Origin of the sequence: Acinetobacter sp. 1424608 (assembly GCF_000588255.1) — a bacterium.
GTDB lineage: Bacteria > Pseudomonadota > Gammaproteobacteria > Pseudomonadales > Moraxellaceae > Acinetobacter > Acinetobacter nosocomialis.
Map to the genome: position 1 here is coordinate 1 of NZ_JFXL01000009.1, position 57,671 is coordinate 57,671.

The 57,671-nt window shown below is 38.6% G+C and carries 54 protein-coding genes, 1 tRNA gene and 1 rRNA gene (1 of these 56 running past the window's edge); 24 read left to right on the forward strand and 32 right to left on the reverse strand.

From position 1 onward, the window contains the following. Nucleotides 1-123: 123 nt before the first annotated feature. Nucleotides 124-238, forward strand: a 5S ribosomal RNA gene (rrf, locus tag J678_RS14005). A 156-nt stretch (nucleotides 239-394) separates the two neighbouring features. On the opposite strand, the gene J678_RS14010 is transcribed toward rrf, so the two are convergent. The 3 genes from J678_RS14010 to J678_RS14020 form a co-directional block, all read right to left on the reverse strand. After that, entirely contained in the window at nucleotides 395-1,768 is a 1,374-nt protein-coding gene (locus tag J678_RS14010; protein WP_031955813.1) for a dihydrolipoyl dehydrogenase, read from the reverse strand. 82 nt (nucleotides 1,769-1,850) lie between these two features. Then, nucleotides 1,851-3,047 (reverse strand): hypothetical protein, encoded by a 1,197-nt coding sequence (locus J678_RS14015; RefSeq protein WP_031955812.1) that lies wholly within the window; start codon nucleotides 3,045-3,047, stop codon nucleotides 1,851-1,853. Between the two features lie 362 nt (nucleotides 3,048-3,409). Next, complete coding sequence (locus J678_RS14020; protein ID WP_002051574.1) at nucleotides 3,410-3,745, reverse strand: TIGR01244 family sulfur transferase; 336 nt, start codon at nucleotides 3,743-3,745, stop codon at nucleotides 3,410-3,412. Between the two features lie 192 nt (nucleotides 3,746-3,937). Between J678_RS14020 and J678_RS14025 the strand changes: the two genes are divergently transcribed. Genes J678_RS14025 through J678_RS14035 form a run of 3 tightly spaced genes read left to right on the forward strand, consistent with a single transcriptional unit; the run spans nucleotide 3,938 to nucleotide 5,690 of the window. Continuing rightward, nucleotides 3,938-4,834, forward strand: a complete 897-nt coding sequence (locus J678_RS14025; protein WP_004711915.1) for an alpha/beta hydrolase — start codon at nucleotides 3,938-3,940, stop codon at nucleotides 4,832-4,834. Then, nucleotides 4,835-5,272 carry a thioredoxin TrxC gene (gene trxC / locus J678_RS14030; protein WP_002051446.1) on the forward strand — a complete coding sequence of 146 codons (438 nt, stop codon included), beginning with the start codon at nucleotides 4,835-4,837 and terminating at the stop codon, nucleotides 5,270-5,272. Between the two features lies 1 nt (nucleotide 5,273). Then, nucleotides 5,274-5,690: an acyl-CoA thioesterase gene (locus tag J678_RS14035; RefSeq protein WP_002051216.1), complete on the forward strand. Its 417-nt coding sequence runs from the start codon at nucleotides 5,274-5,276 to the stop codon at nucleotides 5,688-5,690. Nucleotides 5,691-5,756: 66 nt separating this feature from the next. Here J678_RS14035 and J678_RS14040 read toward each other — a convergent pair whose 3' ends face one another. From J678_RS14040 to J678_RS14050, 3 genes are all read right to left on the reverse strand, one after another. Then, nucleotides 5,757-6,263: an ester cyclase gene (locus J678_RS14040; protein WP_031955809.1), complete on the reverse strand. Its 507-nt coding sequence runs from the start codon at nucleotides 6,261-6,263 to the stop codon at nucleotides 5,757-5,759. Nucleotides 6,264-6,338: 75 nt separating this feature from the next. Further along, the gene (locus J678_RS14045; RefSeq protein WP_004711916.1) at nucleotides 6,339-6,833 is read right to left on the reverse strand and encodes a DUF4442 domain-containing protein; all 495 of its coding nucleotides are present in this window, start codon (nucleotides 6,831-6,833) and stop codon (nucleotides 6,339-6,341) included. Between the two features lie 35 nt (nucleotides 6,834-6,868). Continuing rightward, nucleotides 6,869-7,357 (reverse strand): YajQ family cyclic di-GMP-binding protein, encoded by a 489-nt coding sequence (locus J678_RS14050; protein ID WP_006580288.1) that lies wholly within the window; start codon nucleotides 7,355-7,357, stop codon nucleotides 6,869-6,871. Between the two features lie 91 nt (nucleotides 7,358-7,448). Between J678_RS14050 and J678_RS14055 the strand changes: the two genes are divergently transcribed. Continuing rightward, nucleotides 7,449-7,763, forward strand: a complete 315-nt coding sequence (locus J678_RS14055; protein ID WP_002051246.1) for a rhodanese-like domain-containing protein — start codon at nucleotides 7,449-7,451, stop codon at nucleotides 7,761-7,763. 51 nt (nucleotides 7,764-7,814) lie between these two features. Here J678_RS14055 and mnmC read toward each other — a convergent pair whose 3' ends face one another. From mnmC to J678_RS14075, 4 genes are read right to left on the reverse strand one after another with little or no spacing between them, the layout of a single operon-like run. Further along, nucleotides 7,815-9,686 (reverse strand): FAD-dependent 5-carboxymethylaminomethyl-2-thiouridine(34) oxidoreductase MnmC, encoded by a 1,872-nt coding sequence (gene mnmC / locus J678_RS14060; RefSeq protein ID WP_031955808.1) that lies wholly within the window; start codon nucleotides 9,684-9,686, stop codon nucleotides 7,815-7,817. A 23-nt stretch (nucleotides 9,687-9,709) separates the two neighbouring features. After that, nucleotides 9,710-10,189 (reverse strand): hypothetical protein, encoded by a 480-nt coding sequence (locus tag J678_RS14065; RefSeq protein WP_017394169.1) that lies wholly within the window; start codon nucleotides 10,187-10,189, stop codon nucleotides 9,710-9,712. A 4-nt stretch (nucleotides 10,190-10,193) separates the two neighbouring features. Continuing rightward, nucleotides 10,194-10,496 (reverse strand): YciI family protein, encoded by a 303-nt coding sequence (locus J678_RS14070; RefSeq protein ID WP_031955807.1) that lies wholly within the window; start codon nucleotides 10,494-10,496, stop codon nucleotides 10,194-10,196. Between the two features lie 34 nt (nucleotides 10,497-10,530). Further along, nucleotides 10,531-11,145 carry a septation protein IspZ gene (locus J678_RS14075; protein ID WP_002051143.1) on the reverse strand — a complete coding sequence of 205 codons (615 nt, stop codon included), beginning with the start codon at nucleotides 11,143-11,145 and terminating at the stop codon, nucleotides 10,531-10,533. Between the two features lie 44 nt (nucleotides 11,146-11,189). Here J678_RS14075 and J678_RS14080 point away from each other — a divergent pair, with 44 nt between their 5' ends. Continuing rightward, the gene (locus J678_RS14080; protein ID WP_031955806.1) at nucleotides 11,190-12,041 is read left to right on the forward strand and encodes a PHP domain-containing protein; all 852 of its coding nucleotides are present in this window, start codon (nucleotides 11,190-11,192) and stop codon (nucleotides 12,039-12,041) included. Nucleotides 12,042-12,048: 7 nt separating this feature from the next. Here the strand turns inward: J678_RS14080 and J678_RS14085 are convergent, their stop codons facing one another. Further along, a complete protein-coding gene (locus tag J678_RS14085; protein ID WP_004711921.1) occupies nucleotides 12,049-12,960 on the reverse strand; it encodes a bestrophin family protein in 912 nt (303 codons plus the stop codon). A gap of 65 nt (nucleotides 12,961-13,025) precedes the next feature. Continuing rightward, nucleotides 13,026-13,742, reverse strand: coding sequence for a RadC family protein (gene radC / locus J678_RS14090; RefSeq protein WP_079377338.1), 717 nt, complete (start codon nucleotides 13,740-13,742; stop codon nucleotides 13,026-13,028). 100 nt (nucleotides 13,743-13,842) lie between these two features. Between radC and coaBC the strand changes: the two genes are divergently transcribed. Continuing rightward, entirely contained in the window at nucleotides 13,843-15,096 is a 1,254-nt protein-coding gene (gene coaBC / locus J678_RS14095) for a bifunctional phosphopantothenoylcysteine decarboxylase/phosphopantothenate--cysteine ligase CoaBC (RefSeq protein ID WP_004711924.1), read from the forward strand. Between the two features lie 65 nt (nucleotides 15,097-15,161). Here coaBC and secF read toward each other — a convergent pair whose 3' ends face one another. The 7 genes from secF to queA form a co-directional block, all read right to left on the reverse strand. Then, nucleotides 15,162-16,127, reverse strand: a complete 966-nt coding sequence (gene secF, locus J678_RS14100) for a protein translocase subunit SecF (protein WP_006580293.1) — start codon at nucleotides 16,125-16,127, stop codon at nucleotides 15,162-15,164. 8 nt (nucleotides 16,128-16,135) lie between these two features. Then, nucleotides 16,136-18,037, reverse strand: a complete 1,902-nt coding sequence (gene secD, locus J678_RS14105; RefSeq protein ID WP_004711928.1) for a protein translocase subunit SecD — start codon at nucleotides 18,035-18,037, stop codon at nucleotides 16,136-16,138. A gap of 51 nt (nucleotides 18,038-18,088) precedes the next feature. Continuing rightward, nucleotides 18,089-18,418: a preprotein translocase subunit YajC gene (yajC, locus tag J678_RS14110; RefSeq protein ID WP_000051669.1), complete on the reverse strand. Its 330-nt coding sequence runs from the start codon at nucleotides 18,416-18,418 to the stop codon at nucleotides 18,089-18,091. Nucleotides 18,419-18,516: 98 nt separating this feature from the next. Continuing rightward, a complete protein-coding gene (gene tgt / locus J678_RS14115) occupies nucleotides 18,517-19,650 on the reverse strand; it encodes a tRNA guanosine(34) transglycosylase Tgt (RefSeq protein WP_000667232.1) in 1,134 nt (377 codons plus the stop codon). Between the two features lie 243 nt (nucleotides 19,651-19,893). Further along, nucleotides 19,894-20,463 carry a LemA family protein gene (locus J678_RS14120; protein WP_031953341.1) on the reverse strand — a complete coding sequence of 190 codons (570 nt, stop codon included), beginning with the start codon at nucleotides 20,461-20,463 and terminating at the stop codon, nucleotides 19,894-19,896. An 84-nt stretch (nucleotides 20,464-20,547) separates the two neighbouring features. Further along, nucleotides 20,548-21,576, reverse strand: a complete 1,029-nt coding sequence (locus tag J678_RS14125; protein ID WP_031955804.1) for a hypothetical protein — start codon at nucleotides 21,574-21,576, stop codon at nucleotides 20,548-20,550. A 153-nt stretch (nucleotides 21,577-21,729) separates the two neighbouring features. Next, nucleotides 21,730-22,767, reverse strand: coding sequence for a tRNA preQ1(34) S-adenosylmethionine ribosyltransferase-isomerase QueA (gene queA, locus J678_RS14130; protein ID WP_002051097.1), 1,038 nt, complete (start codon nucleotides 22,765-22,767; stop codon nucleotides 21,730-21,732). A 182-nt stretch (nucleotides 22,768-22,949) separates the two neighbouring features. Between queA and J678_RS14135 the strand changes: the two genes are divergently transcribed. The 11 genes from J678_RS14135 (at nucleotide 22,950) to J678_RS14185 (ending at nucleotide 35,765) form a co-directional block, all read left to right on the forward strand. Next, nucleotides 22,950-23,036, forward strand: a tRNA-Leu gene (locus J678_RS14135). Between the two features lie 509 nt (nucleotides 23,037-23,545). After that, nucleotides 23,546-24,814, forward strand: a complete 1,269-nt coding sequence (locus J678_RS14140; RefSeq protein WP_032027358.1) for a sensor histidine kinase — start codon at nucleotides 23,546-23,548, stop codon at nucleotides 24,812-24,814. 68 nt (nucleotides 24,815-24,882) lie between these two features. Then, nucleotides 24,883-27,633 carry a bifunctional [glutamate--ammonia ligase]-adenylyl-L-tyrosine phosphorylase/[glutamate--ammonia-ligase] adenylyltransferase gene (gene glnE / locus J678_RS14145; RefSeq protein WP_032027359.1) on the forward strand — a complete coding sequence of 917 codons (2,751 nt, stop codon included), beginning with the start codon at nucleotides 24,883-24,885 and terminating at the stop codon, nucleotides 27,631-27,633. Between the two features lie 24 nt (nucleotides 27,634-27,657). Continuing rightward, a complete protein-coding gene (locus J678_RS14150) occupies nucleotides 27,658-28,584 on the forward strand; it encodes a branched-chain amino acid transaminase (protein WP_002051336.1) in 927 nt (308 codons plus the stop codon). Nucleotides 28,585-28,652: 68 nt separating this feature from the next. Beyond that, complete coding sequence (locus J678_RS14155; RefSeq protein WP_031955802.1) at nucleotides 28,653-29,540, forward strand: mitochondrial fission ELM1 family protein; 888 nt, start codon at nucleotides 28,653-28,655, stop codon at nucleotides 29,538-29,540. A gap of 13 nt (nucleotides 29,541-29,553) precedes the next feature. Continuing rightward, nucleotides 29,554-30,363, forward strand: a complete 810-nt coding sequence (locus J678_RS14160) for a polysaccharide deacetylase family protein (protein WP_002051135.1) — start codon at nucleotides 29,554-29,556, stop codon at nucleotides 30,361-30,363. 2 nt (nucleotides 30,364-30,365) lie between these two features. After that, entirely contained in the window at nucleotides 30,366-31,349 is a 984-nt protein-coding gene (locus J678_RS14165) for a glycosyltransferase (RefSeq protein ID WP_002051436.1), read from the forward strand. A 12-nt stretch (nucleotides 31,350-31,361) separates the two neighbouring features. Next, the gene (locus tag J678_RS14170; RefSeq protein ID WP_002051164.1) at nucleotides 31,362-32,414 is read left to right on the forward strand and encodes an ELM1/GtrOC1 family putative glycosyltransferase; all 1,053 of its coding nucleotides are present in this window, start codon (nucleotides 31,362-31,364) and stop codon (nucleotides 32,412-32,414) included. Nucleotides 32,415-32,471: 57 nt separating this feature from the next. After that, nucleotides 32,472-33,527, forward strand: coding sequence for a glycosyltransferase family 4 protein (locus tag J678_RS14175; RefSeq protein WP_031955801.1), 1,056 nt, complete (start codon nucleotides 32,472-32,474; stop codon nucleotides 33,525-33,527). A gap of 301 nt (nucleotides 33,528-33,828) precedes the next feature. Continuing rightward, entirely contained in the window at nucleotides 33,829-34,674 is an 846-nt protein-coding gene (locus J678_RS14180) for a glycosyltransferase family 2 protein (RefSeq protein WP_002051478.1), read from the forward strand. Beyond that, nucleotides 34,671-35,765: a glycosyltransferase gene (locus tag J678_RS14185; RefSeq protein ID WP_002051360.1), complete on the forward strand. Its 1,095-nt coding sequence runs from the start codon at nucleotides 34,671-34,673 to the stop codon at nucleotides 35,763-35,765. The genes J678_RS14180 and J678_RS14185 overlap by 4 nt, the downstream gene beginning before the upstream one ends. Before the next feature lie 11 nt (nucleotides 35,766-35,776). Here J678_RS14185 and J678_RS14190 read toward each other — a convergent pair whose 3' ends face one another. From J678_RS14190 to J678_RS14200, 3 genes are all read right to left on the reverse strand, one after another. Continuing rightward, entirely contained in the window at nucleotides 35,777-35,995 is a 219-nt protein-coding gene (locus J678_RS14190) for a hypothetical protein (RefSeq protein WP_001251489.1), read from the reverse strand. Between the two features lie 140 nt (nucleotides 35,996-36,135). Continuing rightward, nucleotides 36,136-37,914, reverse strand: coding sequence for an aspartate--tRNA ligase (gene aspS / locus J678_RS14195; RefSeq protein WP_002051333.1), 1,779 nt, complete (start codon nucleotides 37,912-37,914; stop codon nucleotides 36,136-36,138). A gap of 169 nt (nucleotides 37,915-38,083) precedes the next feature. Next, entirely contained in the window at nucleotides 38,084-38,848 is a 765-nt protein-coding gene (locus tag J678_RS14200; protein ID WP_031955800.1) for a DUF4184 family protein, read from the reverse strand. Between the two features lie 125 nt (nucleotides 38,849-38,973). Between J678_RS14200 and znuD the strand changes: the two genes are divergently transcribed. Together znuD and J678_RS14210 are read left to right on the forward strand one after the other, a co-directional pair. Beyond that, complete coding sequence (znuD, locus tag J678_RS14205; RefSeq protein ID WP_004885285.1) at nucleotides 38,974-40,986, forward strand: zinc piracy TonB-dependent receptor ZnuD; 2,013 nt, start codon at nucleotides 38,974-38,976, stop codon at nucleotides 40,984-40,986. Nucleotides 40,987-41,060: 74 nt separating this feature from the next. Next, nucleotides 41,061-42,524, forward strand: a complete 1,464-nt coding sequence (locus tag J678_RS14210; protein WP_004711967.1) for a phospholipase D family protein — start codon at nucleotides 41,061-41,063, stop codon at nucleotides 42,522-42,524. A 314-nt stretch (nucleotides 42,525-42,838) separates the two neighbouring features. On the opposite strand, the gene J678_RS14215 is transcribed toward J678_RS14210, so the two are convergent. Beyond that, nucleotides 42,839-43,285, reverse strand: a complete 447-nt coding sequence (locus J678_RS14215) for a hypothetical protein (RefSeq protein ID WP_004711969.1) — start codon at nucleotides 43,283-43,285, stop codon at nucleotides 42,839-42,841. 163 nt (nucleotides 43,286-43,448) lie between these two features. Between J678_RS14215 and J678_RS14220 the strand changes: the two genes are divergently transcribed. Further along, nucleotides 43,449-43,823 (forward strand): RcnB family protein, encoded by a 375-nt coding sequence (locus J678_RS14220; RefSeq protein WP_002051261.1) that lies wholly within the window; start codon nucleotides 43,449-43,451, stop codon nucleotides 43,821-43,823. Nucleotides 43,824-43,867: 44 nt separating this feature from the next. On the opposite strand, the gene J678_RS14225 is transcribed toward J678_RS14220, so the two are convergent. From J678_RS14225 to J678_RS14240, 4 genes are all read right to left on the reverse strand, one after another. Beyond that, nucleotides 43,868-44,350, reverse strand: a complete 483-nt coding sequence (locus J678_RS14225; protein ID WP_004885289.1) for a phosphate-starvation-inducible protein PsiE — start codon at nucleotides 44,348-44,350, stop codon at nucleotides 43,868-43,870. A gap of 118 nt (nucleotides 44,351-44,468) precedes the next feature. Then, nucleotides 44,469-46,250: an acyl-CoA dehydrogenase C-terminal domain-containing protein gene (locus tag J678_RS14230; RefSeq protein WP_016804539.1), complete on the reverse strand. Its 1,782-nt coding sequence runs from the start codon at nucleotides 46,248-46,250 to the stop codon at nucleotides 44,469-44,471. Nucleotides 46,251-46,417: 167 nt separating this feature from the next. Then, on the reverse strand, nucleotides 46,418-48,220 hold the full coding sequence (locus tag J678_RS14235) for an acyl-CoA dehydrogenase C-terminal domain-containing protein (protein ID WP_031955799.1): 1,803 nt from the start codon (nucleotides 48,218-48,220) through the stop codon (nucleotides 46,418-46,420). A 291-nt stretch (nucleotides 48,221-48,511) separates the two neighbouring features. Next, entirely contained in the window at nucleotides 48,512-48,889 is a 378-nt protein-coding gene (locus J678_RS14240) for a hypothetical protein (RefSeq protein WP_004711976.1), read from the reverse strand. A 131-nt stretch (nucleotides 48,890-49,020) separates the two neighbouring features. Here J678_RS14240 and baeS point away from each other — a divergent pair, with 131 nt between their 5' ends. Beyond that, nucleotides 49,021-50,682: a sensor histidine kinase efflux regulator BaeS gene (gene baeS / locus J678_RS14245; protein ID WP_031944210.1), complete on the forward strand. Its 1,662-nt coding sequence runs from the start codon at nucleotides 49,021-49,023 to the stop codon at nucleotides 50,680-50,682. A gap of 19 nt (nucleotides 50,683-50,701) precedes the next feature. Then, nucleotides 50,702-51,388, forward strand: a complete 687-nt coding sequence (locus J678_RS14250) for a response regulator (protein WP_031955797.1) — start codon at nucleotides 50,702-50,704, stop codon at nucleotides 51,386-51,388. Between the two features lie 63 nt (nucleotides 51,389-51,451). Here J678_RS14250 and J678_RS14255 read toward each other — a convergent pair whose 3' ends face one another. Together J678_RS14255 and J678_RS14260 are read right to left on the reverse strand one after the other, a co-directional pair. Continuing rightward, a complete protein-coding gene (locus J678_RS14255) occupies nucleotides 51,452-52,894 on the reverse strand; it encodes a protein adenylyltransferase SelO (protein ID WP_031955796.1) in 1,443 nt (480 codons plus the stop codon). Between the two features lie 113 nt (nucleotides 52,895-53,007). Then, a complete protein-coding gene (locus J678_RS14260; protein WP_031955795.1) occupies nucleotides 53,008-54,180 on the reverse strand; it encodes an acyl-CoA desaturase in 1,173 nt (390 codons plus the stop codon). Nucleotides 54,181-54,388: 208 nt separating this feature from the next. On the opposite strand from J678_RS14260, the gene J678_RS14265 reads away from it, so the two are divergent. Then, entirely contained in the window at nucleotides 54,389-54,919 is a 531-nt protein-coding gene (locus tag J678_RS14265) for an META domain-containing protein (RefSeq protein ID WP_002051369.1), read from the forward strand. Nucleotides 54,920-54,946: 27 nt separating this feature from the next. Here J678_RS14265 and J678_RS14270 read toward each other — a convergent pair whose 3' ends face one another. The 3 genes from J678_RS14270 to J678_RS14280 form a co-directional block, all read right to left on the reverse strand. After that, nucleotides 54,947-55,660 (reverse strand): glycerophosphodiester phosphodiesterase, encoded by a 714-nt coding sequence (locus J678_RS14270; RefSeq protein ID WP_031955794.1) that lies wholly within the window; start codon nucleotides 55,658-55,660, stop codon nucleotides 54,947-54,949. 73 nt (nucleotides 55,661-55,733) lie between these two features. Beyond that, nucleotides 55,734-56,312: a cob(I)yrinic acid a,c-diamide adenosyltransferase gene (locus J678_RS14275; RefSeq protein ID WP_004885306.1), complete on the reverse strand. Its 579-nt coding sequence runs from the start codon at nucleotides 56,310-56,312 to the stop codon at nucleotides 55,734-55,736. A 96-nt stretch (nucleotides 56,313-56,408) separates the two neighbouring features. Beyond that, on the reverse strand, nucleotides 56,409-57,671 hold the 3' portion of the coding sequence (locus tag J678_RS14280; RefSeq protein ID WP_079377339.1) for a TonB-dependent receptor plug domain-containing protein. 645 nt of this gene lie beyond the right edge of the window; the window shows 1,263 of its 1,908 coding nt (coding positions 646-1,908); its start codon lies beyond the right edge, outside the window — the gene reads right to left on this strand; its stop codon occupies nucleotides 56,409-56,411.

Below are 57,671 nucleotides of genomic sequence, written 5' to 3' on the forward strand. Positions count from 1 at the left end.
AACTTGATTTAGTTATTTCACTAGATAAAATGAACACAGTCAGATTCAATCAGCCCAATCTGTAAAGATTTGGAAAACGCTTCGGCAGTCAATAAGACCAAAGCAAGTATCCATAACAGTTGTGCTGGCGACCATAGCAAGAGTGAACCACCTGATCCCTTCCCGAACTCAGAAGTGAAACCTCTTAGCGCTGATGGTAGTGTGGGGTTACCCATGTGAGAGTAAGTCATCGCCAGCTCATTATTCCAAACACCCCAATCTCAAAAGAGGTCGGGGTGTTTTTTATTGCGCGAAATAAAGTGAAAACACATAACTAAAAATCAGATTTACACGGTTGCCCTGCTTCAGAGATATAGAGAGTTAACTTTAATTAAGAAAAACCTTATAAGAATAATTATTTTAATTGCCTGCGTGCATGTTTAAGGGCAGTGCGTAGACCTTCTTCAAGAGTTGGATGATAAAAAGGTTTCTCTAAAATATCATTTAAAGTTAATTCTTCACCAATGATCCAACTTAAGAGATGAGCCATATGTTCTGTCGCCTCAGTAAATAACTCGGCACCAAGTAGTTTATGGCTTTTTCGTTCTATATAAACTTCAATAGCTCCTTTATTTTTTCCAAGAACAATAGCTCTTCCTTGTCTTTCGTAAGATGCTTCACCTGTGACAAAATCTATTCCATTGTCTTTTAGTTGTTTATAACTTTGTCCCACAATTGCCATTTCTGGATGACTAAATACTATGCCTAATGGAGTAAGAGTCTTAACTGAATTAACCTGTGGATAATTCAAACAGTTATAAACAACTTTTTTACCTTCATGTGCAGCTTCATGCTGTAATGGCGTTGAAGTATAAGCGTCCCCAGCAATAAAAATTGGATAGTTATCTAGCTGTTTTGTTTTCGCATTTATAGGCAATAACTTAATATCCTGAAATGATTTATCAATATTCTCTAGTTTTAAGTTATCTAATAAGCTTGAACGACCTGTCGCGGATAGCACATACTCAGTTTGAAGAGACTTTTCTTCTCCATTGATTCTATAATTTAATATAACGCCACCAGAAGTAGACTTAACTTCGGCTGGTAATGTCTCAAATAAAAAGTTTAATTCTTTGCTTAACTCTTCTTGAGCAAGTTGCTGTAATTTAGAGCTAGTAAATATTCCAATTCTTTTACTACGAGCAAATATAGTTGTTTCCACGCCTAATCGATGCATAGCTTGTGCGATCTCAAGAGCAATTACTCCACTTCCAATAACGGCAAGAGATTTAGGTAGAGTATCTAATTCAAATATTTGGTCTGTGGTAATAAGGCGATCACCTAATTCTTGTTTCCATGTTTGATCATAATTAGGAGTGGAACCAACTGCCAGAATAAAGCTTTTTGATTGATAATGTTTACCATTTACTTCAATAGTTTCTGAATCAATAAAATGGGCTTTACCTGAAATTTTATGTTCAGTTGGCCATTGGTCTACATCTTTGAGAGTCGCCTTTGTAAAACGGTCACGTAAGTTTCTTACATGTTCCATAACCTGATCAGTATTAATGTCTACAGAAGCATTTAACCCAACTTCTTGAGCATTTTGGAGGTCATGCATACGATTTGCTGTAGAGATGAGGACTTTACTTGGCATACACCCTACACGTGCGCAAGTTGTATTCCATGGCCCATCATTGATAATTAAAATATTATTGGTATGTTTAACAGCCTCTTTATATGCGCTAATACCAGCAGTACCTGCGCCAATGATAATTATATCGAACATTGTGATTAAGCTATGCTAATAGATATTTAGAATATATAGAAAAACCCTCTTGAACAGAGGGTTTAGTTCTAATTATTTAGCTTTAAAATGTAAATTTTTGCTCAAAAGGTGATTTTAAAGCAGTTGAAACAGTTCCATTTTGATTAATAGACTGTCCTTCAATATTTATACTATTAATTACATGTTTGAAATTTAATATAGTTCCATTCGAAGACTGTTTAAAAGTGAAAATATTTTGTCCTTCCAGATAGATGCTACCATTAAATTTCTGTGTATTCGTTGTTGGAGATTGATTCTCAACGCGACTTCCTTCAATACCAGTAATACTTGGTAAACTCAATACTTGATTACCATTGAGTTTCACTTGATATGTTGCATTATTCGTATTCCCAGGAGTCGAATTTACAACAAATGAAATTGGTTCTGCGTAAGGAACATTAGGGTTATCATTGATAAGTACGTTAAAACCAGATCCCCCTTGAATTACATATAGATCACCATCAGTTGATGTATTATCTTTATATACGCTCATTGCACCTGTAGTGACTTCTTTTTCAGTTGGTTGACCTGTTTGTGGATCTTGAACAGTAGTCGTTGTGGTAATTTTATAATCGCTTGTCGTTGAGTTAATTAATACAAATCTCTTTTGTTTGGTTTGTTGAAGTCCCCATGATTGTTGGAATGGATATGCAAAAGCTCCAGTAATAGTTACATCTTGGAAATTTTTATCCTTATTTTCATTTTCAAAAATATAAATTCTGGTATTAGATTGATAATCCTGTAGATTTGGAGAGATATTGTCAGACGCGAGTTTAATATTCTTTAAATCATCTGCTGTAATATCAAAATCCCAATCATTATAACCTGTAAGTAATGATTTTATTTCTTCCCCTTTAAAAACGTAGCAGGCGCGATAGTCTGTAGTACTATTAATAAAACATTTGTCACGATAGTGATCTGAAAATTTAGTGAGATCTACTTTTCTAATATCGAGAGTTAACTTTAAAGGTCCTTGTGCGAAAGTATCTAATGCATGATCGATATAACCTTTTGATAAATTTTCATCATTAAGATCATAGGCACCAAATAAATATTTTCCTTCTTGCTTTACACTATTTAAAACAGAAGTAGCAAGTTCCTGATTTTTTGAAGGTGTATTTGGCGTTGTTGTTGAATCAGAACTTGAACTTTGATCATAATAGCCTCCACTACCTCCCCCACCACAAGCTGATAAAAAAACAGCTAAAGTAACCCCACATACCCCTTGAGTAAGTTTCATCATTATCCCCATATAAAATGATATGTTATTTAAAATAATTTTTAGTTTTATAAAATAACATATATTTCATGAGGTTGCTCACGATATTTATATTAAGAAGTTTGTATTAGATACTTGTTCCCATACTAACACCTACGGTAGGTCGGACCTGCATAGATGAGCATGCACTAAGAATAAGACAACTGACCAATAAAAATATAAGTTTATTCATAAGAGAACTGAGAAATTTAATGTGATTTGAATACTTTAGCTGAAAATTATTTATATATATGTTGAATTGATACAGTTATATATATTCTTTTTATTAATAAAAGCTCTACTTTTAAGGAAAAATAGAGCTTGTCGTTGGCTCATTCAATAACTTAATCGTCTAATAAATCCATTTGCTTTGCTAATTGATAAAGATTGTTTGAACGATTTCCTGTTCGGCAAAACATGAGAACAGGTTTTGGAAGTTCATTATAGTGATTTGCAAAAGTACGGACATCAAGCTCAGTAATTTGACCTGCAACTACAGGTTGGTAAACGTAATCTAGTCCTGCCTGACGTGCTGCTTCTTCAATTTGAGCGCTTGTTGGTTGTTCTGGACCGCCTTCCATATCCGGACGGTTATTAATAATAGATTTAAAACCTTTTTCTACAACTTGATCTACATGTTCTGGACCAATTTGACCTGCGAAACCAACATTATCTGACATTTCGTCACTCCAAAATTTAATAAAACCTCTTATGCTGTATCATAGCATTAAGCTTAACCTGAGATACAAGACACTAAAACGTTGTTCCTACATAGATAAAAGTTATGTAAAAGAACAACTATAGATTTTTAAAAGGCGATCAGGATGTTTTTTGTAAATTCATTACTTCGACCATAATGCCACGGAGCACATATGCACGCTTATACGGTTGAGCCTTTATATGTTCCATGTGATCAGGAAATGATCGCAGCTGACTTTTATATTCCAAAAACAAATAATAAATCTGCGGTAATTATCATGGCACATGGTTTTGCCGGATTGCGTCAATTCAAGCTTATCCAATATGCACAGCGTTTTGCACAGGCAGGCTATGCTGTGATTTTATTTGATTATCGATATTGGGGTGGGAGTACAGGTAAGCCCCGAGAAATGATTTCTATCAATTCTCAATTAGAGGATTGGAAGACCATAATTCAATACGCCTCCACCTGTAAGCTTATCGATAATAGACGGATTGTATTGTGGGGAACATCTTTAAGTGGTGGATATGCTTTAAGCCTAGCTTCTGAATTAAAAAATATTCAGGCCATTATGGTACAAATTCCATATGTAGACGGTGCTGAAACAGCAAAACTATATCCATTACAGCGTTATCCCCAAGCTTTAAAATTGTCGAGCCAAGATTATATGGGCTCTAAGATGGGCCTTAATCCCAAGAGATTACCTGTTGTTGACCAATTTAAATTATGTTTTATGCCAACAGCAGATAGTTACTATGGATATTTGTCGATTGTGAATCCAGATTATTATTGGAGTGGCGAAGTCCCTGCGCGTGTTTTTTTTAATTTGATGCGTTACCGTCCAATTCAACTCGTCCGTCAGATTAATATCCCAGTTTTATTTATTGCTGCTCAGCATGATTCTTTAATTCCAATTGAGTCTAGTCGTGAAGCTGCGACCAATATTGCTCCTTTTGTGAGTTATCATGAGTGGGATATGAAACATTTTGATATCTATCACGGCGCATGGTTTGAAAAAGCAGTGACGACCCAATTAGAATTTTTACATCAGCATATAGGAGTGATGTAAATGATTATTGTATGTGCATCGTGTGGTGCAAAAAATAGAGTTCCAGAGGAAAAACTTAGTGCGCAACCGAGTTGTGGCCAATGCCATCAGCCATTACTTCCGCTTGCACCGATTGAGTTAAATGAACAAAACTTTAGTAACTATATCACGAATAGTGATCTACCTATTTTGATAGATTTATGGGCAGAATGGTGCGGACCTTGTAAAATGATGGCGCCACATTTTGCGCAAGTAGCAAAACAGAATCCACGTGTTATTTTTGCCAAGATTAATACTGAAGAATCTCCTCGCTTAAGCCAAGCATTTAATGTGAGAAGTATTCCTACCCTTGTATTAATGAATAAAACCACAGAAGTTGCTCGAATGAGCGGCGCATTACGTGCTCCTGAATTGCAGCAGTGGCTAGATCAACAACTTCAAACGAATTTCGGGAGCTAAGGTGTCAGAAGCTTATACCAAACCAGAAGGAATTTTATCCTTACAAACGATTGCCATGCCAGCAGATACAAACTGGAGCGGTGATGTGTTTGGTGGGTGGATCGTGTCACAAATGGACTTGGCTGGAGCAATTCACGCTGAGCGTTTTAGTCGTGGACGTTGTGCCACGATTTCCATTAATCAGATGACCTTTTTGGTTCCGGTAAAAGTAGGCTTTGTGATTAGCTGCTATACCAAAATCTTAAAAGTAGGTAATACCTCTATTCAAATGCAAATTGAAGTTTGGGATAGTCATGATGATTCTCGTGCTCCAATTCGTATTACCGAAGGGGTGTTCACCTTTGTTGCTGTTGATGTAAAAGGTAATAAGCGTCAAATTCCTGAAGAAGCGAAGCAGAAGTTTTTAGAAACTCAATAAAACATTTAAAGCCTGAATATCAGTATTCAGGCTTTAATTTTTCTCTAAATAATTTAATTTTTAAAACTAAAACATTGTATTAGAGTTTTTACTTTGTTCGGGAATGTTTTGTATAACATCCCAGTGCTCTACAATTTTTCCATTTTCTACACGGAAAATATCAACAATTGCTCTGCCTCTATCTTTGTCATTTTCCGTAGAGTGGACGTGTAAAACCACCAGATTACCTTCAGCGATTGCGCGCTTAATTTCATTTTTTGCTTGTGGATTTTTTTGGAATTTCTCAGTAAAGAAATTCACGAAAGGAGCCTTCCCATCAGGAACGTTGGGATTGTGTTGGATATATTGATGACCAATATAACGGTCGGCATATTCTTTAACTTGATGTTTTAAAAAGACACCTTCATAAAAGTCGACTACTATTTTTTTATTTTGGGCACTTATTTTACCGATTGACTCAGTTTTTGTTTGAACAATTTTATTGGTTTTATTTGTGGGTTCGGCAGCGTGAGTCGTCACAGCTGTAAATATAAAACTGGTAAATAACGAGGATAGGATCAGTATTTTTTTCATTGTGACCTCAAGATATAAAGTTATAGTTTTATATCTTGAGGTAAATATCAATCTAAAAATATTTTAGATTAGTTATCATTTCTTACGTTTAGGTAACCATGCCCACAGCATTTGACATTGAATCGGTTCATTACCCGCATCATCAATAACGGTAACCGGAATAATAAGTTCACCTTTCTCATGATCAGCAATATATTTTTGCTGTTCTGCAGAGAGAGTCGCTGTTGCTGTCAAACCACCTTCAACAACTTTTAAATAATCAACATGTAATGATTTGATTAATAAAATGCGGTTATCTGGAATATGTAAACCCGTTAAAAAACCTGTTGCAGTCTCTGCTAAAAGTGCCATTGCTGCTGCATGTACACCTTTAATATGATTCTGCATGTTTTTCTGGTTCTCTAAGCGAACAGTTACATGGTTTACATCTACTTCTAGATAGCGAATATTTGCTGTACCCACCATTGGCACAATACGGCCAAATGCCTTGCTCCAAAGCGTACTTCGAACACCTTTAGGAAATTTTGAAGTTGCTTTTACCAGTTTTAATAGTCGATTGGATTGAGACATGGGATTACCTTAACTTTGAATGTCGCTAAAAGATATTAATCTTTAAAGTTATTAAACTGTAATGGCACACCGAATTGTTGTTCACGTAAAAAAGTCATGACTTGTTGCAAAGTGTCACGTTTTTTATCGGTCACACGGATTTTGTCGCCTTGAATAGAAGATTGCACTTTAATGCCGCTTTCTTTAATGGCTTTATTAATTTTTTTTGCTGTATCAGAGTCAAGACCATCTTTAAGCTTAATGACTTGTACAAAATTTTTACCTGACGCAGCAGCTTTTTGTGGATCAAGTGCCTGCACATCAATTTTACGTTTATAAAAATGATTTTCTAACATGTTATAAACTTGTTCACACTGGAAATCACTTTCTGTGCTGATTTTAATCTCTTTATTTTTTTCATTTAATTCGATAGAAACATCGTGACCACGGAAGTCAAAGCGTGTTGCAATCTCTTTTTGTGTGTTTTGAACCGCATGATTAACTTCAAATAACTCTAATTCAGAAACAATATCGAAAGAAGGCATAGTTTAGACCTTTACAAAGTGAAAGAATATTTGAGATGCTAAGAGGGTTTTCTTCATTTGCCAAGTGTTGTTTACATCAAAGGAGTGCACAATGATCCGTAAACAAGAAATTACAACATTTGAGTTCCCAGAAAACGCTGTTATCTGGGATGTCCGTGATTCAAGTGCTTATGCAGAAGGGCATGTTAAAGGTGCGGTAAGTCGCCCGATTAATGATTTAAATGCTGATATTTTGAACCAGGTCGCTGCGGATCAGCCGATTTATATTTTATGTGGTGGTGGTAGCAAAGCTCCTCGTGCAGCTGAGAAACTAGAAGACTTAGATGCCTCGCGTGAATATGTCGTGCTGATGGGGGGGACGCGTGCAGCTCGTGATGCAGGTTTACCTCTAGAGCAGGGCGCATAAAAAAAGCACCTTCGGGTGCTTTTTTATTGGAACAAAATTTTCTCAAGTGCACTATTGAGATTGGAAATAAGGTTTTTTCGGTTTAACTTTCTTTTGAAAGCGCTCGGCACTTAATTTCTTTAATAGGCTTTTTGGAACAGGACAAGTCTCACCTAAAATTTGGGCTACAAGTATTTCACTGCAAAGCGGTGCAAATAAAAAACCTTTTGAACCTAGACCTGCAAAGGTAGAAATACGGCTTTCACTCTGCATTTTGCCTACAAGTGGGAAATAATCTGGACTTTGAGCACGCACAGCTGCTCGACCTTGCCATTGTTCTACAGGTGGTAATTGTTTTGCATAAGTAGGGAAGACACTGTGGATTAATTCAAAGTTATGCACATGATCGTCAAGCTGTACTTCTTGATCTTCTCGGTTTGGATAGAAAGATGCCCCTAGAATAAGTTGAGAAGAGTCAAGCTGCATGCAATAGCCGCCATAGCTATACGCTTCGTGTAAAGGAAGAGGTCCAAAAGAATTATCAACCCAGCTTACTTGTCCACGTATTGGCTTTAAAGGGGGATAGTTCTCAAATAAAGCGGCACTTTCTCGGGCACAGCACACCACAACATGGTCTGCCTCTGCAATGATTTCATTATCATTCTTTAATTGAACTTTATTTTCAAAAGAAATAAGTGCTGTGATATTGGCAATTTTTAACTCAATACTTGAATGCTGCAAAATTTCATCACGTAGTTGATGTGGAGAAACCGCTCCTGCTTCAGTCAATAAAATGTGTGGATAGTCCGATTCTAATGAGCTGGCTTGATGCGTAACAATATCCGCAGGATATTGGTCTGCAAGATCGAGAAGATCTTGGGCATTTTTTAATGCCATTTGCTGTATTTGAATTGGGCGAAATGCTTGAAAGTTTTTATAGAAATTCAACGCATGTTGCCAGCTTAAAGTCATTAGATGTTCATGACTTTGTTCAATTGGGCATAATTTAGGATTGAGCAGTGCTAAAGGGTTGCCAGAAGCCCCTGCTAAAGGCGCTGTACGCTCGAATAGGGTAACTTGATGCCCACGTTCGGCAAATGCCCAAGCTGTGCTTAAACCAGCAATCCCTGCGCCAATGACGGCGATATGCTGCTGTGTAAAATTGAAAGTATGGTTATCTGGTTCTAGTGCAGTGTCTTCACTTAAAGGTGCTTCCCAAACTGCTTTAAGCATTTCACGTTTATGACCGAAACCGCGAGGACGTGAAATATCAATTCCATGAGCCTTTAGCCCACGTTTGAGAACACCAGCTACACTAAATGACGCAAAGGTAGTGCCATAGTCAGAAAGACGTACAATATTGTTTAAAACATTTTGCTCCCACATGTCTGGATTGCATGAAGGTGCAAAACCATCTAGGAACCAAGCATTTACTGCTTTCGTTTTTACCATACTTGGAAAAATATCTTGCGCATCTCCTAGACATAGATCGATGCTAAAACGTTCTTCTGGAAAATTTAAACGATGGCAACCTGCAATAGGCAAGGGATATTGTTCAATAAGTTGTTTCGCAAGTGGCTTAAGTTCATCCCATACATCGAGTGCACGGATGAGATCTGCTTTACTTAAAGGAAATTTTTCTACGCTAATTGCATGTAAATGGCTGTGGTTATTGGGACGGACCTGCTGCCAAAGCTGCCAGAGTGCAAGAATATTTAAACCGGTACCAAACCCGGTTTCTCCTACACTAAAATATTCAAAGTTTTGTAAATTAGCTAATCGTTCTGATAGGTCATTGCCATTTAAAAATACATGTCTTGTTTCGAGCAGACCATTATCTTTAGAAAAATAGACATCACCAAATTGTTTGGAAATGGGAACCTCAATACCATCAATAGATTCCCAATCCAGCTCAGCAGTTTGTATACGGTTTGATTTGTTCATTCGGTTTAATAAGTCGCTTAGAATTACCACTGACGACGACGTTTGGTGTAAACATAACTAGCGATAAAGAAACCAAGTAGTACGCCGCCTGCTAGTGTTACTGCGCCATATAAGAACATTTGAGCACTACGTTCACTTTGTAAAACTTGTACCTGAACAGACAAGTTATCGTTCTTTAGCTGTAACTCTTGGTTTTGTGCAAGTGCTTCAAGATTTGCATGTTCTAGCTGTTTAAGACGAGATGCCTGATCTTGAACTAAAGCTTTGATTTTTGCATCTTGCTGCTGCTTATTTTTTGCGATTTGTTCTGCGGTAAGCGGCTGTGCTGTAGCTGCCGCCGTTGTAGCGGTCGGTTTGGCTACAGTTGCAGAAGTAGGCGCTGGTTTAGGCGCCTGAGTTGAAGGCACAGTGGGTGGTGTTGCTGGCGTCGCAGCAGGTTCAACTGCTCCAGCAGTTGAACATATCAAACACAAGCCAAGAAAGCTTTTGGTTGCAAACTGCATGCGTTTACCCTTTTGGAAATGCTTTATTAAACGGTTTGACATCAATATGGTGATAAATGCCTTCTTTCAAAAATGGTTCTTCTTTTAACCATTCATCTAAAGCTTCACGGCTATCAAACTCTACAATCATAGTACTACCGTAAAAACCAGCCTGTGGATCATTCGGATCTTTTGGCATAGCTCCAGCGGCAACAAGACGACCTTCATCATCAAGTTTTTGTAAACGTTCGATATGTTGAGGGCGTACTGCTAAACGTTTCTCTAGAGTTCCTTCGTTATCGGTACAGCTTAGAACAAAAAAAGGCATGTCATCGTATCTCTATAATCAAACCGAAATCACATTAAGCATCTGTTGACTTAAAATGTTTGCGTAAAATAATGAACTGAATAATGATAAATGAAAACATGACGATCATGTCACCAAATGCCGTAAATTCACCCCAATATTTTCCGCCATGAAATAAAAACGCGAAGAAGATATGTAAACCGGACATGACGACAAACATAGCTGCCCAAGCGAAATTTAAATTTTTCCAACCTTTTTCACTTAGCTCTAAAATTGGATCAAATAAACGTTTAATGAGAGGTTTACGTTCCTTACCAAACCAAGGTGAAACTAAGAAAGCACCAGCAAATACTAAGTTCAAAATTGCAGCTTTTAAACGAATATAAAAATCATCGCTTAACATGAGTGTAATGCCACCAAAAATAACAGTCATAAACAGTACAATCCACTGCTGTTTATCTAGGCGGAATTTTTGAATGATGAACAAAGCACCATACACGATAAGCATTGAAATAATTAAGCCTGTTGTAGCGACCAGAATATTATTGTTATTTACACCGCCAGCGGAACCGATCAATTTTAGCAACGGGTGATGAGCATTCGCAGGATCAACAGTTTTATATAAATAGAAGAAAATAATTAATGGAACAAAGTCCAGAAGTGCTTTCATGTTAGAGTATCTGATCAGGTTTGGTGAATGGCATAGTATAAAAGATGCAAGGCATAGATTTACATACACATAGCAATATTTCTGATGGAACTTTGTCTCCGGAATTGCTGGTGCAAGCTGCTGTGGATGTGAAGCTGCATACCTTGGCGCTTACTGATCACGATACAATGGATGGCTTACAGCGTGCAAAGAAAGCAGCGCAAGCCCATGATTTAAAAATTATTTCTGGTGTTGAGATCTCAAGCCAATGGTCTAGACCAAGCACAAAAAAAAGCTATGGCGTGCATATTGTGGCTTTAAACATGCAAGATGAAGCACCAATTTTGGAAGCATTAGAACAACAAAAAAGAATTAGAGCACAAAGAGCAGAAGTTATTTGTGAACTATTAAAAAAGTGTATTGGCTTTGATATTTATCAGGATGTGCTTGATAAAGTTGAAAATCAACCAGACCGTATTACCAGAACACACATCGCCAAAACCTTAGTTGAAAAGAATGTAGTAAGTCGTCCTCAACAAGCTTTTGACCGTTTTTTAAAAGAAGGTAAGCGTGCCTTTGTAAAGTTTGAAGGCTTGGGCTTAAAAGAAACGATAGAGGTTATTCATAATAGTAAAGGCTTGGCAGTTTTAGCTCATCCAACTCGTTATGATTTATCTGCAACTAATACACGCTATTTGATTGAGTTATTTGCGAGTTGTGGTGGCGACGCCGTAGAGTTGCCGCCGTCTGTAGATCCTTTATCTACTCGCCAAATGATTGATCGTATGATTGATCAGCATCATCTGGCGGTTTCAATTGGCAGTGATTTTCATGGTGAAAATATGCCATGGATTAAATTAGGTAATACGCCTAAGCCAAAGAGTGATCAGTTGGGTATTTGGGAACGTTTTCTCTAATAATGTCCTAGAGTAGGTTGTTATCTTGAGCTTGAATTGGAGGAGGTGTTGGTTTACCCAGCGTTCCTAAAAGTTCAATTTCAATACTACGTACCATTGCATCTAATGGTAAATCATTACTTTGAGTACCAAAAGGTTCTTCAATTTCAGAGCTTAGGGCATCTAGACCTAAGAAGGTATATGCCAAAATTCCAACTAGTAAAGGGGTTGCTAAGCCAAGCAAAGAACCTAAGCTAAATGGCAACATAAAACAGAAAAAGTAAACAGTGCGGTTGAGCAAGACTGAATAAGCAAAAGGAATAGGAGTATTTGCAATACGGTCACAGCCAGTCTGTACAACACTTAAATCTGCAACATTTTTATTCATTTGAGCATAAATAATATCTGAGATTTCACCTTCTTTAAGCGCTTGTAATAACTCCCATTGAATAAGACTGAGCGTATATTGCGGCGCATTATTTTGTTGGTATAGCTGAGTCAATGCTTGTTGACTCATACCACTGGTTTGTATTAATTCGGTTGGGTTGGCCGTTTGGCGGCGTAAACGGTCACGTAACACATTTGCAAACACAATAACGTGATGAATGACTCGTTCACGACGGGCTTGAGTTAAAATACGACAGTCGCGGTCAAAGTGACGTGAAGTCGCAATGAGTACACCCCATAGTTTCCGTGCTTCCCACCAGCGGTCATAACACGCCGTATTTTTAAAGCCTAAAAAAATAGAAAGTACGACGCCAATTAAAGTGAAGCCAACTAAAGGAATTTCTGGAAAACGGTAGAGATTAATATATTCAACCCCACCAATGATTGCCGAAATCAGCATTACCACCCCTAAAGAGGGCAAAATTTTTGGTAATATCGTCCCTCGCCAAGAGAATAAAACTTTAAAAATACTGGGCTGTTCACGAACAATCATTTTATTTTAAACGTCGCTATTTTTGTTTTTGATATTCTAAGCTTAGTGATGCTTTGTCAATATCATTAAACGGCTATTGAAGTAGGGTTGAGCAGTTGTTGTTCAGCAAATGAAAAGCTACCTTCTGGCGAGATAATAAAATGGTCCAGTAGACGAATTTCTAAAAGCTGACAGGCCTGTTCAAGTTGCTCTGTGAGTTTAATATCTTCGAGAGAGGGCTGTGCGGAACCAAATGGGTGGTTATGAGCTATTACCAATTGGCAAGCGTGCTGTTGTAAGGCATATCGTAAGGTTTGATTCACTGAAACGGCGCAGTGTTGAACTGAACCAAAAAATAACTTTTTAAAATGCAATTTTCGTAGTTCGGCATCTAAGCAAAGTACCGCAAAGACTTCCTGTTTTTCACCTTTTAACTCATAACGCAGATAATCTAGAACTAAATGAGATGAATGAAGGCTTAGTTCAGTTTGACTAAAATGATAGTCGAGATAACGCCGTCCAAGTTCTTTTACGGCCAATAATTGGGAATACTTCGTAGCTCCAATACCATTAAATTGAGCTAATTCATTGAAAGAAGCATCGAAAACAGCATTGAGGCTTCCGAATTGTTGAATCAGTAAGCGGGCGAGTTCAACAGCCGAATGTTGACGTGAACCTGAGCGAAGAAAGATCGCGAGTAATTCAGAGTCAGAGAGACTTTGAGGGCCTTGTTGTAATAACCGTTCTCTTGGCCGTTCTTGTTCTGGCCAATTTTTAATAGAAGTATTCATATTCCCCAGCAATATTCTGCTTAAAAATTTATTTTGTTTGCCCAATCAATCTTGGGTCTGCGCGTATTTAATGCTATTGTGAGCGCCACTGCAACAGAAAGGTATCCTGTTCGTGAGCTTTGATTTAAGTGTTATTCCTCATAAAAACATTGTTTTAGCTGTTACAGGTGGGATTGCTGCCTATAAGAGTGCCATTTTGGTCCGTCGTCTTAAAGATTATGGTTTTGACGTTCGGGTTGTGATGACACACGGAGCTCAAGCATTTATTACCCCTCTAACGTTTCAGGCTCTTTCTGGAAATCCTGTACATACCGAGCTTTTAGACCCAGAAGCTGAAGCTGGAATGGGCCATATTGAATTGGCTCGTTGGGCTGATTTGTTACTGGTTGCTCCGGCAAGCTGTGACACGCTGGCTAAGTTTGCTAATGGTTTGGCAGATGACTTACTGAGTACTTTATTTTTAGCAACTAAAGCACCTGTGTGGGTTGCACCAGCAATGAACCAGCAAATGTGGGCTGCAAAAGCAACCCAGCGTAATTTGCAAACTCTGGTTGAAGATGGCGTACATGTGATTATGCCAGATTCAGGTGAACAGGCTTGTGGAGATGTTGGTTTAGGTCGTATGCCAGAACCGGAAGAAATTGCAAGGCAAGTGGCGGGGTATTTCCATCAAGCCCAACGTGCGATTGCTGAAAAATTTGGTTTGTTGGCTGGTAAGCGAGTTGTGATTACTGCTGGACCAACACGTGAAGCGATTGATCCTGTTCGTTATATTTCAAACCATAGTACTGGAAAAATGGGCTTTGCTTTAGCGGCTGCATGTTATGCGGCGGGCGCAAAAGTGACTTTAATTGCTGGTCCTGTAAGTTTAGATACGCCAAATGGTGTTCAACGTGTAAATGTTGCATCTGCACGACAAATGTTAGATGTCAGCATGAGTTCACTTGAGACCGGATGTGACATTTTCATTGCTACAGCGGCAGTAGCTGATTATCGCGTTGCTGAAGTGGCTGAGCACAAGATTAAGAAAGCAGGGGATGAGCTGAATGTTTCCCTTGTAAAAAATCCGGATATTGTGGCAACTATTGCCGCTCAGGAAAAACGTCCATTTATGGTGGGTTTTGCTGCCGAAACGCAAAATGTTGAAGAATATGCAGCGGGTAAACTGGTTGCTAAAAAACTAGATATGATTGCGTGTAACGATGTTTCTCGTGCTGATATTGGTTTTGCTTCGGATGAAAATGCGATGACTGTTTTCTTTGCCCAAAGCTACCATATGAAAAAGCGTGAGTTAGAAAAAGCATCGAAGCAAGAAATTTCTCAACAATTGGTTGAAGCAATTTCGGATGCATTACGCCGTAAATAATTTTTGCACCAAATAAAAAAAACCGCGAATAAATCGCGGTTTTTTTAATAGTCTTATTTAGACAATCAAGGAATTTCATCTTCAAATTCAGGTTTAACCTGAACGATAAAGTCCTGACGGTTAAGACCACGCCACAATGCAAATGCTGTACCGATATAAATCGAAGAATAAGTACCGACAAAGACACCTACAAACATTGCAACAGAGAACCAGTGTAAGCCATCACCGCCTAAGAACATCATTGCAAGTACTACAAGCAATAATGTCATTGAGGTATGAATAGTACGACGTAAAGTCTCAGTTAAGGCAATATCCACGATTTCACGTGGAGTCGCGCCGCGAATTTTACGGAAGTTTTCACGTATACGGTCTGATACCACGATGTTATCGTTAAGCGAGAAACCAATCACCGCGAGTACAGCAGCTAAAACTGTAAGGTCAAATGGCCATTGGAATAATGCAAAAGCACCAATAATGATGATGATGTCATGGAATAAAGACATTACAGCACCCATCGCGAGTTTAAACTCAAAGCGAATGGTCACGTAGATCAACATTAAGATAAGTGCAAGAGCAACCGCTCCAGCTGAACGAACATAAAGCTCATTACCCACTTGACCGCCTACAGAGTCCACTTTATGAACTTCGGCAGCGTTATTTGGTAATTGCACAGCTTTGGTGATCGCGTTATTAAGATCTTCAACCTTAACTTCTTGTACCGGCATACGCACGAGTAAGTCTTTATTACTACCTAGCGTTTGTACTACGGCATCTTTAAAACCAGCTTTGTCGAGAGCCTGAATAACTTCAGACTGATTTGCTGGTTGCGCATAGTTAAGTTCGGCAGAAACACCGCCTGTAAAGTCCAAACCTAAGTTAAGACCTTTAGTCGCGATAAAGAAAATACTCGCTAAAGTAATAAGGATCGAGAAGATTGCTGCTGGTTTAGCAATCTTCATAAACGGGATGATTTTTGCATCATCCGGACGACCATATTGTTTTGAAGGCTGTTGAGTCACTTTAGTCATCATAGATCTCCTTAAATGCTCAACTTTTTCAAATTACGGCGTTTGCCATAAATGATTTGTACAATTGCGCGTGTTACTGTAATTGCAGTAAACATCGAACATACGATACCAATCATTAATGTTACGGCGAAACCTTTAATCGGACCTGTACCAATTGCAAACAGAATGAATGCAACGAGGAACGTAGTTAAGTTCGAGTCAAAGATCGTGTTATAGGCTCGATCATAACCTGCCACAATGGCCTGTTTGGGTGAGGCACCCCAGAGCATTTCTTCTCGAATACGCTCACATATCAGTACGTTGGCATCGACTGCCATACCAATAGTAATAACGATACCAGCAATACCCGGTAAGGTGAGTGAAGCCCCTATCCAAGACATAACGGTTAAAATCATTGCCAAGTTAAATACAAGTGCAAAGTTCGCAATCAAGCCGAATACGCGGAAGAACACGACCATCCAGATTGCAACGAGCAAGAAACCGATTTGAGTTGAGAGTACACCTTTATCAATGTTTTCTTGACCAAGGCTTGGCCCCACCACACGTTCTTCAACGAAGTACATTGGCGCAGCTAAAGCACCAGCGCGTAGCATCAATGCAAGTTCAGATGCTTCTTGAGGTGAACTTAAACCGGTAATACGGAAAGTTGAACCTAAAACAGCTTGAACTGTTGCAGCATTAATGACGACAGATTCGGTATATGGTGTACGAACTTCTGTTTGAGCACCAGTTTTTGGATCTGTAACGTAACTAATCTTTTGCTTGTTTTCGATGAACAATACCGCCATGCGTTTACCAACAGCATTACGGGTTGCATCTGACATGAGCTTACCACCAGCACTGTCGAGCGTAATATTTACTTCGGCACCGCCAGAGTCTTGGCTAAAGCCAGAACTTGCATTTTGAACACGTTCACCAGTCAAGATACGGTTACGTTGCAACAGAAGTTGACGACCGCTATCTAAAGATTGATAAGCGAAAACTTCTGTACCCGGAGGTAAAGGTTGACCGTTATATTTACCCGTATATGGGTCAATATATTGATCATTTAAGTCAGATACCAAACGGAATTCGAGGTTAGCAGTACGTCCTAAAACGCGTTTAGCTTCTGCTGTATCTTGAACACCCGGTAATTCAACGACAATACGGTTGCTACCCTGACTTTGTACTAATGCTTCTGCAACACCAAGTTCGTTAATACGGTTACGTAGTGTTGTTAAGTTCTGATTGACTGCATATGCCTGAATTTCTTGACGACGTACATCAGTATAAGTGAGTTTTAAGGTCGAACCTGTCGCGCTCGCTAATGCCTGTTGGGTATATTCATTACCATTACGGCGTAAAAAATCCATTGCTGCATCACGATCAGCATTGTCAGCAAATTGAACAGTGATCACATTATTATTTAACGCAAGGTTGTTAAATTTAATTTTGTTTTCACGGAACTGACGACGCAAATCAGTTGCAGAGGTTTCCATACGTTGGGAAATGGCTTTGTCCATATCTACTTCTAGCAAGAAGTGAACACCACCACGTAAGTCCAAACCAAGTTTCATTGGTTTAGCCCCAATTTTTTGCAACCATTCTGGTGTAGTTGGTGCAAGGTTTAGGGCAACAACGTATTGATCACCTAAGTCACGGCGTAATACTTCTTTTGCTTTTAACTGCGCTTCAGAAGAGCTGACACGCAAGAGAGCAGCATTATTTGTAAAAGTATTATCGTGGCTTGCAATATTTGCTGTTTTTAAAATTTGCTCTGCTTTTTGCACCACACTTTGATCAATTTGGGTACCAGCTTTGGCACCGGAAATTTGAACTGCGGGCTCATCCGGATATAGACTAGGCAGTGCGTATAATGTACTGACTACCAGAACAACCAGAATCAGTAAATATTTCCATGCAGGGTAACGCATTCGCTTTCTTCTTAAATGAAAAAGCCGTGCTAAAGCACGACTGTTTTATGATTAAAGGTTATTTAGAGTGCCTTCAGGTAATACAGAAATTACGCTGGCACGCTGAATTTTTACTTCTACACCACGGTTAAGTTCAACAACCGCATAGTCACCTTCAAGTTTGGTTACTTTGCCCATTAAACCGCCAGCAAAAACAACTTCGCTACCTACACCTAAGCTTTCGATTAAAGAACGGTGTTCTTTTGCGCGTTTTGCTTGAGGGCGCCAGATTAAGAAATAGAAGATTGCAACGAATACAACAATCATCAAAATGTTTGGCAAAAGACCAGGGCTTTGGGCTGCTGCTGGAGCTGCATGTGCAGTAGAAATGAACAAGCTCATTTTAATTTCCTAAAGTTAAAAAATATGAGTCAGATATCTGACATAATCCTAATTCGTTTTGCAATTTACCTTGTCTTGAGGTTGAGCGCAAATCTCACTTATTCATCGACAGGGCAAGGTGGAACTTCTAATCCACGGCGGGCATAAAAGTCCTGAACAAATTCATCAAAAGTGCCATTATCTAATGCGTCACGCATACCTTCAGTTAAACGTTGGTAATAACGTAAGTTATGAATAGTACCGAGCATAGACGCCAACATCTCTCCACATTTTTCAAGGTGGAACAGATAAGCACGGGTAAAGTTCTTACATGTGTAGCAATCGCAGTGTGGGTCAAGTGGTCCTTGGTCATGGCGATATTTACTATTACGAATACGTACCAGACCATCAGTGACAAAATAATGACCATTACGTGCATTACGTGTTGGCATTACGCAGTCAAACATATCGACACCACGGCGCACCGCTTCAACGATATCTTCTGGTTTACCTACGCCCATTAAGTAGCGTGGTTTATCATGTGGCATTTTGTTTGGAAGATAATCTAAAACTTTGATCATCTCTTCTTTTGGTTCGCCTACAGATAAACCGCCAATTGCATAACCATCGAAACCAACTTCAAGAAGGCCATTTAAAGACTCATCACGTAAGTCTTCATACATACCGCCCTGAATAATGCCGAATAAGGCATTTTTATTTTTAAGCTCATCATGGTGATGCGTTTTACAACGTTTTGCCCAGCGCAAAGAAAGCTGTAATGATTTTTGTGCTTCTTCATGTGTTGCAGGATAAGGCGTACATTCATCAAAAATCATGACGATGTCAGAGTTCAATACATGCTGAATTTCCATTGAAATTTCAGGCGATAAAAACACTTTTGAACCATCAATCGGAGAGCGGAAAGTAACACCTTCTTCCTTAATTTTACGCATAGCGCCAAGACTAAATACTTGGAAGCCGCCAGAGTCAGTTAAAATTGGCTTATTCCATTTAATAAAGTCATGTAATCCGCCGTGTTGCTTGATTACTTCAAGGCCCGGACGCAAATATAAATGGAAAGTATTACCTAAAATAATTTGTGCCTGAATATCTTCGATATCACGTGGCAACATGCCTTTGACTGTACCGTAAGTCCCCACTGGCATAAAAACAGGTGTTTCAACAACACCATGTTCTAAAGTTAAACGACCACGACGGGCACGACCCGACTGACCTAATTTTTCAAACTTCATCTAAAAATCCTGAACAATAGCAAGCAATGCCGCAGGGCAGTGCAAGGGCGAAAAAACAGTTCGCTGCTAAATAGGGGCTGTAATATGAGGAGTTTTTAAACAGGAAGACCAATTTAAAAACACAAATAGCCCTAAAAATAAGAGGGCTATTTTCCTTGATTCTGCGACGTAGTTCTACTACTAAATGTAGCTGGCTATAAAATAGGTCAATTTCCCGATTGAATGGCCACTTTTTTATTAAGACTAAAAGTTAGGTTTGTAGTCAAAATTGTCTGTAGCCAAATTATCGCGAAAAGGACGAATTGCTTTTTTAGATAAAGTCATCGTATTAATCAGATTATTTGGAAATACTTCAATCTGGTTGTTAAATACTTCGACATTGCGGTTAAAAATGCTGATTGCAGCGCCAACATTTTCGTTTTGTTCCTGAATATCATCCATCATTTTACTATAGAGCGTATCTGCTTTTAATTCAGGATAGTTTTCAACTATAACATTTAGGCTGCGGATCAGCTCTTTGCTCATTTTTTCAATCTGCTGTAATTGAGCAATATCAGTATGATCGACATTTAAACTGAGAATTTGCTGACGTAAGGCAGTCACTTTTTCTAGAGTCGACTTCTCGAACTGAGTATATTGATTGAGAGTAGTTTCTAATGCTTCAAGTGTTTTTACTTTTTGGCGTTCGAAATTTGCAACCTCAGCCCAAGCGCGTTTGGTTGCGTTAAAATAACGCACAATGTTGTTACGAATGTGGATGCCCCAGGCAATCAGTACAACGAATATCCCCAAGAAAATGAATAAGCCTTTCATTTTCACTCCTCTTATTTTTATTCTCTCATTGAACCTTTTAACTTCTTATTTTTAATAAGTTGCCAGTTCGGCACTACGAGAGATTTATTTAATTAAATTAAGCATGAATTGCTGAAATTTTTCATATTGCGGCATAGTCATGGTACGTAAATGTCCACGTAATGCTGGAATATCATGAATTTCACTACGTTTGCTGGTGGTTTGAAAAAGATCTTGCTCACCGAGATAACATAATATTTGCTCTTCATGATGATAAATTAAATCACCGGTAAAATGTTGAAAAAAATCATGAAGTTTTAAAGTTAAACTTGGACTAATTTCTTTAGCTAACTGGTGCTGGTCAGTACCGAAGATATTGAGCTTTTGGTTAATCAGAATATCAGTACTTTGCCATTCGCTTAAGTAGGGTGCAAAAAAGCGAGAACGTTGATTACTTACAGCAATACCTAAGGCTGGCATCTGAAAAATAAAAGCACCCCATAAGTCTTTATGAATCTCTTTTACTATTTTTTTATCGCTGTTTTGATCTTGAAGAATAGGTAAATTATTTACATAGTGGTATTTAAATAGCAGGACTTGATGATTTGTAATGCCATCATTCCATGTCACTGAAGCAAACTCTGTAATTTCATTCGCTTCATTGCCTCGATTAAACAATGGAAAATATTGTTTTAGTCTGCTCAAGACTAAAATGGGTTGGGCTTGAATTGGAAGATAAGCGGGTAAGTATTGAAACTGTAAGCCATAACGTAAAGCAGTCATACGCTTTTCTAAATAGTGAATGACTTCGGCTAGAGGTTTTTGCGGTTCATAGAGCAAATAGGCCAGAAAACCCGTTAAAAATGCCCATAACAGACTCCAAATATATTGAATATGAGGATGAAGAAAGTATCCAAATAATAAAGTCGTAATACTGCAAATACCTAACAAATGCGGTAATACATTAACAAAACGCAGGTTATGATCTTCACGCCATGGATGTAATGCGTTTAAGAGTTCTTGATCTGTTTGTGACTTTTGTCCCGCGTCCCAAAGTCGAGCAATATTACGAAAGACCTGTGTATTTTTTTTACGTCTTATATGAAGTGCTTGTTGTACGGTATCAATTGGCATGAAGGTAATGAGATGATTATCATAAAGTGCTAAACCTAGATTATCCTTTAAATTGAAAGAGATAAATAGAAATACCAAGACTATTTTTATTTTAATTATAGATGCTGGGTTAAACCTCAAATTAATTAATAAGATTTAACCCAGCTTTAATTTTTAAACTTCTAATTTATCAATCAGCATTGCATCGCCATAACTAAAGAAGCGATAGCGGTCTTTAACTGCATGTTCGTAAGCAGCCAAAATGTTGTCTCTATTTGACAATGCTGAAACTAACATGAGCAGGGTAGACTCAGGTAAATGGAAGTTGGTAATTAAACGGTCTACGATACAGAACTCATAACCCGGATAAATAAAGATTTGAGTATCACCAGTCCATGCTGCGATTTTTCCGCCATGCGCTTGGGCTGCACTTTCTAAAGCACGCGTTGCGGTTGTACCAACAGCAATTACTTTATTGCCACGTGCTTTAGTCGCTAAAATTAAATCAATGGTTTCTTGAGGAACATCACACCATTCACTGTGCATGACATGGTTGGTAATGTCATCAGTGCGTACAGGCATAAAAGTACCTGCACCGACGTGAAGAGTCACAAACGTTTTCTTAACCCCTTTTTGATCTAACTTTGCTAACAACTCTTCATCAAAGTGCAAGCTTGCCGTTGGTGCAGCCACACTGGCAATTTTTTCTGGGTTATGGAAAACCGTTTGATAGCGTTCAGTGTCAATTTCTTCTGCTTCACGGTTAAAGTAAGGCGGAATAGGTAACTGACCATATTGCTCAAGTACAGGTAAAATTGGCTGTGAAAACTCAACGACAAATAAGTTTTCGTGACGGCCTCGCACAATTACAGGAATATTGTCTGCACCGACAAAAAGCTCAGCTCCTGCTTTAGGCGAGTTACTCGCTTTAATATGGCAATACGCTGTGGTGTGGTTCAGCATACGCTCAACCAGAATCTCAATAGCCCCACCTGTGGCACGTTTTCCTTTAAGACGAGCCTTCATGACCTTGGTATCGTTGAGTACCAACAAATCACCTTCTTCAAACAGATCGATAATATCTGTGAACATGTGATCGTGATATTGACCCTTTGCGTCTAAATGCAATAAACGTGAAGCACTACGTGATTCGAGAGGGTAACGGGCAATAAGTTCATCGGGTAATTCAAAGGAAAAGTCAGACAGTTGCATATTTAGGAAAAAACACCGCAAAAATTGGGCCTAGTATAAACTTTTTCGCTTTTTTATGGCTGTGCTTCTGACCTAAATCATGAAAAATGTTTAAATGATCTAAAAGTGAACGATAATATTCACTTAGGGTTTGACAAGTTTTACAAACGCGCTAATATACGCAACACAAACATACTTCCTCTCCCGAGGTGGTGAAATTGGTAGACGCGGCGGACTCAAAATCCGCTGTCAGAGATGACGTGTCGGTTCGAGTCCGACCCTCGGGACCAAGATTCAGAATCTTATGATTCTACAAAAACCCCTAAGCTAACGGCTTAGGGGTTTTTTGTTGGATAAAAAAGTTCATAGACTTCAAGAAATTGTGAACTACTTACTTTAGTTCTGACGGTTGGGTTTGAATCTTTTATACATTTAGAACTTAAAGATTTTTTTAATTTAAGAAGACTTTATTTAAATATGAAATGCATTTATTAAAGCTACAATTTAAGTCGAAGCTAAGCGGTAATACTTATAAGAAGATTTAAGGTAATTTTCCTTTTTTTGAATCTCTATTTCTTATTACTTACAACTCCTCACCTTCAAATAATTGTTGTATTTTTCTAAAGCATACCCACTTTATGTATCTGAAAACCTTTAATTGAAACTTCACATTTCTATTTCGAAAAGAAAGTTGCTCTTTTAATGTACTGTGTTAAAGTTTGTATTAGATCATAATGATTATAAGTACATTTCTCAAAGAGCGGTTCCGACTAACAACGACAAAATCTGTGAGGCGGGCATGACACAGCGATTAGAACTACATCAGGTCGAGCAATTAAGTGCTTGTAGAATTTCACTATTACTTGGATTAAATGCCGAGCAGAACTACATTGAGCAATTTTTCCGGTTTAGTGTTCGCCTGTTGAAGTGTCAAAAAGCTTTGCTCACTTTTAATCAGGAACCTTATTTCTGGCATCATTGTCCTGAAGGCATGACTGCTATTTCATTTAAACCTTCAAGACACTTAAAACAATGTTTTGCTAAACAACAGGTAATTCATCACGATCATCCTTCTTATCAAAATTTAATCAACTATTTAAAAGAGCTAAATATTGAGTGTGGTCGTGCCTTAGCTGTCCATTTGGTGCAGCCTGACCAGACTTCTATGGGGTTTGCCGTTTTCTTTGATGACGGTGAAACCACTTTTGAAAATGATCAAATTCAGTTGTTGCTCGATTACTGTTCTAGTTTTATGCAACAAATCGAGTTGAAATTTAATTATGAAGAATTAAATGAACTCTATGAGCAACAAGTCGCCCTTAATTCGAGTAAAACAAAGTTCTTTTCTATTATTTCACATGATTTGCGGGCACCATTTCATGGCTTTTTAGGTTTCTCCGAAGTGTTGGCTAAAGAGCGTGAAACACTGGATGAATCGAGTATTCAAAATATTGCCGACTATTTATATGACACTTCTCAATCGACCTATAACTTACTAGAAAGTTTGCTGACATGGGCGATGGCAGAGGGTGGGCGTTTTGTTTATCACCCTATTAATTTTAAACTTAGACAAGTGAGCAATATTGTCTGTGATGTGCTGCATACGTTGGCTTTAAAGAAAAATATTGAATTGGTAAATGCGGTTTCCGAAGATTTAAAAATCTATGCCGATATCAATATGATGACTTCGGTGATCCAAAACTTGGTCTCAAATGCATTGAAATTTACTGATGTTGATGGTTCTGGCAAAGTATTCATTGAGGCTAAGCAAGCGGGCACAAATGTCGAAATCACTGTACGTGATACAGGTCTTGGCATGACCGAACAACAAATGGCAAATTTATTTCACCCACGCATTACAGCCAGCTTTAAAGGAACTGCAGGGGAAAAAGGTGCGGGTTTAGGATTGAGTCTCTGTAAGCGTTTTATTGAGATTAATCAGGGGCAAATTAGTGTGAGTTCCAAAGAAGGTGTAGGAACAACATTTAAAGTTTTATTACCTTCAGCTCAAGAAAGTCATGAGACGCTTATTGAGCATCATGATTCATCTGAAGCAAAATTGGTTTAATCCCTTTTCCTATTACTACGTGAACTGCTATAACTAAAAAGAGAGTCTGAGGAAAAGAGCTTTTTTATATGAATGCGGAGCAGTTACAAAAAACATTGCGTGCCAGCCAATATGCTGAACAAGTTTTAGGGTTACATCAGGCTGTTTTAGAACAAGATTATCAAATAGATCAATTTGCTGCACCGCTCTCAACAGAACAAATTTACCAGCTTGTAGACACCACGCTTGAATGCATTGCCGATGAAACAACTTGGATGCGTGCGCTTCGTATATTACGCAGTCGTTTAATGTTTCGCTGGATTTGGCAAGATGCCAATCAGCTTACCGATGTTGTGACACTCACTCGTGAACTTTCAGACTTTGCCGATGCAAGTATTTGTGCAGCAAAGGCTTTTGCTCGTGTTGCACTTGTGGCTAAACACGGCGAACCCTTAAGTTATTCAGGTAAAGTTCAAGATTTGATTGTGGTTGCCATGGGTAAGCTTGGGGCACAGGAATTAAATCTATCAAGTGATATTGACCTGATTTTTGCCTTTGATGAGCAAGGCGAAACCAATGGTCGCAAATGTATTGATGTACAGCAGTTCTGTATTTTGTGGGGACAAAAACTTATTTATTTACTCGAACATATCACCGCAGATGGTTTTGTGTTTCGAGTAGACATGCGCTTACGGCCTTGGGGGGATGGCTCGGCATTAGCGATTAGTCATGCAGCTTTAGAAAAATATTTAAGTCAGCATGGTCGTGAATGGGAACGTTATGCATGGATTAAGGCACGCGTTGTCACTGGGGGTAAAGAAGGGCAAGACTTATTAGAAATGACACGTCCTTTTGTATTCCGCCGTTATGTCGATTACACCGCTTTTGCTGCCATGCGTGATATGAAAGCGATGATTGAACGCGAAGTTTTACGTCGCCATATTGAGGATGATATTAAACTCGGAGCAGGCGGTATACGCGAAATTGAGTTTATTGTTCAGGTATTTCAGCTGATTTACGGCGGGTCTAAACGTGAGTTACAAGACCGCCAGTGTTTGGTCAGTCTAGAGCATATTGGTGAGGCAGGTTTGTTAGAAAAACAGGCTGTATTAGAGCTTGAAGATGCTTACCTGTTTTTACGCCGTGTTGAACATGCAATTCAGGCTCTTAACGATCAGCAAACGCAATTATTACCCGAAGAAGTTGACCTAAGACAACGCATTATCGATACCTTGGGTTTTACGAGTTGGAATGAATTTATTGATGTTCTTAACGAGAAACGCCAAAAAGTAAAAGTTCAATTTAAACAGCTGATTGAAGATACTAGCTCTAATGCTGCAACTGAAAATTTTGGGCAGTTAGAACAACAGCTAGATGAAGTGCTGGATGATAATGCGAAAAATTTGATTCATGAATTTTGGCATGGGCATGCACTTAAAAAACTTCCTTCAAATGCTGTGCAGCGTTTAAAAACTTTCTGGCCTCATTTGATTGAAGCGATCTTACAGTCAGATCAACCACAAACTGCATTATTACGTTTAATGCCGCTCATTGAATCGGTGATGCGTCGAACCGTGTATTTGGTGATGTTGATTGAAAGTAAAGGGGCATTGCAACGCTTAGTGAAAATGGCGACGGTGAGCCCGTGGATTTGTGAAGAGCTAACGCAATATCCGGTACTGTTGGATGAGTTCTTATCGATGGACTTTGAGTTACCAAAACGTAAGGACTTGGAAGATTCATTACGTCAGCAATTACTTCGCATCGAAATTGATCAAGTTGAAGACCAAATGCGAGTACTTCGCTTGTTTAAAAAGAGTAATGTGCTCACGGTCGCTGCAAGTGATGTATTAGCTGAAAGCCCTCTTATGAAGGTGTCCGATGCATTAACGGATATCGCTGAAGTGAGTGTTAATGCAACTCTCCATTTAGCTTATCAGACCGTAGCAAAACGTCATGGTTACCCAAAGGATGTTGAGGGAAAACGTTGCTCTCTTGACTATAAAGCCTTTGCTGTTATTGGGTATGGCAAAGTGGGTGGCATTGAACTGGGCTATGGTTCTGACTTGGACCTTGTCTTTATTCACTATCTTGATGAACAAGCCGACACTGATGGAACCAAGGCGATTACTGGCTTTGAGTTTGCTATGCGTGTTGCTCAAAAGTTTATGTCACTCATGACCACTCAAACGCTTGATGGCCGCGTCTATGAAATTGATACACGCTTAAGACCCTCAGGTGAAGCTGGTTTATTAGTGACCAGTCTGAAAGCCTATGAACACTATCAGTTGAAAAGTGCATGGCTTTGGGAGCATCAGGCACTCGTTCGAGCACGCTCTATAGCAGGTGATGAAACGCTTTGCCAAAAATTTGAAATATTTCGCCGCGAGATATTGACTCAATCTAGAGATGAAGCTTATGTTCGTGAAGAAGTGTTGAAAATGCGTCAGAAAATGAAAGACCACTTAGGTTCGTCTTCTGAACAAAAAAAACATGGTATTTTTCATTTAAAACAGGACGCAGGTGGTATCGTAGATATCGAATTTATGGCACAGTATGCTGTACTTGCATGGAGCGGGACGAAACCCGATCTCGCCCATTATTCTGATAATGTAAGAATATTAGAAGATGCTGCTAAAGCAGACTGCTTATCCAGTGAAGATGCCACAGCATTAATTCGAGCCTATCTTAGTGAACGTGCCGAAAGCCACCGCTTAGCCCTTGCGAATCAATCCATGCAAGTCAGCGCAGCGGACTGGCGTAGTACCCGTGCGGTCGTTTGCAATTTATGGCAAAGATTAATAGACCCAACCGCCTCGGTTGAGTTGGATAGTGAATGATTTTATAACAATTTGGAGTGTTCCATGAATTTGGCTGATCGTGATGGTTTTATTTGGCAAGATGGACAATTAATTGATTGGCGTGATGCAAAGATTCACGTTTTAACCCATACACTACACTACAGTATGGGCGTATTTGAGGGTGTTCGTGCTTATGAAACTCCTAAGGGTACTGCAATTTTCCGTCTTCAAGACCACACAAAACGTTTGTTAAATTCAGCAAAAATTTATCAAATGAAAGTACCGTTTGACCAAGCAGCGCTTGAGCAAGCACAAATCGATGTTGTTCGTGAAAATAAATTAGCTTCTTGCTATTTACGTCCGCTTATTTGGATCGGTTCAGAAAAACTAGGCATTGCTGCAACAAATAACACTATTCATGCCGCAGTAGCAGCATGGGCGTGGGGCGCATACCTTGGTGATGAAGCGATGGCTAAAGGTATTCGCGTTAAAACTTCATCATTTACTCACCATCATCCAAACGTGACCATGTGTAAAGCAAAAGCATCTGGTAACTACACATTATCAATTCTTGCTCACCAAGAAGTTGCGCACTCTGGTTACGATGAAGCAATGCTTATGGACCCACAAGGTTATGTGTGCCAAGGTTCTGGTGAAAACGTATTCTTGATTAAAGATGGTGTTTTACATACTCCAGATATCGCTGGTGGTGCACTTGACGGTATTACACGTCAAACTGTGATGACGATTGCTAGAGATCTTGGTTACCAAGTTGTTGAGCGCCGTATTACACGTGACGAATTCTATATTGCAGACGAAGCATTCTTTACTGGTACTGCTGCTGAAGTTACACCAATCCGTGAATACGATGACCGTCAAATCGGTGCGGGTTGCCGTGGTCCAATTACCACTGAAATCCAAAAGACTTTCTTTGACGCAGTTCAAGGTAAAAATCCAAAATATGAACACTGGTTAACTTACGTAAAATAAGTTAATCCGTTAACATGAAAAGGCGAACATTGGTTTCGCCTTTTTTATTTTTTAGTTAGGGAGCTTTTATGCATATTGTCTATGTCTCTGATGGTAAAGCAGGGCATCGTTCACAGGCTTTAGGCTTGTTTCAGGCAATGCAAAGACAGCAGGCAAATGCAACTTTTGAAGAAGTTTCTATTAATGACTTGCCTATTATTTCCTTAATTAAAGCGCTTTTCTCTTCAAAAACTTCTCTACTTCAGCAAGCACCCGATTTCATATTTGGTGTCGGGAGCCACACTCACTTTCGTGTCTGGTTGCTGGGTAAAATTTTTAAAAAGGCGAAGACTGTTATTTTAATGAAGCCAAATTTACCTATTGCTTGGTTTGACTATGCTGTGATTCCAGAGCATGACGGTATTCTTTCAAATGAGCGCGTTATTGTTACGCGTGGAGCATTGAATCCAATTCGTAATGAAAACCGACATCAGGCAGGCAGAATTTTAATTGCATTGGGTGGTTCATCTAAACGACATCAGTGGAACCATGAAAAAGTATTATTAAGTGTCCAAAAAATTGTTGAGTGTAATTCAAATTCTGAGATTATCCTGACCACCTCACGTCGTACTCCTGTAAGTTTCATTGATATTTTAAAACAACAAAGCTTTGCTAAGTGTTTGCAGATATGTCCGGTTGAGCAAACTCCTCAAGGCTGGATTTTTGAGGAAATGCAAAAGGCAGAAGCTGTGTGGGTAACCGAAGATAGTGTTTCTATGATTTATGAGGCACTTACTGCAGGTTGTCGCGTAGGGGTCATAGCAATCGATCGGTTGAAAGACGATAGAATTACGCACTCGATTGATCAAATGATAGAATCACAACTAATCTCACAGAATACTTGTGTCGTACAGTTACCACAACCTTATGCTTTTAAAGAAGCAGACCGTGTGGCAACATATCTTTTAGCGAAATAATGAGTTTGGCATTGTGATTTATATCCTGATTTTAGTGGTTTTGCTTACCGTGTTATTTAGCTATAAGTATGCGTGGTGGAAGCCAGCAGTGGATTGGAATCGACCACGTGTATTGATGTATCACATGGTACGAGATCATATTAATGGTGCCAAATTTAATAAGCTTCGGGTCAAGCCCGCTGAGTTTGAAAAGCAAGTTGCTTGGATGAAAGCGCAAGGCTTCCATTTTGTAACGATGCACGAATTGCAAGAGAACTGGGGAAAGCACCCAGCCAAAACAGTTGCCATTACTTTTGATGATGGTTATTTAGACAACTTGCAAATTGCTTATCCCATTTTAGAAAAATATCAGGCCAAGGCAACCATATATGTGGTGGTTGATCGTCATGATCGTGATTGGTCAACTTATAAAAAAGAACATCATAATAGTGGTGAACTCATGCTTGAAGCTAAGTTGAATGATGCTCAAGTCAAGCAACTGGCAGATAGCGAACTGATTGAAATTGGTTCACATACGGTAACGCATGCTAATTTAAACAAACTGGATGATACGGATTGTTTAAAAGAACTAACTGATTCAAAGCAGTGGCTTGAACAACTGATAGAAAAGCCAGTAACCAGTTTTGCTTATCCATTTGGTATTTACTCAGACCGAGATGTTAAACTGGCAAAACTGTCAGGGTATAGTAATGCAGTGACCACAATGGAAGGCATTGATGGTGAACAGCCGGACTTTATGCAACTACAACGTATTAAGATCAGCGGAAAAGATTCATTATTTGCCGTCAAGCTTCGTTTAAAACTTGGTACGCGTGAGGGCTAATCATGAAAATTACGCTTGTGATGGCAAGTGATGAGGAAGGTGGTCTAGAAAAACATGTACTTGAGCTAGCTGCTGGTTTATCACAAGCACATGAAGTTTCTTTAATTGCACATCAGAAATATCAAAGTCAAGTGGAAAGTTCGGTAAACTTTGTTGCTTTTGATATGAGTGGCAGTCGTTATAATCCGTGGACGAAATATCTGCTTAAAAAAACAATATTGGGGACAGAACCACAAGTGGTACATGCTCATGCTTCTAAAACGGCCAAACTGTTGCAAGGCATGATTGCAGGTTTTGATTTCCCTTGTGTGGTGACTATCCATGGTGTAAAGAAAAAGATTGATTCTTACTTGGCATTTGATCATATCATTTGTGTGAGTAAGCGACTTGCGCAGATTGTGGGGCAGCCGGAAAAACTAAGTGTGGTCTATAATGGTATTTCTTTGAATATGCCTGCTCAATCATTTGTAAAAAATAGAAAATTTATTGCCATTGGGCGTTTAAATGAAGTGAAAGGTTTCGATCTTTTACTGGCTGCTTGGCGGAACATTTCACACCAATTAACTATTGTTGGTGATGGTGAAGAACGAGAGAAGCTAGAGCAATTGATTCAAGACTACCAATTAGCTGATCGGGTTCACTTATATGGGTATAGTGGCAATATTCACCCTTTGATTACAGACCATGAGGCCTTGATTGTGTCGTCCTTGCGTGAAGGGGGGCCGTATACACTTGCTGAAAGTTTATTGCTTCAACGTCCTGTGTTAGGGACTGATGTCGGAATGATGGCTGAGTTTATTCCTGTTGAGTTTCTATGTGAACCAAATAATATTGAAGCATTGCAACAAGTGATTCAAAACTATTTGGATGTGGTAGCCCCTGAAGCAAGTTTTAAACAGGCTTATGCCTTGGCACAAGAACAATTGACTTTTACGAAAATGATTGATTATACGGTCCAAGTCTATCAATCATTGCTTTCCGCATAGGATGATAGATTAATGGCACAACAAAAACCTTTTATCCTAGCTTTGACCGATGGTAAAGCAGGCCATGAAACTCAAACTCAAGGAATAGTGCAACTACTGAATCAACAGCAAGAGTATCAGGTCGAATGGGTTCAATTAAATCTACCTAAAAAATGGTTGTATCGTGTTCTGAAGTTACTGATCAAGTTTTCAATAAATACACAGTGGTTACGTTATTTTTTTGATGCCCAAACCTTAAGAGCATTAGAGCAGAAACAGGTTGCTTATATTATATCGGCAGGGGGAAACACTCTACTTGCCAATCTACTGCTCAAACAACATTTACACAAAGATCAGTCTGTGAAAAATTTGGTCGCGGGTTCATTACGGGGGATTCGCGCTGACTTGTTTGATGTGGTATTTACTATTCATGAACAACAAGCTGTTTTGCCTCATTATTTTTACTATCCAATTGCACCGAATAAAATGAGTGCTTTACCTCTAACACGCGAACAGGCCCTAGAACATTTGGGTATTCAAAATGCTGAACAAACGATTACAATTTTGATTGGTGCTGACACTAAAACAGTAAAGATTGGTGAGGCGGCACAATGGGCAAATGTTTTACAGCAAGTTCGAAAGCAATATCCTACAGCGAGATTGTTACTGACGACATCACGAAGAACATCGGTTACTTTTGAAAAAGAATTGCAGAAACTTGCCGAGCAGTATGGTATTTTTCAGCCCTATGACCAGTTAACATGGGTAGCACAAGGGCAAAGTTGTGATATTAAGGATTATATTAAAGCAGCTGATTGGGTGTTAGCTAGTCAGGATTCAACTTCGATGATCGCCGAAGTTATAATGTCTGGCTGTCCATTAGTAATTTTCTATAATGAAAATGCTATGCATGATGAGGATATCAAAAAGCAGCTATTCTTTTTGAAAAAGAAATTATGGATTGCATTATTTGATCAGTTTACAGTACAAAATTTTGATCAAATGCTGCAAGATCTGGAGATGAAAGACCATGCAAAAGAGATTTTTTTCAAACTAAGGAGAAATTTATCTAGTCATAGAATTTAATTAGTATTTTCAAATGTTATTATTTAATAAGTAATTTTAATTTAAGCGAATGTTGTTATGAAAGTTATAAATACTGTTTATGGGGATGCAACGGGTGGTCGTTGGCAAGCCATGTTGAATATATCTGATACATTGGAAGTGAATGGTCATCAGGTTATTCTGCTGCGTGGTGAGGAAAATAAACACCTTAGTAGTGGTTCACGTCCAATTTATGTCATTCCTAATACTGGTTTTTATAGTATCAATGCCGCTTTAAAAGTTAGAAATTTTTTACAAGAACAACAACCAGATGTAATTATTGCACATAGCGGAAAAGCTGTCTGGCTATTTAAAAATGCTCAGATCGGTATGTCAAGAAAGATACCTGTTATTGCTGTGAACCATAGCCATAATGTAAAAAGGTCAGTCAGAGCTGATGCATTTATTCATATCACACCTCATATTCAAGAGTTAGTGAAATCTCTATTAACAGCGAAGCAAAAAACAACAAAAATGCATCGGGTGATTTCTAATCTGATACATCTGCCAGAGGAATCGGCACTTCCTCAACCTTTACGAAACCCCGTTACTATAGCAATGTTAACCCGCATGATTCCAAATAAGGGTGTCCATGTCCTGATTGAAGCTATTCACTTATTGAATCAAAAAAATATTCAGATTAAAGCAATACTTGCTGGTGATGGAGAAAATAAAGCTGAATATGAAAAAATGGTTCAGGATTTCTGTATTGAACATTTGGTTCAATTTCCTGGATGGGTAAACGCGCAGCAAAAAATCGAGATTTACCATGCAGCAGATATGATAGCAATTCCTTCTCTAAATGATATTCAGCCACTTGGAATACTTGATGCTTTTGGTTGGGGAAAGGTTGTGTTGAGTAGTGATCATGTTGGCCCTTTACAAGTATGCAAGCATCGTGAAAATGCCTGGGTTACCAAAGTAGGTGATTCTCAGGATTTAGCAAATGGAATTGAATATCTAATTAGAAACCCAGATTTTGCGTTACAGCTCGCACAGCAAGCCAAGAAGGAAGCATTAGAAAAGTATTGCTTTGAACAAATTGCAAAAGAGCACAATAATTTTATTCATGATGTTTATCATTACTATAACTAGTTGATTAGATGTATTAACTATTTTTGAAAGATATTAGAGTGAGTGCAAAAAATCTTAAATAAAGATATTTAATCAATTCAGAAGGGTGACCGCGTAATATCTATTAACATTAGCAAACTTACTCTGTAGATGCCTGTTACCGATATACCCCATTGTATAAAAGTAAGTATATACAAAATGGAGTGAGTTAAGCTAATTATGAGCTGATAATTTTTTAACTGTTAATTGAAATGGTAATTATGTTGATTTTAAGGCATAAAGTAAAAATAATTAAGTTTTTTACTAGATATGAGTATATTAAATGCAGCCTTTAGTTTCGGTAATTATACCTTGCTATAATCATCGCCAGTATATTCTTGATACTATCAAGTCTGTTATAAATCAAACTTATAAAGCTATTGAACTCATCGTTATTGATGATGGTTCAAAAGATGATTCATTTGAGGAAATAAAAAAAATAGAGTCAGAATGTCGAGAAAGATTTAAACGGTTCGAATGTTACACACGTGAAAATAGAGGTCTGAGTGCGACACTAAATGAAGCAATACAATGGTGTCAGGGAAAATATGTATCTCTGATTGCGTCAGATGACATAATGTTCCCTGAGAAAACATCCAGACAAGTCGAATACCTTGAAAATAATCCTGTTATTGGAGTATTTGGTGCAGTAGCAATTATTGATGCAAGTGGAAATGCAGTTACTAAGAGAATCTCTAATAAGACATCATTTTCATTTGAAGATATTATTCTAAATAAGCATGATTTGCCTGCATGTACACAAATGCTTCGTTTAAGTACTTTAAAAGATGTAAATGGGTATGATGAAAGTATAAAAATTGAAGATTGGTACTTGTGGTTAAAGCTAACAAAGGATGACGAAAGACTCGACTATATACCGGAAGTCTTTTGTGGTTACAGAGTACATGACTCTAACTTTTCTCATAATCATTTAGCAATGTATAATGATATGAAAAAAATTATACAAGACTATAAATTTCATTTTTTATATCCTCTGGCTGAATATAAAATTAATAGACAAATAACAAAAGCACTTTTTAAAATAAATAAATCTTTTTCTGAATATATATGGCTAAGAGTAAGTAACTGGTTTAGATATTATTTATTGAAGTCGAAAATCTGTAAATGAAGAAAATACTTTTTATTGTTGATAACTTAGGTAAGGGTGGTGCTCAAAGCATTACATGTGCTCTGGCAAATTTTTTAAGCCGTTCTTCATTAATTAAAGTCACAGTTTGTGCACTTGATAATACGAATCAGGAATGTCATCTTGAACCATCAGTTGAACTTATTAGTTTAAATATTCGCCATGATTTTTCTTATGGTAAATTGTGGAAAAGAAAAACTTTAACAAAAGCTGAACAGGTTATGGTTGAAGAAAAAATTAATATCAGCTCTTATAATTTAATTATTTTAGGATTTCACAATGGATATTATCTTTATGATTATCTTAGACAAAAAGATAAAATCTGGTTTTGGGTACATGGGGAGATATTAGAGAGAAGAACTTTTAAGGATATTGGGGGGCAGTTGCGTAGTTATTTACGTTACGAACGTCATAAAATTTATTTCAAACAATTGCTCAATGGGAAAAGAATTGTTATTGTCAGTAAGCATCTCGAAGAAGCATATAAAAAGATCCTAGAATCATCAGAGTTTGTAACAATTCCAAATGGTATTGAATTACCAGAAAACACAAACCGTTTTAATTCAAAAAAGTGGGATGCTTTATTTTTAGGACGTTTAGTGAATCTTAAGCAGGTTGATCATATTATTAAGGCGTTCTATAAAGCAAACGTGAGCGGAAAACTTGGAATACTAGGTGATGGTCCTGAAATTTTACCTTTAAAAAATTTAGCGAATAAATTAAATATACAAAATCGTGTAGATTTCCTTGGTTGGTCCAGTAGTCCGCAAGATTTCATATGTCAATCTCGGTGTGTTGTTATGAGCTCATCAAGTGAGGGAAGCCCGATATCTTTATTACAAGCTTTGAGTTTGGATGTACCAATAGTAAGTTATAACTCAAGTAGTAGTATTGCATTACTCTTTAATAATCCGATTATGAATCGTTATCTAATTCCAAAAAATGACATAGAGAAGTTAGCCATTGCTTTAAAAGAATGCATTAATCATCCTTATGACATACCTAAAGAAGTCAAAAGTATTATAGATATGGAAACGATGGCTAAGACTTTCATAAACTTGATTCAAGATTAACTTTATGAATTTTATTTATGGTCCGCATTACCTTTAAGTACCATATAAATTAGGGCAACAAAGATAAGTAATGCACCGACTAAACTACTTACACAGAAATAAAGAATACGTTGGTTCGTCGTGAGATTAAATAATTCATTCGCAAGGATGTAGCGCATGAAAAACCATTGTGCGAGGGAGAATACAATCACGACTAAAGCATGTCGACGTACATCAGGACGCATAGCCATAAAGCTGACCTCTAAATTAAAAGCTCCTTATTATGCCACTGACTAGCTTATTCGCAAAGCATAGCTTAGGTAAGTCGAATATATATCTTATTTCTCAATAAAAAAACCCTGCAATAGCAGGGTTTTTTATTAAAGAGCAATTAAGCTTCTTTCTTTTGTTGTTCACGTAAGCGGATGCCCAAGTCACGAAGCTGGTTTGCTTCAACAGGAGCAGGTGCTTGAGTAAGTGGACATTCAGCAGTTTTCGTTTTAGGGAATGCAATAACGTCACGAATTGAAGTCGCGCCAGTCATAAGCATTACTAAACGGTCAAGACCAAATGCCAAACCACCGTGAGGAGGGGCGCCATAACGAAGTGCGTTAAGCAAGAAGCTGAATTTCTCTTCTGCTTCTTCATCAGAAATACCAAGCGCTTCAAAAATCGCTTTTTGCATTTCTAATGTGTAAATACGAAGAGAACCGCCACCAACTTCAGTACCGTTCAATACCATGTCATAAGCAACAGAAAGTGCTTCGCCTGGATTGCTCTTCACGTCTTCTACGCTAGATTTAGGTAGTGTGAATGGGTGGTGAACAGAAGTCCATTTGCCATCGTCAGTTTCTTCAAACATTGGGAAGTCAACAACCCAAAGTGGAGCCCACTCACAAGTTGCAAGGTTCAAGTCATGACCGATCTTGACACGAAGTGCACCCATAGCATCGTTTACAACTTTGGCTTTATCAGCACCGAAGAATACGATATCGCCATTCTCTGCACCAACACGCTCAAGTAACTTCATTACGATTGGTTCAATGAATTTAACGATAGGAGATTGAAGACCTTCAATTCCTTTTTCGATTTCATTGACTTTGATATACGCCAAACCTTTCGCACCGTAGATGCCAACAAATTTAGTGTATTCATCAATTTGGCTACGAGTTAATGAACCTGCACCTGGTACGCGAAGTGCTGCAATACGGCCTTTAGGGTCTTTTGCAGGACCAGCAAATACTTTGAACTCAACTTCTTGCATTAAATCTGCAACGTCAACGAGTTTCAATGGAATACGCAAATCTGGTTTATCAGATGCATAGTCACGCATCGCTTCGCTGTATGGCATGCGGCGGAATTTTTCAAATTTTACGCCAAGCAAGTCATTAAATAGTTTAACAGTCATGCCTTCCATCAAATCCATGATTTCATCGTCATTTAAGAACGATGTTTCAATGTCGATTTGAGTGAATTCTGGCTGACGGTCAGCACGTAAGTCTTCATCACGGAAACATTTCGCGATTTGGTAGTAACGATCGATACCACCAACCATCAATAATTGTTTAAACAATTGAGGTGATTGTGGAAGTGCGTAGAAGCTACCATTTTGTACGCGACTTGGTACTAAATAGTCACGTGCACCTTCAGGTGTTGCACGAGTTAAAATCGGAGTTTCAACGTCTAAGAAACCGTGATCATCTAAATAGTTACGGATCAAGTTAGTTACTTTAGAACGGAAACGTAAACGCTCTAACATTTCAGGACGGCGAATGTCCAAGAAACGATATTTTAAACGGTGTTCTTCTGACACGTTAATCGTGTCATCATTTAATGGGAATGGAGGAGTTTCAGAAGCAGCAAGAACTTCGATTTCTTTGCCTAAAACTTCGATTTGACCACTCACCATATTTGGGTTTTCAGTACCTTCATAACGGCGACGAACACGACCTGTAATTTTTAATACATATTCAGAACGTGCTTTATCTGCAGTTGCAAATGCTTCTGGAGTATCTGGGTCAATAACCACTTGAACGAGACCATCACGGTCACGCATATCAAGGAAAATAACACCGCCATGGTCACGGCGACGATGTACCCAACCGCATAATGTAACGGTTTGGTCGATTTGGGCTTCAGTTAAAGAGCCACAGTAATGAGTTCGCATCATGATGAAGATTATCCAAACTATATTGGCTGAAAAGACGGATGCGTAAACCGCGCACCGTCAAAAAAGTAAGTTTTCGATTATGCCCTGTTGAATGGCATGCCACAAGAACTAGATCAAAAAACAGCAATAATTTAGCTAAAAATGAGCAATTTGGCAGCAACTTTACCGATTAGCCCATTCTTTGTTGTCGATCTAAAAACAAGAATAATAAGCACCCTAAACTAAAAGTACTTAACCAACCTTGCATAAACTCATTAATAGATCGGCCTGTAAAGTAATAGGTGTCGGTATGCCAAACCTCATGAGGAATGTAACGGGCATAATCCCAAAGTGAAAATAAGCCTAAAAGTGTAGATAAAATAAACAGAGACCATGCAAAAATTTTAATTTTATGACTTATTTTCCAGTGCTGTTTATATTTTTGATAATAATGAATACTCATCCAGCCTAAAAAAGGTAATGCTAGAGCAGAAGAACCGAGTTGAAGTAGACGGTGCAAAGGATAGGGACGACCAAAGAAATGAACCGTTTGGGATAAAAAATCTTGGAAGATAAAAGTTCGAAAGTCAGAATGAGTAAGACCATCCCAAATGAGATGAGTGGCAATACCGATAATGAGTGCAAATATAATTCCAATTAAAAAGTAGATAAAACGTTTAAAAGAGTCTAATTTCAAATCATGCTGAATACCAAAAAAATGGTAAACCACAGGTCGATAAAGTAAATACCAAATGACGCAAAACAATAAACCTAATGCAAGGTTTGGGTAAAGCAAGCCCTTCCATTGATGAGTCAGCATACCTGACTGAACTGTAAATAAGCGGTAAAGGTCAGGTGTCATGCTGCCAATAGCTAGGGCGGCAACAGGCAGAGTGTTTCGACTTAGTTTAGCAATCGGTGGAGCAAGAACAGCATGAGAGATTGTAAAAGGCATTGGAAAACGAAGCTTCTCACATCATCAAAACAACGAGTCTAACGAAACATGCCTTTGGTTAATGTTTTTTATTGCAAAACATTTGGAATGTTATAATATAACGTAAAAAATATGGGGCATTGACTATGCAGCTCAAAACACAGCTTTTTGTTCTCTCATTATTATCACTTTCTATTCAGCAAGTGATGGCAGCGGATGACACAAATACTAAGGAAGAGAAACCTGCCGAATTGGCAACAATTACGGTTAAAGCAGAACCCACAGCACCAGCCAATAATACGTCTTTAGCAGAAGGTGCAACGAGTATTGGTAATGCCTTAAATGGTCAAGCAGGGGTTTATTCAGCTCAATATACAGGAGGGGCGAGCCGCCCTGTCATTCGTGGTCAAGACGGTACACGTGTCAAGATCGTACAAAACGGTGGCGATGTAATGGATGTTTCATCTGTATCGCCAGACCATGCCGTTACGGTTGATCCAAACTCTGCCCAAGATATTCAAATATTAAATGGTGCTGAAGCATTATTATATGGTGCAGGCTCTGTGGGGGGACTGGTAAATGTTGTTGATGAAAAAATTCCAACTAGCATGCCAGACAAGGGCTATCAAGGAAAAGCTGGTGTCCGCTACAACTCAGGTAGTGATGAGCTACTATATTCAGGGCAAGCGACAGTCGGTTTAGGGGACCATGTTGCGCTACGTGTCGGCGGTTTAAAGCGCGATGCGAATGACTATATCTTGCCTAGAGATTTACAAACAGACGAGCGTCGTCAGGATAGCACTTTTGCCGACTCTAAAAATTATAATGCTGGATTATCTTGGATTGGGGATCGTGGTTTTATCGGTGCTTCATTTAGCCAGCGTCATGATCAATATGGTATTCCTGCCGATAATGAGCTTTTTGGTTCATGTGAACGTGATGGCTTGCACCTCGTGTGTGGAACTGATGACCCATCAACCGAACATGAGCATGAGCACGAACATGATGCCTCATGGATTAATCTCAAAGAAAAGCGTTATGATTTAAAAGGTGAGTTAAGAGACCCGTTTGCAGGCTTTGCTAAAGTTGCAGCGCAAGCAAGCTATACCGACTATCAACATGAAGAAATGCATAATACTGATGTCGGAACAACTTTTAAAAGCAAAGGGATTGATAGCCGAGTTACATTAGAAAATAATGCTTGGGCGGGTTGGACAGGACAAATTGGCGCGCAATATACCCAACAAAAACTGAATATTGTTGGTGATGAGTCGATTATGGATCCAAGCAAAACCCAACGTTATAGCGTATTTGGTTTGCAACAAAAACAAATCAATAACGTCAATCTTGCAGTTTCTTCGCGTATTGACCATCAAACTATCGACATTGAGTCAGATCAAAAGAATTACACGGGTACTGGATATTCGGTTGCTGGTACAGCAAGCTGGGAATTTATTCCGCAATACAAATTGTCCCTCACAACATCACACCAAGAACGTTTGCCATTTGCTCAAGAGTTGTATTCGGACGGTGTGCATATGGCGACCAATACTTATGAGTTGGGTAATGATGACCTGAAGAAAGAGCGCTCAAATAATGTTGAGTTAGGTTTGCACTTTAATAATGATCTTTTGAAATACAACGTAAGCGTGTTCCATAACCGTTTTGATAATTTCATTTATGCTAATACATTGGATGATTTCCAAGGCTTCCGTCTTATTCAATATAGTCAAGATGCAGCTAAGTTCTATGGTGTCGATGCTGACCTAAGCTACCAAATTTCACCTGTATATAATTTAGGACTATTTGGTGATTATGTTCGCGGCAAAATTGATAATGAAAATGCACCACGTATTCCGGGTGGACGTTTAGGTACTAAAGTTAAAGCAGATTTTGGTGATGGATGGGATGGTTCTGCCGAGTATTATCATGTATTCAAACAAGATGATATTGCTAATTATGAAACCAAAGGGCAGAGCTATAACATGCTGAATTTAGGCGTTGGTTATAACGGCAAATATAGTAATATTGGTGATTACCGAGTGTTCTTAAATGCCAACAACTTGCTTGATAGCCGAATTTATCAACATGAGTCTTTCCTTGCAAATGTTCCACAAGTCGGACGTAATTTTACTGTCGGTGTAAACTTTAGTTTCTAAGGCCTAACACGAAACTAAACTTGAAAAATCAAGCTAAAAGACCTAATTTGGAATGATCAAGTTAGGTCTTTTTTATGCGTATTTTTCAGCGAATTCATCAAAAAATAAATTGGTCAGGGCGTCGTTATATGGCGGTATTACTTTGCGTTGTTGCTATTGCATATATTGCATCGGCAATTTACCACACAGTAAAACCATTACCACAGGGCATTAACTTTAGTGGCAAGCTTAGACATGCCGATGTCAAATTTTTAGCAGATAAAACTTATCTGGATGCCAATGGTCAACAGAAGCTTGATCAACATATTTTTGATGAAATTTTAAAAATGATTGATGAGGCAAAGACTACTATTGTGGTCGATATGTTTTTATTTAATTCAGAGGTGGGTGATTCAAAAATAAAGCAAAGACCATTGATGCAGGAACTTACTAATGCGTTGATTAGTAAAAAAAGACAAAACCGTCAAATCCAGATTGTATTAATTACTGACCCGATTAACTCAGTTTATGGCGGTTTAAGTCCGGAGCATTATCGGCAATTACGACAAGCCGGTGTTGATGTTATCGAAACGAATCTGGCACCTTTACGTGCTTCAAATCCACTTTGGTCTGGTTTTTGGTATATTTGTTGCCAAAATATCGGAAATAATCCAGACAAAGGTTGGTTACCCAATCCTTTTGGTAATGAAAAAATTACATTACGCAGTTATCTGAACCTATTTAATTTTAAAGCGAATCACCGTAAAACCTTGGTTGTTGATACTGACGCTGGTTGGAAATCATTGGTCACCTCAGCAAATCCACACGATGGTAGTTCGAGACACTCTAATGTGGCGTTGGTTGTAACAGGAGCCACAGCTACTGATATTCTTCAAACAGAAGCTGCTGTTGCGCAGATGTCTGGAAGTAGCTCACCATCACTCATTTTAGGTGACTTCGAAAAAGATATAACCAAGCCTCAGGTTCAAGTGTTAACTGAGGGCGCAATCTATGAATCTGTACTGAAACTAATTAATTCCGCTAAACCCAAAGAACATCTCGATCTAAGTATGTTCTATCTATCTGAACGCAAGATTATTCAAGCTCTAAAAAATGCACAAGCACGAGGGGTTATGGTTCGAGTTCTGCTTGATCCAAATAAAGATGCATTTGGAAGACAAAAGAATGGTATTCCAAACCGTCAGGTTGCTTCAGAACTACATACTGCTGGTATACCAATTCGCTGGTGTGACACGCATGGTGAACAGAACCATAGCAAAATGATTGTGAAATATAACGACCAGCAAGCTGAGTTGATTGTAGGTTCTGCCAATTTCACTGCTCGTAATTTAAAAAATTACAACCTTGAAACGGATATGTTGGTTATAGGCAAAGTTCAAGATCAAGTTTTTAAAGATGCTCAGGATTACTTCAATACTTCTTGGTCAAATCTACAAGGTAGACAGATGAGCGTCGATTATGCGAAGTATGCAGACGAGTCTAAAGTGAAGTATTGGATTTATCGCTTTATGGAATGGTCAGGGTTATCGACTTTTTAATCACTACCTTTGGAGTTTTCCAAAAAATGCCGTGTGCCTAGAGTCATCCACAACCTGAGCGAGGGAAAGCAAACATCGTTTGCTTCGAGCGCAAGACAAACAAAGTGCGTAGTTCAAACTCAAGCATAGCTTTCGCCTTGCGGTACGGCAAAGATTATTAATCTTTGCTATTCGCACCTCAGGTTTTGTGGATGACAAATGCTTTTGGTTACTTTGGGCAAAACCAAAGTAACGAATTAGCTACTACAAGTAGAACTTAAAGCGGTAAGACCCCGTCGTGCTAATTAAAAATAGAGAATAAAACTTGAAATATTTTAAGGTGTTGGCGGAATCAATTGATCCAAAGCCTTATCATCTAACTTTTCTATTTCACTCAAATCAGTCTTAATCTTCCACTGCGATTCATCATCTACCGGATTAGGTAAACGTGCTTCAAGCCAATCACATACGGCATCAGGGTTAAATTCAGGATGATTACATTGAATAATCCATGACAAAAAGTCTTTTGCTTCGCCATTCATATAAGGCGGTGGTGACACTGGAAAAAATAACGTAGGCAGACGTTCATTCGTCGATAGATAGTTTAAAACATGGCCGAGTTCTTGCACGGTTTGCCATGCAAGTGGGTGTTCTACATCAATACTGAACTTAAACCACCAAGCGTGTTCGCCATCTGCTCCATGCGCCATAATACGGGCTTCTTGTACACTTGGAACTTTGCAGAAAAATTGATGAAGACGTTCAAAACTGATTTCAGACACAGCAATTGACCTAGCTTAGAAAATGCTAATGGTAGCACAGATACAGATTCTTCATATTTTCTTTATAGTCATTACAAACAATATCAATCAAGCCTGTTTTATTCATGGTTTCTCCTTGACTCTCTTTTAATCTAGCTCTATATCAAGACAAAAGGGATGCACCATGAAAAAGCCAATCGTTCTTGTACTTTCAACTTTAATGTTGGGTATGTCTGCTACTGCGATGGCGGATTCAAATAATCGCTGGGATAACTATCACGGTAAAGACTATCGACATTATGAACAGCGCTACGATCATCGTTATGATCGACGCGATGACCATAGACCACCGGTTTGGTCAAATGCAAACCGTGGCCATGAATATGTTGTGTTCAAGCGAGGGGAGCGTATTCCTGTAGAATACCGTGATAACCGTTATTTTGTTTCGGACTGGCGTGCCCATCGTTTATATGAACCACCACGTGGATATCACTGGGTGAAAACACCGAATCAATATTTATTAGTTGATTCACATCACCAAGTTTATCGTGTGCGTTAAAACTAAAATATAAAAATGAAAAGGCCTCAATATTGAGGCCTTTTTTATGCTAATTCGTCATCTTGTGGTTGAGGAGTTTTTAAAGAGTTGGGTGTTTTTGAATGCTTTTCTTTCATTACAGATGGGTAGTGCCAAGAAGCAAAACGAACCACTAAAATTGAAATCGCTAAAATTAAAATTGAACCAGTAATAATCACTTGATCGATATCTGCTTTATGGTCATGTTGAATATCTGAAATCAGTAAACGCGTTAAGGCTGTAATCGCCACATAAATAAGAAAACGTACAGGCATATGATTGGTTTTAAAATAAATACCGACCATTGCGCCGAGTTCCAGATAAATAAATAACAATAAGATGTCATCGATTGAAGCATACTTTTTGACAGTTAAAATTTCATAAACTGTATGTGCTGCTGACCATGCCACCATACAACCGATAATGAATAAAGCCAAATAATGAAAAGCTTCAACGGCATAGTGACCAAACCGGTCGAGCGTTCTTTCAAACTTTTTCGGATCAGGCATAGTAAAATCTTTTTAATATGAGTATGCCTAGAAAATAAACAAATTTTATGCCAATAGAAATAGTAAATACAAAATAAAAAACGCCTGATTACTCAGGCGTTTTTTATAAAAATCTTAATTATGCTTGGTTTGTAAAGTAGTCTTCACTAAAGCCCATAATTAAGTCTGAACCAGCTTTGATTTTAGCAATACGTGCATCAATATCTGGCAAGATACGTTCAACAAAGTATTGAGCTAAAGCAAGTTTGTTTTGGTAGAAATCACCAGATTTATCTTTAGCAGCAGCTGCAATTTTTGCAAACATATAAGAGAAGCTGAGTAAGCCAACTGCATGTAAGTAATCAACAGCAGCAGCATTTGGGAAATCTACATTTTCAGCAGCTTGTTCAATAATAAACTGAGTGATTGCTTCAATTTCAGTTGCAGCATCTAAAGTTGCATCTTTAATGAAGTTCAAATCGGTGTCTAAATCATTTGCAAAGTCACGGATTTCTGTAATGTATTCAGCAATGAATGCACCGCCACATTTAATAGTTTTACGACCAATTAAATCTTGAGATTGAACGCCGTTGGTACCTTCGTAGATTTGCGCAATACGAAGATCACGAATACATTGTTCCATACCCCATTCACGAATATATCCATGACCACCAAATACCATCTGAGCATCTAAAGTTGCTTGGAATGCGGTATCTGTAAGGTAAGCTTTTGCGATTGGTGTTAAAAGCGCAACGCGATCATTCGCTTTTTTCACAGCTTCTGCATCAGTTGAGAACTTAGTGATATCGAGCTGTTGACCTACATAGACTGCAAATGCACGAGAAGCTTCGTTGTTTGCACGGACGTTAAGTAGCATACGACGTACATCACCATGTACTAAAATGCTATCAGCAGGTTTGTTTGGTGATTGGACACCAGCTGCACTACGGCCTTGTAAACGGTCAGTCGCATATTGAGCAGCATTTTGATAAGCAAATTCAGAAGCACCTAAACCTTGAATACCCATTGATAAACGTTCGTAATTCATCATAACGAACATCGCAGCGAGGCCTTCGTTTTCTTTACCAACGAGGTAACCTTTTGCGCCATCAAAGTTCATTACACAAGTAGCAGATGCTTTGATCCCCATTTTATGTTCAATAGAACCTGGGCCAACATGGTTGCGGTCACCTAAAGAACCATCTTCTTTTACAAGGTATTTCGGTACGATAAATAGTGAGATACCACGTGAACCAGCAGGAGCATCTGGAGTTTTAGCAAGTACCAAGTGAATGATGTTTTCTGCTAAATCGTTGTCACCGCCAGTGATGAAGATTTTAGTACCTGTAATGTTATAAGTACCGTCTTCATTACGTTCTGCTTTAGTTTTAATAATACCTAAGTCAGTACCTGCATGTGGTTCAGTCAAGCACATGGTACCTGACCATTCACCTGAATAAATCTTAGGTAAATAAGTTTCTTTTTGCTCTTGAGAAGCATAGCTACTTAAAGCCATACCAGCACCTACTGAAAGAAGCGGGTAGAGCATGAAAGATGGGTTTGTCGCAAATAACATTTCATCTGCAAGAACGGTCAGCATTTTTGGCATGCCTTGACCGCCCCATTCTTCATCTGCGCCTAAGCCAATCCAACCACCTTCTGCATATTGACGAAATGCATCTTTAAAGCCAGCAGGTGTAAAGACTTCGCCGTTTTCATAGCGAGCGCCTTCTTCATCACCAGTACGGTTTAATGGATGAGTCACGTTCTGAGCAAATTTAGCCATTTCTTCTAAAATTGCTTCAGCTGTTGCAGCATCTACATGAGCGAGTTTCTCATTAGACTGCCAAAATTGTTCTGCTTTAAATACATCATTTAAGATGAATTTCATATCAGCTAAAGGAGCATTGTAAATTGGCATAATCGTTCACCTTTTTTATGCACATCAACTTGTGCTAGATATCCTGTAAAACGAAATGGATATTGAATTTAAAGTCTAAATTTATCACTGATCTTATAAAAAAAGGACCGTCAAAACTGAGCAGTCCTTTTTTAGTTTTTAACATTGCATATCGCAACTAACTATGGTTAGAAAGCGAAATGTTCAGCATCTAATGACATCAATGGGTCTAAACCACCAGCAATAACGTCTACGTGAGAACGTACGCGTGGCAAGATTTTCTTGAAGTAGAAGCGAGCAGTCGTAACTTTCGCGTTATAGAAATCAACGTCAGTTGTACCTTCTGCTAATTTCTCTTGTGCTACAAGCGCCATACGAGCCCATAGATAAGCTAAAGTAACGTAACCAGCGAAGTAGAGGTAATCTACAGCAGCAGCGCCCACTTCATCCGGATTGTGCATTGCACGCATACCGATTTGCATAGTGAGGTCGCCCCATTCTTTGTTAAGCGCAGCAAGTGGCTCAACAAATTCTTTCATGGCAGCATTGTTTTTATTTGCTTCTACAAACTTGTGAACAATCTTAGTGAAATCACGAAGCATTGCACCTTGAGTTTGTAAAACTTTACGGCCTAATAAGTCTAGTGCTTGAATTTCAGTTGTACCTTCATACAAGCAGGCAATACGTGTATCACGTACGATTTGTTCCATGCCATGCTCAGAAATAAAGCCATGACCACCGAAGACTTGAACACCGTGCTTAGCAGACTCAGAACCTGTTTCAGTTAAGAATGCTTTTGCAATTGGAGTCAATAAAGACAAGATGTTGTCAGCAAACTTACGCTCTTCTTCAGTTTCGCCTTTTTCAACGATATCTGCATATTGAGCAAGTAAGTAAACAAGTGCACGACCGCCTTCAGCAAATGCTTTTTGAGTTAAAAGCATGTTGCGAACAGCAGGGTGAACAATAATTGGATCTGCTTCTTTTTCTGGAGCTTTAGGACCAGAAAGTGAACGCATTGCTAAACGCTCTTTCGCGTAAGCTAAAGCACCTTGGAAAGATGACTCAGATGCAGATAAACCTTGAACCGCAGTACCAATACGTGCTGTATTCATGAAGGTGAACATACAGTTCAAACCACGGTTTTCAGGTCCGATCAAGTAACCTTTAGCTTGGTCAAAGTTAATGACACAAGTTGCGTTACCATGGATACCCATTTTGTGTTCAATAGAACCACAACGTACTGCATTACGCTCGCCAATCGTTCCGTCTGCATTGACATTGAACTTAGGAACGATAAATAACGAAATACCTTTAGTCCCTTTTGGTGCACCTGGAAGGCGAGCAAGAACGATATGGATAATGTTTTCAGCCATATCATGTTCACCAGCAGAGATAAAGATTTTCTCGCCAGAGATTGCATAGCTACCATCTGCATTTGGTTCTGCTTTAGTACGGATAATACCTAAGTCTGAACCTGCATGAGATTCAGTTAAACACATCGTACCTGTCCAAACACCTGAAACAAGGTTTGGTAAGTAAGTATTTTTTTGTTCATCAGAACCATGATGTTCTAATGTACGTACTGCTCCGTGAGACAAGCCAGGGTACATACCCCATGCCCAGTTAGAGCTACCTACCATTTCTGAAATTGCGATACCTAAAGAGTTAGGTAAACCTTGACCGCCGTATTGTTCTTCTGCTGATAAAGACGGGAAGCCAAGTTCGATGTATTTTTGATAAGCTTCTTTAAAGCCTGTTGGTGTAGTAACAACACCATCATTCCAAGTACAACCTTCGCGGTCGCCAACTTGGTTTAAAGGAGAAAGTTCATTTTCACAGAAGTCTGCCGCAGCTTCTAAATATTGATCAACCAATTCACGGCTTACGTTACCTTGAAAGTCAGGTAATTTTGCATAGTGTTCTTCAGCATTTAATAATTCATGCAAAACAAATTGCATATCACGTAAGGGCGCTTTGTATTGTGGCATATCGGGTTCCTCAATACTGGTGAAACCAGAGTTATAATCCTAATCTACGATAATGTGCCATAAGAGGCACCTTGAACCATTACATCGTGCAACAACTTGCATAACTGTACAAGCACCTCAGGGCCTTTACTTTGTGACTGCAAAGTCAAGAAAAAAATACTTGAACTATGTAAGTGCTTTGAGTGTAAACACTTTTGGTGAAGTTTAGATGAGACAAATAGTCAAAATCGTAAGTAGTTATGTACACAAAAAAGGCGCCTATAGGCGCCTTTTATTGCAGTATTTTTAAAATTATTTTGCTTGTGGTGCTACTGGAGCTGGAGCATTCATTGGAGGTTGAGGACGCTTTGGCTCGAAACGAAGATTACAAGTCCCTTCAAGTGTTCTATCTCCAACTTGGACATTTACAGCTTGACCATTTGCCTTGCCTTCACATGCTTTTTGAATCTGTTCAAAACGAGCTTGACGTTCTGCGCGGTGCTGTTCCCACGCTGCTTTTTGCTCAGGTGTAAATTCACGATGTTTCATGCGGTGATGACCATCACGTGGACCATCTTTCATCATATGATGGTCTGAATTAGGCGTTTGAGGGTTTGATTGACAAGCTGCCAAACTGCCCATAGTTACAATTGCTGCACTGAATAATGCGATTTTAGCCGTCATTTTCATGTTTAAAGCCCTTTAATGTTTGTTTTAAGATGACTTAAAGATTAGATAATAAAGATGAAGAAACAATGGAGAGTTTTTCTTTTCGTTGTTGGTTACAATGCAAAATATAGGATAAAAATGAGAGAGTGCTTTTGAACGTTCTACGTGTTCCCATTGCATTGCGGCTATTTTTAACGGTCTTGCTTACCACGCTGTTAATTGCAACCGCAAGTTTGAGTGTTCTGCACTGGACAATGCAAAAGAACTTTGCCAAATATGTGGCCGATGTTGAAATGCAAAAGCTAGATCGGCTCATGACCAATCTTGGAAATGTTTATAACGTTTATCATGATTGGGGAAACGCGATTCAGGCCCAAATCTTACAAATTGAAGGAACAGCCGCTCCAGATGATTACGATCGTCTTTCACAGTGGTGGTTAAGACGCCAATATGACATTGCCATTCAGCAGCATTCTTTCGATGAACACACTCTCATTAATGTTTCTCCAGATGGTGCATCTCCAAATAAAAATTCTATTTTTAGCGATGAAGAGTTACGTACACTAGAAAAAAACTTACCTTCTGAATATCAACCATTTGAAGGTTTAAAATTCCCGTTAAGTGCTAACCAGTTTCGTCCACGTGATGACAATAAAAACAAGTCAAAAAGAGGAAGTCTCAAAGATATTGAGACACAAAATGGTAAGAAGCGCTTTATTGCTTTACCAGACCGTTTAGGCTTAAGTTCTCGTTTATCCTTATATGATGCCAAACATCAGTTTGTAGTGGGTGAACCGCCATCTTCAGATCAAATGTCGTACCGTCCCATCATCGTCAACAATGAGGTGGTAGGGTACTTAGGACTAAAACCAGTCCTAGATAAAGAAGATGCTTTAAGTATTAATTTCTTTAGTAATCAAAAGCGTTATTTACTTTTAATTTATGCCTTAACATTGCTGTCGAGTTTAGTTGCAGCACTTTTAATGGCAACTTATTTTAAAAAGCCAATTCAGCGTTTATTAAATGCAACAAATGAATTAACTAAAGGTAATTATCAGCATCAAGTTGTGATTAAACGAAATGATGAGTTAGGTGACTTATCAACTCAACTAAATCATTTAGCCGAGATTTTACATCAACATGAAGAATCACGACGTCAATGGGTTGCAGATACATCTCATGAGTTAAAAACACCATTAGCTGTATTGCAAGCGCAAATCGAGGCAATGCAAGATGGTATTCGAAAGGCGACTCCTGAACATCTCGATGCCATGATGCGACAAGTTTCAAGCTTAAAGAAACTCACTCAAGATCTTGCAGACTTGGCACAGGCCGATGCCCAGCAACTTAAATGCTATTTAAGTTCGGTCAACCCTTGGGATGTTGTACTGCAAGAAGTCGAAAATTTCAGACCTAAACTCGAACAGGCAGAGCTGGAAATTGAGGTGGAAGGTGAGGGCGTTCCATTATTATTAGACCGTGATCGCTTTAAACAAATTATTGTTAATTTAATTAGTAATAGTATTCGTTATACCGAAACAGGTGGAAAGATTCATATTCATACAAGTCAAACGTCTCAGGAGTGGACTTTATATGTCGATGACAGTCCGTTTGGTTTAAGTGATGAGCAATTATCACGTTTAGGTGAACGTTTTTATCGTGTAGATGATTCGCGCACGCGTAGTACAGGTGGAACAGGACTAGGCTTAGCTTTATCTTGTAAAATTGCGCAAGCGCTTGGTGGTACACTAAGTTTTGAACACTCACCATTAGGTGGTTTACGTTGTGTACTTACCTTTAAAAAGCAGAGTTAAATAAAAGGAAAAATGGCCCATGAAACATGTAATGTTGGTTGAAGATGAAGTCGAGTTAGCGCATCTGGTGCGTGATTATCTTGAGGCTGCTGGTTTCGAAGTAAGCATGTTTCATGATGGTCAAGATGCTTATACGAGCTTTCAACAACGTAAACCTAATTTAATGATTCTGGACTTAATGGTTCCAAGAATGGATGGTTTAACGATTTGCCGTAAGGTACGTGAACAGTCAGACTTACCAATTATTATGGTAACTGCACGTACTGAAGAAATTGACCGTGTTTTAGGGCTAAATATGGGAGCAGATGATTATGTGTGCAAACCTTTTAGTCCAAAAGAGTTAGTTGCCCGTGTACAAGCAGTTTTACGCCGTTTGGAACGTAAGGCTGAGCCAGAACAAAATGATTCGTTCCGCATCGATAAAGCCCAACAAAGAATTTGGTATCAACAAAAATCTTTAAGTTTAACGCCGACAGAATTTCGCCTACTTGAGCTATTTTTAGAACATGTGGGGCAAGTTTATTCACGTGCACAATTATTAGACCATATTAATCCGGATAGCTTTGATGTTGCTGACCGAGTTATTGATAGCCATATTAAAAACTTGCGTCGAAAAATCACGGAAGTGGCGGAAACTGGTAACCGTCATGAGTGGATTCAAGCTGTTTACGGTGCAGGGTATCGCTTCGAATATCCTGAAGAATAATTGCTTAGAAAAGTTATTCTGTGGATAACCACAATGTTATCCACAGAAAATGTGGATAAAAAATTAAGACGAACAGCTCACTGCTACATCAGGTACATCGCTTGGCAATGGCCCTAAGTCTTCAGGTTTTTCCAAATCTGGTTGTCTTGTATAAGGATGATTGAGTAACTTAAACAAACGGTCTACTTCACTAAAATCATCTCGCTCCGCTGCTTCAATCGCTCGCTGTGCCATATGATTACGTAAAATATAAATCGGATTTGCTTCTTGCATGTTCGCATCAAGTTCATCGGTATCTTGATGTTCACGAATATTTTCGTATTGCGTAAGGAAAGCATCAAATTGTCGAATATCAAGGCAATCATCACGTAAAACCTTATACTCTTTATTTTGAAGGCGAATAAAGCTTTGAGTGTAATCAAGCTGCTCTGTTTGCAAAATACGTAAAAAGCTTAAGCCGCATTCAGTACTGTCTTTATGAAAATGAGGAAGCCCCATTTTTTTGCATAACCCAGTGGTGTAATGCTCAATAAAAGTGGGTTCAAATTCTTCTAGACAAGCGGCCAACGCTTCTTTGAATTGCTCCTTTTGCTCAGGCTCAGCAAGTGGAATGAGATTATTTAACCAAGTCCATAAATTCCAGTGCGCAATACTCGGTTGGTTTTGATAGGTATAACGTCCTTGGTAATCAGAATGGTTGTTAATCCAGTTTGGACGGAAACGTTCCATAAAACCGTATGGGCCAAAATCGAGTGTAGAGCCCGTAATATTTAAGTTGTCAGTATTCATCACACCGTGAGCAAAACCGACCAATTGCCATTTAGCAATCATAATGGCTGTATTTCTAATCACAGCTTTAGCAAAAGCTAAAATAGGCTGTTCTTCTTGTTGACATTCTGGATAGTGCCATTCAATGCATTTTTGAGTGAACTCAGCCAATAACTCAGGCGCATATTGATTGATCCATTCAAAATGCCCTAAACGAATATGGCATTCAGATGTTCTAAGCAGCATTGCACCAGGTTCTAGTTTTTCACGTTGTACACCTTGGGTAGAGCTTGTAAAACCTACTGCATGACTCGAGGCGACTCCTAGAGCATTTAAGGCATGACCTGCTAAATATTCGCGAATAACTGAACGTAAAACTGCTCGGCCATCTCCCATGCGTGAATAAGGGGTAGGGCCTGCACCCTTCAAATGCAAATCGATGGTTTGACCTTTTTTATTCAGAATTTGTCCAATGAGTAAACCGCGTCCGTCGCCTAGCTGACCTGCCCATTGTCCAAATTGATGGCCTGCATAAACCATTGCTAAAGGTGGAAACTCTGGGAAAGTCCGCTGGCCACTACAGATCTCAACCCATGCTTCTTTTTCTTCATCCGTCCATTGTAATTCTTCGGCTAAAGCTAAATTAAAGTGTCCAGCCTTTGCACCGCGAAGAGGGGAAGGCGGCTGTATATGAAAAAGCTTAGAATTGAGTGATGAATAAAGCGGATTAAATTGCATAGGCTGGACTAAATATTTGAGGCGAACTTCACTATACCATAGTTAAAAACGAGCCAAAAAAATAGCGCCTGCAAAGCATGGCTTTACAGGCGCTATTTCGAACTAGAGACGTATTAGTCTGGTACGACGTTTGTGTTCTTTTTAATGTTGCGCATTAAAGTTTCTAGACACTCACGGTGATGACTCAAACGATGTTCAAGCAATTGGAAATCAACTTTTAACTTATGATCTATTTTATGAATCTTTTCAGCCATTGCTGCTTTCTTTGCTTGTAACTCTTGTTCTTTGAGTTTCGCCCAGTCATTTAAAGTATGCGTAAATGCTTCATATTCTTGAGCAATACGTTGCTTCATTTGACTAATGTCGGCATTTACATCGTGGCCATAAATCGCAAGATCTTGTTCAGCATATTTAAACTTCATTGCCAATTCTGCTTTTTTAATATTAAAGCTTGGAATACGACGTAGGTTCTTTGCTAAACCAACTTTAGAACATGTCCAAATTAGCCATTTTGTTGGGTCATATTGCCACCATTTTACCCCATTACGATAGTCGTACTGGAAAATATGGTGATAGTTATGGTAACCCTCGCCCCATGTTGCAATCGCTAACCAGAAGTTATCGCGTGCTGAGTTTTCATCGGTATAAGGACGTTTACCAAACATATGGCAAAGAGAGTTAATGAAGAAAGTTACTTGATGGCTAATGATTAAACGTACTAAACCACCGAGAAGAACAACTCCCCATAAATCGCCAGTTGCCCAGCCGACTAAACCTAAAATACCAACGTGAACTGCTACGACAAGTAAAGCATAGTATTTATGCTGGAACATCACCAGTTTGTCATTGAGTAAATCAGGCGCATTTTTAAAGTCTGGCTCAGATGGAGAATGATCGCGAATCATCCAACCCATATGGGCATACCAGAATCCACGTTCAATTGAATATGGATCTTCATCCACATCGTCAACATGGCGATGGTGGGTACGGTGACCAGATGCCCAAAACAGAATACTGTTTTGTACAGCAAATGTGCCGCCAATCATTAAAAGAATTTTAAGAGGTAACGACGCTTCATAAGCACGATGTGCCCAAAGACGGTGATAACCAGCAGTAATCCCCATGCTACTTAAAGCTAAAAGAAAAAATAAGCTTACCCATGCGCTTACACTAAAATCATAATAATACGCGTAAATCGGGATTATGATTGCAGCAAGAATTGGTAAACCAATTAAGGTAATGCTAGCGGTCCAGTTAATTGGGGCCTTGAGTGGGGCGGAAGTCATATCCGGCAGCGCTCCTAGAAACCTTGTCATACAAGGTAAAAAGACAAAACGACATAGCAAAACCAATCATCAAGATTTATTGCTATTTTGCACACCATATTAGCACGTGCATAGTGAGAATCACTAACATTATTGTACAGATGTATCGAAAGAACCGTAACAGAATTAAACCATGCTTGGCAACATTTCAGATAGGAGAAGTTGTGTAATGAAAATACAGCGATTGAGAAAAAAGAATAGCATTGATATTGCAGGAAAATTGCCATTGAAATGTCTTTTCATCGCAATCAGCCTTGTATTGGCAGCATGTCAAAGCGCGCCGCAACAAAATGTTCAAAAAGGCCATGTAAAACCCATACACCATGCACAAACTCCGGTAGTTAAAAAGAAAGTGAGCCCGGAAGGTGTTCAAGATATTGATTGGCAAATCACTCAGATTAATGGTCATAAGGCAAAATTCTTTAACCAATGGCCGACTCTTTCACTGAACTCAGCAGTCAAAACTGTAACTGGTCATACCGGATGTAATCGTATTTTTGGACGATACACTTTTGATTTCAACCAAAAGAAACTTGATATGGAAGTTAATGCGGGACATTCAAGTTGTGATGGTGCTTTGGCACAAGAAGCAGAACTAGTTGATTCCTTACAACGTATTCAACGCTTCCAGTTGGTAGGTAATACCCTATATTTACTTGATCAGAATGGACAACGCCTGATTCAGGCCGAGAAAAAATAAAAGGTGGTTAATACCACCTTTTTTCATTTAGAGTGTTTCGAGCATTGTTGTAGGAATATCTGTAATTAAGCCCTGAATATCTAAATCACGTAGCTTCTTCGCTCTTTCTACATCATTTACTGTCCAGACACTAATGTTTAAACCTGCTTGGTGAGACAATTGAATCATTTCATCTGTAGCAAGCTGGTCATACCAACCAATATGACAGCAACCAAATTGATGAGCGAGTTCAATCGCTGTAGCTCCAACCGGAAGTTCAACTAGCAAACCGCGTTTAAATTGAGAGTTGATATCACGTAAGGCAGTTAGAATTTGAAGATCGAAACTTGTAATAGTCACGACTTTTTCATACCCCTGTAATTCAGACTCAAGCTTTTGAACTATCTTTTCTGCAAATGCCATATCTCTGACAGCTTTAACCTCAACTTCAATATGATCAAAGTTATCAAGTAAATTTAGAACGCCTGTAAGAGTAGGGGTTGGCTCTGAATTTGGCCAATTGGGCCAGTTTTGTCGATGATCAAATGATAAAGCTTGAGCCAAAGTGGATTGCTCAACAATTTGGTTGACTCCAGCTGTACGTAAAAAATTATCATCATGAATAACGACCAGTTCTTGGTCCTGAAGCTGGCGAATATCAAATTCGACACCACGAATACCTAAATTTTTTATGTGCTGAAAACCGCCTAATGTATTTTCAGGGGCTTCTCGGCGTGCACCACGATGACCAATAATGCGCATAATTTTCTTCTATTCAGTTATTGTTGGTTATGATCTCTTCAAAAGTAGAGACCATACTTAAGTTAGTCTATTTTTAAATAATCTCATTAATATTTTTTTGCCAAAGGACTTCTTGTCCACCTTCTGCACGTTGTAAAGCACGAGATGCGACAAATAACCAGTCAGATAGGCGGTTTAAAAGTTGGAGTGCTGTGGCTTGAATATTTTGATCACGAGTCTGTACCGACATAAGTGATCGTTCTGCACGACGGCAAACAGCACGCGCTTGATGAGCGTAACTGCAAGATAAAGAGCCAGATGGCAGAATAAACTCTTTCAGCATAGGCAAATCTTCATTCATACGATCAATTTCTTTTTCCAGAAATTCAATACAAATGGGCTGAAGCAAATTGTAATTGGGAATACAAACTTCGCCGCCTAAATCGAAAAGCCAATGTTGGATCAAGCTCAGGCTTTTGTCCCAATCTGCTTTATTAGTCACTTGGCTGGCTGTGATTTGTGCACGCAGTACACCAATAATGGCATTGAGTTCATCGACATCACCAAGTGCCGCAATTCGTAAATCATCTTTGGCAACACGAGAGCCATCGCCTAAACCTGTTGTACCTGAATCGCCTGTGCGTGTATAGATTTTGCTTAAACGGTGTCCCATGATGGATATCCTGAACATAAAAAAGGGGATAATGTCGGTCAGAACATTACCCCGAAACTGGAGTTAAGAAAATATTTTTATAATGAGGGTGAAAAATTAATAGCGGAAAGTTACGCCAACAGAAGCTTGGCGGCCTCCATCTACATACCAATTTCCAAAGTTGTAAACTGTTTTGTAATCTACATCGCCTACATTTTGAATATTGGTAAATAATTTTACGTTTGGATTGATATTCCAGTAAGCATTTAGGTCGACAGTAGCATAGCCAGGGACTTTCTGCGGATTAGCGCTATTCTGAGCATTAGAGCTAGAACGGGCAATAAGGGAAGCGCTAATACCGTAAACAGTATTTTCTAAACCAGTAGTTAAGGTAAGGGTTTGCTTAGGACGATACGCAATTTCTAAACCAGATTCTTTATTCTCTGTTTTTACATAGGCATATTCAGTTGATAAGAACAGATCTTGCTGTTTCCATTTTAAACCGACTTCACCACCTGTAAATTCTGCTTTATTTATATTTTCATAATTAGCAACGGTAGCAAAGGTTACAGGATTAAATACAGTATTGGTTGTGATTAAGTTTTTAACTTTAGTTTGATAAGCCGAAATCGAACCAGATAAATGACTATTAAATTGATGATCTGCACCAATTTCATAAGAAAAACTTTCTTCTGGTTTTAAATTTTGATTACCATATGAATAGTAATTCCATGCTGGATTTTCATAAAAATAATAGAGTTCTGATAAGGATGGTGCTCTAAAGGCGGTTCCGATATTGGCATAAATACTAGTTGTCGGAAGTAGGAAGTAACGGATAGCACCTTGACCAACAGTATGTGTTCCGAACTTTTCATTGTCCTCTAAGCGAACGCCTAACTGTGTACTAATCTTATCAGTTTTATATTGGTGTTGAAGATAATAACCAGCGGAATCAATATTTTGTTTTCCATTTAATATGGACGCATCTTTATATTCAGTTTTATCAATACTTGTACCAGCTAAGATGTTTTGCGTTGGTGTAAATTGCCATTTGATATTTAAATCCCCTTCATTACGTTTAGTATCTGCGTGATAAGGTGAGGATTCATGGTACTCTTCGTTATCTTTGAAATTAGAATAACGTGCATTAATAGTGACATCAGATGTCGCTTTATATTCAACTTTTGTTGTGATTAATTGATTATCAAACTCTCTTCTTGCAGCATTATTCACACCACTATTTTCTGAGTAGTTGTTATTACCCTTATTTTGGCTGATTTCAACGCTGGCATTTAAGTCATTTTTATTGTTGTAACCTAATTTTGCACTATAACCTTTTTGGTCATAAGCTGCTTTCATATTCTCTGGTTGACTATCAAA

Excerpts from the sequence above, each read along its gene's own strand:
- J678_RS14010 (WP_031955813.1), bottom strand. The coding sequence starts at position 1,768 with ATGTTCGATATAATTATCATTGGCGCAGGTACTGCTGGTATTAGCGCA.
- J678_RS14015 (WP_031955812.1), bottom strand. The coding sequence starts at position 3,047 with ATGAAACTTACTCAAGGGGTATGTGGGGTTACTTTAGCTGTTTTTTTA.
- J678_RS14020 (WP_002051574.1), bottom strand. The coding sequence starts at position 3,745 with ATGTCAGATAATGTTGGTTTCGCAGGTCAAATTGGTCCAGAACATGTA.
- J678_RS14025 (WP_004711915.1), top strand. The coding sequence starts at position 3,938 with ATGCACGCTTATACGGTTGAGCCTTTATATGTTCCATGTGATCAGGAA.
- trxC (WP_002051446.1), top strand. The coding sequence starts at position 4,835 with ATGATTATTGTATGTGCATCGTGTGGTGCAAAAAATAGAGTTCCAGAG.
- J678_RS14040 (WP_031955809.1), bottom strand. The coding sequence starts at position 6,263 with ATGAAAAAAATACTGATCCTATCCTCGTTATTTACCAGTTTTATATTT.
- J678_RS14045 (WP_004711916.1), bottom strand. The coding sequence starts at position 6,833 with ATGTCTCAATCCAATCGACTATTAAAACTGGTAAAAGCAACTTCAAAA.
- J678_RS14050 (WP_006580288.1), bottom strand. The coding sequence starts at position 7,357 with ATGCCTTCTTTCGATATTGTTTCTGAATTAGAGTTATTTGAAGTTAAT.
- J678_RS14055 (WP_002051246.1), top strand. The coding sequence starts at position 7,449 with ATGATCCGTAAACAAGAAATTACAACATTTGAGTTCCCAGAAAACGCT.
- mnmC (WP_031955808.1), bottom strand. The coding sequence starts at position 9,686 with ATGAACAAATCAAACCGTATACAAACTGCTGAGCTGGATTGGGAATCT.
- J678_RS14065 (WP_017394169.1), bottom strand. The coding sequence starts at position 10,189 with ATGCAGTTTGCAACCAAAAGCTTTCTTGGCTTGTGTTTGATATGTTCA.
- J678_RS14070 (WP_031955807.1), bottom strand. The coding sequence starts at position 10,496 with ATGCCTTTTTTTGTTCTAAGCTGTACCGATAACGAAGGAACTCTAGAG.
- J678_RS14075 (WP_002051143.1), bottom strand. The coding sequence starts at position 11,145 with ATGAAAGCACTTCTGGACTTTGTTCCATTAATTATTTTCTTCTATTTA.
- J678_RS14080 (WP_031955806.1), top strand. The coding sequence starts at position 11,190 with ATGCAAGGCATAGATTTACATACACATAGCAATATTTCTGATGGAACT.
- J678_RS14085 (WP_004711921.1), bottom strand. The coding sequence starts at position 12,960 with ATGATTGTTCGTGAACAGCCCAGTATTTTTAAAGTTTTATTCTCTTGG.
- secF (WP_006580293.1), bottom strand. The coding sequence starts at position 16,127 with ATGATGACTAAAGTGACTCAACAGCCTTCAAAACAATATGGTCGTCCG.
- secD (WP_004711928.1), bottom strand. The coding sequence starts at position 18,037 with ATGCGTTACCCTGCATGGAAATATTTACTGATTCTGGTTGTTCTGGTA.
- yajC (WP_000051669.1), bottom strand. The coding sequence starts at position 18,418 with ATGAGCTTGTTCATTTCTACTGCACATGCAGCTCCAGCAGCAGCCCAA.
- tgt (WP_000667232.1), bottom strand. The coding sequence starts at position 19,650 with ATGAAGTTTGAAAAATTAGGTCAGTCGGGTCGTGCCCGTCGTGGTCGT.
- J678_RS14120 (WP_031953341.1), bottom strand. The coding sequence starts at position 20,463 with ATGAAAGGCTTATTCATTTTCTTGGGGATATTCGTTGTACTGATTGCC.
- J678_RS14125 (WP_031955804.1), bottom strand. The coding sequence starts at position 21,576 with ATGCCAATTGATACCGTACAACAAGCACTTCATATAAGACGTAAAAAA.
- queA (WP_002051097.1), bottom strand. The coding sequence starts at position 22,767 with ATGCAACTGTCTGACTTTTCCTTTGAATTACCCGATGAACTTATTGCC.
- J678_RS14140 (WP_032027358.1), top strand. The coding sequence starts at position 23,546 with ATGACACAGCGATTAGAACTACATCAGGTCGAGCAATTAAGTGCTTGT.
- glnE (WP_032027359.1), top strand. The coding sequence starts at position 24,883 with ATGAATGCGGAGCAGTTACAAAAAACATTGCGTGCCAGCCAATATGCT.
- J678_RS14150 (WP_002051336.1), top strand. The coding sequence starts at position 27,658 with ATGAATTTGGCTGATCGTGATGGTTTTATTTGGCAAGATGGACAATTA.
- J678_RS14155 (WP_031955802.1), top strand. The coding sequence starts at position 28,653 with ATGCATATTGTCTATGTCTCTGATGGTAAAGCAGGGCATCGTTCACAG.
- J678_RS14165 (WP_002051436.1), top strand. The coding sequence starts at position 30,366 with ATGAAAATTACGCTTGTGATGGCAAGTGATGAGGAAGGTGGTCTAGAA.
- J678_RS14170 (WP_002051164.1), top strand. The coding sequence starts at position 31,362 with ATGGCACAACAAAAACCTTTTATCCTAGCTTTGACCGATGGTAAAGCA.
- J678_RS14175 (WP_031955801.1), top strand. The coding sequence starts at position 32,472 with ATGAAAGTTATAAATACTGTTTATGGGGATGCAACGGGTGGTCGTTGG.
- J678_RS14180 (WP_002051478.1), top strand. The coding sequence starts at position 33,829 with ATGCAGCCTTTAGTTTCGGTAATTATACCTTGCTATAATCATCGCCAG.
- J678_RS14185 (WP_002051360.1), top strand. The coding sequence starts at position 34,671 with ATGAAGAAAATACTTTTTATTGTTGATAACTTAGGTAAGGGTGGTGCT.
- J678_RS14190 (WP_001251489.1), bottom strand. The coding sequence starts at position 35,995 with ATGGCTATGCGTCCTGATGTACGTCGACATGCTTTAGTCGTGATTGTA.
- aspS (WP_002051333.1), bottom strand. The coding sequence starts at position 37,914 with ATGATGCGAACTCATTACTGTGGCTCTTTAACTGAAGCCCAAATCGAC.
- J678_RS14200 (WP_031955800.1), bottom strand. The coding sequence starts at position 38,848 with ATGCCTTTTACAATCTCTCATGCTGTTCTTGCTCCACCGATTGCTAAA.
- znuD (WP_004885285.1), top strand. The coding sequence starts at position 38,974 with ATGCAGCTCAAAACACAGCTTTTTGTTCTCTCATTATTATCACTTTCT.
- J678_RS14210 (WP_004711967.1), top strand. The coding sequence starts at position 41,061 with ATGCGTATTTTTCAGCGAATTCATCAAAAAATAAATTGGTCAGGGCGT.
- J678_RS14220 (WP_002051261.1), top strand. The coding sequence starts at position 43,449 with ATGAAAAAGCCAATCGTTCTTGTACTTTCAACTTTAATGTTGGGTATG.
- J678_RS14225 (WP_004885289.1), bottom strand. The coding sequence starts at position 44,350 with ATGCCTGATCCGAAAAAGTTTGAAAGAACGCTCGACCGGTTTGGTCAC.
- J678_RS14230 (WP_016804539.1), bottom strand. The coding sequence starts at position 46,250 with ATGCCAATTTACAATGCTCCTTTAGCTGATATGAAATTCATCTTAAAT.
- J678_RS14235 (WP_031955799.1), bottom strand. The coding sequence starts at position 48,220 with ATGCCACAATACAAAGCGCCCTTACGTGATATGCAATTTGTTTTGCAT.
- J678_RS14240 (WP_004711976.1), bottom strand. The coding sequence starts at position 48,889 with ATGAAAATGACGGCTAAAATCGCATTATTCAGTGCAGCAATTGTAACT.
- J678_RS14250 (WP_031955797.1), top strand. The coding sequence starts at position 50,702 with ATGAAACATGTAATGTTGGTTGAAGATGAAGTCGAGTTAGCGCATCTG.
- J678_RS14255 (WP_031955796.1), bottom strand. The coding sequence starts at position 52,894 with ATGCAATTTAATCCGCTTTATTCATCACTCAATTCTAAGCTTTTTCAT.
- J678_RS14260 (WP_031955795.1), bottom strand. The coding sequence starts at position 54,180 with ATGACTTCCGCCCCACTCAAGGCCCCAATTAACTGGACCGCTAGCATT.
- J678_RS14265 (WP_002051369.1), top strand. The coding sequence starts at position 54,389 with ATGAAAATACAGCGATTGAGAAAAAAGAATAGCATTGATATTGCAGGA.
- J678_RS14270 (WP_031955794.1), bottom strand. The coding sequence starts at position 55,660 with ATGCGCATTATTGGTCATCGTGGTGCACGCCGAGAAGCCCCTGAAAAT.
- J678_RS14275 (WP_004885306.1), bottom strand. The coding sequence starts at position 56,312 with ATGGGACACCGTTTAAGCAAAATCTATACACGCACAGGCGATTCAGGT.